Annotated in this window: 42 protein-coding genes and 1 pseudogene; 21 read left to right on the top strand and 22 right to left on the bottom strand. The window is 68.0% G+C overall.

What is annotated here, in order from left to right; all coding sequences use genetic code 11:
• Positions 1 to 534: 534 nt before the first annotated feature.
• Complete coding sequence (locus tag ACTJI2_RS19185) at positions 535 to 1,044, bottom strand: hypothetical protein (RefSeq protein WP_440843037.1); 510 nt, start codon at positions 1,042 to 1,044, stop codon at positions 535 to 537.
• A gap of 144 nt (positions 1,045 to 1,188) precedes the next feature.
• Complete coding sequence (locus ACTJI2_RS19180) at positions 1,189 to 2,055, bottom strand: endonuclease/exonuclease/phosphatase family protein (RefSeq protein WP_440843036.1); 867 nt, start codon at positions 2,053 to 2,055, stop codon at positions 1,189 to 1,191.
• A gap of 164 nt (positions 2,056 to 2,219) precedes the next feature.
• Between ACTJI2_RS19180 and ACTJI2_RS19175 the strand changes: the two genes are divergently transcribed.
• The 3 genes from ACTJI2_RS19175 to ACTJI2_RS19165 are packed head-to-tail and all read left to right on the top strand — an operon-like array spanning position 2,220 to position 4,862.
• Positions 2,220 to 2,891 (top strand): HAD family hydrolase, encoded by a 672-nt coding sequence (locus tag ACTJI2_RS19175; RefSeq protein WP_440843035.1) that lies wholly within the window; start codon positions 2,220 to 2,222, stop codon positions 2,889 to 2,891.
• Positions 2,888 to 3,676, top strand: a complete 789-nt coding sequence (locus ACTJI2_RS19170; RefSeq protein ID WP_318288495.1) for a DeoR/GlpR family DNA-binding transcription regulator — start codon at positions 2,888 to 2,890, stop codon at positions 3,674 to 3,676. Before ACTJI2_RS19175 ends, ACTJI2_RS19170 begins: the two co-directional genes overlap by 4 nt.
• A gap of 40 nt (positions 3,677 to 3,716) precedes the next feature.
• Positions 3,717 to 4,862, top strand: a complete 1,146-nt coding sequence (locus tag ACTJI2_RS19165; RefSeq protein WP_440843034.1) for an MFS transporter — start codon at positions 3,717 to 3,719, stop codon at positions 4,860 to 4,862.
• 85 nt (positions 4,863 to 4,947) lie between these two features.
• Here ACTJI2_RS19165 and ACTJI2_RS19160 read toward each other — a convergent pair whose 3' ends face one another.
• The 8 genes from ACTJI2_RS19160 to ACTJI2_RS19125 form a co-directional block, all read right to left on the bottom strand.
• Positions 4,948 to 5,199, bottom strand: a complete 252-nt coding sequence (locus tag ACTJI2_RS19160) for a hypothetical protein (RefSeq protein ID WP_440843033.1) — start codon at positions 5,197 to 5,199, stop codon at positions 4,948 to 4,950.
• Positions 5,200 to 5,278: 79 nt separating this feature from the next.
• Positions 5,279 to 7,552 (bottom strand): CocE/NonD family hydrolase, encoded by a 2,274-nt coding sequence (locus ACTJI2_RS19155; RefSeq protein WP_440843032.1) that lies wholly within the window; start codon positions 7,550 to 7,552, stop codon positions 5,279 to 5,281.
• A gap of 110 nt (positions 7,553 to 7,662) precedes the next feature.
• Positions 7,663 to 8,379, bottom strand: a complete 717-nt coding sequence (locus ACTJI2_RS19150) for a DUF4386 domain-containing protein (RefSeq protein ID WP_440843031.1) — start codon at positions 8,377 to 8,379, stop codon at positions 7,663 to 7,665.
• 20 nt (positions 8,380 to 8,399) lie between these two features.
• Positions 8,400 to 8,831, bottom strand: coding sequence for a DUF6326 family protein (locus tag ACTJI2_RS19145; protein ID WP_440843030.1), 432 nt, complete (start codon positions 8,829 to 8,831; stop codon positions 8,400 to 8,402).
• A 229-nt stretch (positions 8,832 to 9,060) separates the two neighbouring features.
• Positions 9,061 to 10,194, bottom strand: a complete 1,134-nt coding sequence (locus ACTJI2_RS19140; RefSeq protein WP_440843029.1) for a serine hydrolase domain-containing protein — start codon at positions 10,192 to 10,194, stop codon at positions 9,061 to 9,063.
• Between the two features lie 299 nt (positions 10,195 to 10,493).
• Positions 10,494 to 10,967, bottom strand: coding sequence for a hypothetical protein (locus ACTJI2_RS19135; RefSeq protein ID WP_440843028.1), 474 nt, complete (start codon positions 10,965 to 10,967; stop codon positions 10,494 to 10,496).
• A 51-nt stretch (positions 10,968 to 11,018) separates the two neighbouring features.
• The gene (locus tag ACTJI2_RS19130) at positions 11,019 to 11,537 is read right to left on the bottom strand and encodes an adenine phosphoribosyltransferase (RefSeq protein ID WP_192197250.1); all 519 of its coding nucleotides are present in this window, start codon (positions 11,535 to 11,537) and stop codon (positions 11,019 to 11,021) included.
• A 109-nt stretch (positions 11,538 to 11,646) separates the two neighbouring features.
• Positions 11,647 to 12,189, bottom strand: coding sequence for a porin family protein (locus tag ACTJI2_RS19125; protein ID WP_440843027.1), 543 nt, complete (start codon positions 12,187 to 12,189; stop codon positions 11,647 to 11,649).
• A gap of 341 nt (positions 12,190 to 12,530) precedes the next feature.
• On the opposite strand from ACTJI2_RS19125, the gene ACTJI2_RS19120 reads away from it, so the two are divergent.
• Positions 12,531 to 13,043, top strand: a complete 513-nt coding sequence (locus ACTJI2_RS19120; RefSeq protein WP_440843026.1) for a DUF1993 domain-containing protein — start codon at positions 12,531 to 12,533, stop codon at positions 13,041 to 13,043.
• Here the strand turns inward: ACTJI2_RS19120 and ACTJI2_RS19115 are convergent.
• Positions 13,025 to 13,441 (bottom strand): MmcQ/YjbR family DNA-binding protein, encoded by a 417-nt coding sequence (locus tag ACTJI2_RS19115; RefSeq protein ID WP_440843025.1) that lies wholly within the window; start codon positions 13,439 to 13,441, stop codon positions 13,025 to 13,027. The two genes, ACTJI2_RS19120 and ACTJI2_RS19115, sit on opposite strands and share 19 nt — an antisense overlap.
• A gap of 58 nt (positions 13,442 to 13,499) precedes the next feature.
• On the opposite strand from ACTJI2_RS19115, the gene ACTJI2_RS19110 reads away from it, so the two are divergent.
• The 6 genes and pseudogenes from ACTJI2_RS19110 to ACTJI2_RS19085 all read left to right on the top strand — a co-directional run bounded on the left by ACTJI2_RS19110 (position 13,500) and on the right by ACTJI2_RS19085 (position 18,992).
• Positions 13,500 to 14,378 carry a lysostaphin resistance A-like protein gene (locus ACTJI2_RS19110; protein ID WP_440843024.1) on the top strand — a complete coding sequence of 293 codons (879 nt, stop codon included), beginning with the start codon at positions 13,500 to 13,502 and terminating at the stop codon, positions 14,376 to 14,378.
• 96 nt (positions 14,379 to 14,474) lie between these two features.
• Positions 14,475 to 14,873 (top strand): DUF2946 family protein, encoded by a 399-nt coding sequence (locus tag ACTJI2_RS19105; protein ID WP_440843023.1) that lies wholly within the window; start codon positions 14,475 to 14,477, stop codon positions 14,871 to 14,873.
• A 61-nt stretch (positions 14,874 to 14,934) separates the two neighbouring features.
• Entirely contained in the window at positions 14,935 to 16,311 is a 1,377-nt protein-coding gene (locus ACTJI2_RS19100) for a hypothetical protein (protein WP_440843022.1), read from the top strand.
• Positions 16,312 to 16,322: 11 nt separating this feature from the next.
• Positions 16,323 to 16,727, top strand: coding sequence for a DUF2946 family protein (locus ACTJI2_RS19095; RefSeq protein ID WP_440843021.1), 405 nt, complete (start codon positions 16,323 to 16,325; stop codon positions 16,725 to 16,727).
• Between the two features lie 64 nt (positions 16,728 to 16,791).
• Positions 16,792 to 18,624, top strand: a pseudogene (locus tag ACTJI2_RS19090) (TonB-dependent receptor); the annotation flags it as partial.
• A gap of 98 nt (positions 18,625 to 18,722) precedes the next feature.
• Complete coding sequence (locus ACTJI2_RS19085) at positions 18,723 to 18,992, top strand: hypothetical protein (protein ID WP_440843020.1); 270 nt, start codon at positions 18,723 to 18,725, stop codon at positions 18,990 to 18,992.
• 22 nt (positions 18,993 to 19,014) lie between these two features.
• Here ACTJI2_RS19085 and ACTJI2_RS19080 read toward each other — a convergent pair whose 3' ends face one another.
• A complete protein-coding gene (locus ACTJI2_RS19080; protein ID WP_440843019.1) occupies positions 19,015 to 19,908 on the bottom strand; it encodes a TIGR01777 family oxidoreductase in 894 nt (297 codons plus the stop codon).
• Positions 19,909 to 20,015: 107 nt separating this feature from the next.
• Here ACTJI2_RS19080 and ACTJI2_RS19075 point away from each other — a divergent pair, with 107 nt between their 5' ends.
• The 7 genes from ACTJI2_RS19075 to ACTJI2_RS19045 all read left to right on the top strand — a co-directional run bounded on the left by ACTJI2_RS19075 (position 20,016) and on the right by ACTJI2_RS19045 (position 24,920).
• Positions 20,016 to 20,723, top strand: coding sequence for an alpha/beta fold hydrolase (locus tag ACTJI2_RS19075; RefSeq protein WP_440843018.1), 708 nt, complete (start codon positions 20,016 to 20,018; stop codon positions 20,721 to 20,723).
• Positions 20,724 to 20,772: 49 nt separating this feature from the next.
• Positions 20,773 to 21,675: a phosphogluconate dehydrogenase (NAD(+)-dependent, decarboxylating) gene (gene gnd, locus ACTJI2_RS19070; RefSeq protein WP_440843017.1), complete on the top strand. Its 903-nt coding sequence runs from the start codon at positions 20,773 to 20,775 to the stop codon at positions 21,673 to 21,675.
• A 117-nt stretch (positions 21,676 to 21,792) separates the two neighbouring features.
• Positions 21,793 to 22,470 (top strand): type 1 glutamine amidotransferase domain-containing protein, encoded by a 678-nt coding sequence (locus ACTJI2_RS19065; RefSeq protein ID WP_440843016.1) that lies wholly within the window; start codon positions 21,793 to 21,795, stop codon positions 22,468 to 22,470.
• A 72-nt stretch (positions 22,471 to 22,542) separates the two neighbouring features.
• The gene (locus ACTJI2_RS19060) at positions 22,543 to 22,830 is read left to right on the top strand and encodes a DUF3247 family protein (protein WP_192197257.1); all 288 of its coding nucleotides are present in this window, start codon (positions 22,543 to 22,545) and stop codon (positions 22,828 to 22,830) included.
• Positions 22,831 to 22,844: 14 nt separating this feature from the next.
• Complete coding sequence (locus ACTJI2_RS19055; RefSeq protein ID WP_183644513.1) at positions 22,845 to 23,039, top strand: CPXCG motif-containing cysteine-rich protein; 195 nt, start codon at positions 22,845 to 22,847, stop codon at positions 23,037 to 23,039.
• Positions 23,040 to 23,106: 67 nt separating this feature from the next.
• Positions 23,107 to 24,411, top strand: a complete 1,305-nt coding sequence (locus ACTJI2_RS19050; RefSeq protein WP_440843015.1) for a PQQ-dependent sugar dehydrogenase — start codon at positions 23,107 to 23,109, stop codon at positions 24,409 to 24,411.
• A 71-nt stretch (positions 24,412 to 24,482) separates the two neighbouring features.
• Positions 24,483 to 24,920 (top strand): hypothetical protein, encoded by a 438-nt coding sequence (locus tag ACTJI2_RS19045; protein WP_440843014.1) that lies wholly within the window; start codon positions 24,483 to 24,485, stop codon positions 24,918 to 24,920.
• Between the two features lie 394 nt (positions 24,921 to 25,314).
• Here ACTJI2_RS19045 and ACTJI2_RS19040 read toward each other — a convergent pair whose 3' ends face one another.
• Both ACTJI2_RS19040 and ACTJI2_RS19035 read right to left on the bottom strand, forming a co-directional pair.
• A complete protein-coding gene (locus ACTJI2_RS19040) occupies positions 25,315 to 27,159 on the bottom strand; it encodes an ABC transporter ATP-binding protein (RefSeq protein WP_440843013.1) in 1,845 nt (614 codons plus the stop codon).
• Between the two features lie 74 nt (positions 27,160 to 27,233).
• Positions 27,234 to 27,806, bottom strand: coding sequence for an NADPH-dependent FMN reductase (locus ACTJI2_RS19035; protein ID WP_203323518.1), 573 nt, complete (start codon positions 27,804 to 27,806; stop codon positions 27,234 to 27,236).
• A 76-nt stretch (positions 27,807 to 27,882) separates the two neighbouring features.
• Here ACTJI2_RS19035 and soxR point away from each other — a divergent pair, with 76 nt between their 5' ends.
• Positions 27,883 to 28,362: a redox-sensitive transcriptional activator SoxR gene (gene soxR, locus ACTJI2_RS19030; protein ID WP_305076303.1), complete on the top strand. Its 480-nt coding sequence runs from the start codon at positions 27,883 to 27,885 to the stop codon at positions 28,360 to 28,362.
• Between the two features lie 170 nt (positions 28,363 to 28,532).
• On the opposite strand, the gene ACTJI2_RS19025 is transcribed toward soxR, so the two are convergent.
• The gene (locus ACTJI2_RS19025; protein WP_440843012.1) at positions 28,533 to 29,552 is read right to left on the bottom strand and encodes an oxidoreductase; all 1,020 of its coding nucleotides are present in this window, start codon (positions 29,550 to 29,552) and stop codon (positions 28,533 to 28,535) included.
• Between the two features lie 157 nt (positions 29,553 to 29,709).
• Here ACTJI2_RS19025 and ACTJI2_RS19020 point away from each other — a divergent pair, with 157 nt between their 5' ends.
• Positions 29,710 to 30,084, top strand: a complete 375-nt coding sequence (locus ACTJI2_RS19020; protein ID WP_183644494.1) for a BON domain-containing protein — start codon at positions 29,710 to 29,712, stop codon at positions 30,082 to 30,084.
• Between the two features lie 135 nt (positions 30,085 to 30,219).
• Here ACTJI2_RS19020 and ACTJI2_RS19015 read toward each other — a convergent pair whose 3' ends face one another.
• Entirely contained in the window at positions 30,220 to 30,567 is a 348-nt protein-coding gene (locus tag ACTJI2_RS19015; protein WP_225562174.1) for a helix-turn-helix domain-containing protein, read from the bottom strand.
• A 163-nt stretch (positions 30,568 to 30,730) separates the two neighbouring features.
• On the opposite strand from ACTJI2_RS19015, the gene ACTJI2_RS19010 reads away from it, so the two are divergent.
• Positions 30,731 to 30,970, top strand: coding sequence for an XAC0095 family protein (locus tag ACTJI2_RS19010; protein ID WP_141454044.1), 240 nt, complete (start codon positions 30,731 to 30,733; stop codon positions 30,968 to 30,970).
• Between the two features lie 92 nt (positions 30,971 to 31,062).
• Here ACTJI2_RS19010 and ACTJI2_RS19005 read toward each other — a convergent pair whose 3' ends face one another.
• The 6 genes from ACTJI2_RS19005 to ACTJI2_RS18980 all read right to left on the bottom strand — a co-directional run bounded on the left by ACTJI2_RS19005 (position 31,063) and on the right by ACTJI2_RS18980 (position 39,153).
• Positions 31,063 to 32,535 (bottom strand): efflux transporter outer membrane subunit, encoded by a 1,473-nt coding sequence (locus tag ACTJI2_RS19005; RefSeq protein WP_440843011.1) that lies wholly within the window; start codon positions 32,533 to 32,535, stop codon positions 31,063 to 31,065.
• A complete protein-coding gene (locus ACTJI2_RS19000) occupies positions 32,529 to 33,263 on the bottom strand; it encodes an SDR family oxidoreductase (RefSeq protein ID WP_183644485.1) in 735 nt (244 codons plus the stop codon). Before ACTJI2_RS19000 ends, ACTJI2_RS19005 begins: the two co-directional genes overlap by 7 nt.
• 55 nt (positions 33,264 to 33,318) lie before the next feature.
• The gene (locus tag ACTJI2_RS18995) at positions 33,319 to 36,489 is read right to left on the bottom strand and encodes an efflux RND transporter permease subunit (RefSeq protein ID WP_440843010.1); all 3,171 of its coding nucleotides are present in this window, start codon (positions 36,487 to 36,489) and stop codon (positions 33,319 to 33,321) included.
• A gap of 117 nt (positions 36,490 to 36,606) precedes the next feature.
• Complete coding sequence (locus tag ACTJI2_RS18990) at positions 36,607 to 37,827, bottom strand: efflux RND transporter periplasmic adaptor subunit (RefSeq protein WP_440843009.1); 1,221 nt, start codon at positions 37,825 to 37,827, stop codon at positions 36,607 to 36,609.
• 67 nt (positions 37,828 to 37,894) lie between these two features.
• Positions 37,895 to 38,671 carry an SDR family NAD(P)-dependent oxidoreductase gene (locus tag ACTJI2_RS18985; protein WP_440843008.1) on the bottom strand — a complete coding sequence of 259 codons (777 nt, stop codon included), beginning with the start codon at positions 38,669 to 38,671 and terminating at the stop codon, positions 37,895 to 37,897.
• Complete coding sequence (locus ACTJI2_RS18980) at positions 38,668 to 39,153, bottom strand: hypothetical protein (RefSeq protein WP_183644473.1); 486 nt, start codon at positions 39,151 to 39,153, stop codon at positions 38,668 to 38,670. The genes ACTJI2_RS18985 and ACTJI2_RS18980 overlap by 4 nt, the downstream gene beginning before the upstream one ends.
• Before the next feature lie 353 nt (positions 39,154 to 39,506).
• On the opposite strand from ACTJI2_RS18980, the gene ACTJI2_RS18975 reads away from it, so the two are divergent.
• The gene (locus tag ACTJI2_RS18975; protein ID WP_183644467.1) at positions 39,507 to 40,559 is read left to right on the top strand and encodes a LysR family transcriptional regulator; all 1,053 of its coding nucleotides are present in this window, start codon (positions 39,507 to 39,509) and stop codon (positions 40,557 to 40,559) included.
• Positions 40,560 to 40,809 lie beyond the last annotated feature (250 nt).

Raw genomic sequence — 40,809 nt, 5'->3', positions numbered from 1 at the left:
AGCCGAGCAAGCTCGGCTCTACATGGGTGGGTAGAGCGGAGCTTGCTCCGCTGATCGCGAACGCCCATCGGGCAAAGGTGCTTTCGGGAATTCGCAGCCGAGCAAGCTCGGCTCTACATGAATGGGTAGAGCGGAGCTTGCTCCGCTGATCAAGAACGCCCATCGGGCAACGGTGCTTTCGGGAATGCGCAGCCGAGCGAGCTCGGCTCTACATGGATGGGTAGAGCGGAGCTTGCTCCGCTGATCGCGAACGGCCATCGGGCAACGGTGCTTTCGGGAATGCGCAGCCGAGCGAGCTCGGCTCTACATGAATGGGTAGAGCGGAGCTTGCTCCGCTGACCGCGAACGCCCATCGGGCAACGGTGCTTTCGGGAACCCGAAGCCGAGCGAGCTCGGCTCTACAGGGATGGGTAGAGCGGAGCTTGCTCCGCTGATCGCGAACGTCCATCGGGCAACGGTGCTTTCGGGAACACGCAGCCGAGCGAGCTCGGCTCTACGCGGGTGGACCGGCGACCGGTTCGTGCCAAAGAACCATCACGCAGTGCTGGCGGCCATGACCTTGCGGCGGGCATGCAGTCGCAATGCCTGGTAGCCCGCGCCGATCACGAACAGCACGAATACGACCGACACCAGGCCCAGCACCAGCGGCGACTGCGGTCCGTCGGCCAGCGGCTGCGATGGCGGCACGCGGCGCAGGGTCTCGTTGATGGCGGGAATGAACAGCAGCATGTAACTGAAGGACAGGCTGAGGTTCTGCAGATATTCGGCGCCAGCACCCAGCCAGGCATGGCGGCGCGCGGTGAAGCCCACGGCCAGCGCCAGCAGGGCGAGGATGCCCAATGCGTGTGCTTCGTTGAAGCCGCCGGTGCTGGATAGTCCGAACGAGGTAAAGATCGAGATCAGCATGCCGGCCAGATACGCTTTGCCGATACGCGAGGTGGGTTCGATGCGGCCGTCGCGGATCAGCGCGATCGCGCCGAACACCACGGGCAGCAGGCTGAGGACGGTATGGACGATGCCGAGCGGCGAGAACGAGGGCGTCATGGTGCGTGTCCTTTCGAAGGGAGGAAAAGGAACTTCGACCTGCCGCACGGGATGCCCCCGGTCGTCGTGCCTTCCCCCCTTCGGGACGGTCACCGCGCGTCCGCGCAGCCTATGCCGGACGCGACCGTGACGCCAGTCCCTCGATCAGGGCATGGCCGTCCAGCGCAATTCGGCCACCACCGGGAAGTGATCCGAAGGGTAACGGCCGTTCTCGTGGTCGGTCACCGTGGAGACCGGGCCGACGTCGAAACCACGCACCAGGATCCAGTCGATGCGGCGGTCGGCCTTGCCGGAGAAGGCGTGGAACGTCGCCTCCGGACCGCTGCGTTGCGTGCTGCGCTCCCAGGCATCGGCCATCACGTCGGTGAGCAGCGCATGCACGCGGCTTTCCGGACCGGTGTTGAAATCGCCGGTGACCACGACCGGCACGTCCGCCGGCAGCGCCGAGAGGCGCTTCAGCAACAGCGCGGCGCCGCGCTCGCGGATGGGTTCGTCCTCGTCGCGATAGGGCAGGTGGGTGTTGAAGAAATAGAAGCGGCGGCCATCGGCCATGCGTTCGAACAGCGCCCAGGTGACCATGCGCGGATACAGGTTGCCCCAGGTGATGCTGCCGGCCACCTCCGGCGTGTCCGACAACCAGAAATCGCCGGACTCGATCACCTTCAGTTCGTCACGCAGGTAGAACACGCCCATGTGCTCGTCGCCGGCGCCTTCGGCGTCGCCGCGGCGGCCGACACCGAACCAGGCGTATTCCGGCAACTGCCGCACGATGTAATCGCCCTGCTCGGCGAACAGTTCCTGGGTCCCGAACACCACGGGACGCTGGTCGCGGATGGTGTCCACGAGGATGTCCTTGCGCACCTGCCAGCGGTTGTCGCCATCGGCGTCGGTGGGCAGGCGGACGTTGAAGGCCATCACCTTCAAGGGAGCGATGGCGGCGTCGGCCGCCGAGGCGGCAAACCCCGTCAGGGCGGTGGACAGGACGAGCAGCAGGGCGGCGAGTCGGCGCATGGCTTCCGGGTTCGTGCGGGGGAGCGCCGGAGTGTAACCGTCGCCCACGAACCCCTCGTGACGTGGCGCAGCAACGATCGGAATGGGCGGATGCTTGCCTGATATTGCATGATTGTGCATGTTTATGCACAATCATGGCGAATCCGTATCAGGGTCATTCCCCCATGAACCGCCCGGAACCCGCTCCCGTGCCCGCCCAGGCGCCGGCCATCGACGCCATCGTCTTCGATCTGGGCGGCGTGCTGGTCGACTGGAATCCCCGCTATCTCTACCGGCAATTGTTCGGCGAAGACGTCGCCGGCATGGAATGGTTTCTCGCCGAGGTGTGCAGTCCGGCCTGGAACGCCGCGCAGGATGCCGGCCGCAGCTGGGACGAGGCGGTGGACGAGGCGATCGCGCGGCATCCGGACCAGGCCGGGCGCATCCGCGCCTACCGTGACCGCTGGATTGAAACCCTTGGCGAGGCGCTGGCGCCGACCGTGCGGGTGCTGGACGAACTGCGCGGTGGCGACTGCCGGCTCTATGCGCTGACCAACTGGTCGCGCGAGACGTTCCCGCATGCGCTTGAACGCTATGACTTCCTCGGCTGGTTCGACGGCATCGTGGTGTCTGGCCAGGAGCGCCTGGCCAAGCCGGATCCGGCGATTTTCCGGTTGCTGATGGAGCGCCACGGCCTGCGCGCCGAACGCACGGTGTTCATCGACGACATGGCCTACAACGCGGAGGCCGCCGCGGGCCTGGGCATGCACGCGATCCACTTCCGCGACGCAGACCAGTTGCGCCACGAACTCGCGCGGCTGGGCGTGGCGATCAACTTGGTGGAGACGATGCCATGAGCCAATCGACCGGCATCGATCTGCTGCCCGAGGAACGCCAGCAGCGCATCCTGCAGCGCCTGCATGCGCAGGGCCGGGTCCTGGCGGTGGAACTGGCGCAGGAATTCGCGGTGTCCGAGGACTCCATCCGCCGCGATCTGCGCGAACTGGCCGCACGCGGCCTGTGCCGGCGCATCTATGGCGGCGCGCTGCTGCACGCGCCGGAAGTGAAGCCGCTGCTGCAGCGCCAGGGTCAGGATTCGGAGCGCAAGCAACTGCTCGCGCGCAAGGCGCTGGGCCTGCTGCGCAAGGGCCAGACGATCATCCTCGACGCTGGCTCCACCAACAGCGCGATCGCCGACGCACTGCCGCGCAACTTCGAGCTGACCGTGGTCACCAACGCGCCCGACATCGCCTTCCGTTTGATGGAACGCACGGACGTGGAAGTGCTGATCATCGGCGGGCGCATCGAACACCGGATCGGCGCGGCCATCGGCGCGCAGGCCGTGCAGGAGCTGCGGCGCGTGCGTGCGGATCTGTGCTTCCCCGGTACCTGCGCGGTCGACATCGACAGTGGCCTGTGGGGCAACGATGCCGAGGAATCGCTGTTCAAGCGTGCGATGATCGAGTGCAGCGGCGAGACCGCGGTGGTGGTGATGAACGAGAAGTTCGGCGCCGACGCGCGCTTCCAGTTCGCCTCGCTGCACCAGATCGACCACCTCATCGTCGAGCACGATGCGCTGGAAAGCCTGCGCAAATCCTTCGAGCAGCAGGAAATCGCCGTACTCCGCGCCGATCGGCGCTGAACGCCGCTGCTCCGTTCCCGTCCCCCGCGAGAATCGTCCGATGTCCGTTGCCGCCTCCGATTCCCCCATCTCCCGCGTCGAATACCGCGCCACCCGCCTGCTGTTCTTCGCCGCCGGCTGCGCCGTGGCGGTCTGGGCGGCGTTGGTGCCGTTCGCCAAGGCGCGCACCGCGCTGGATGAAGCCTCGCTCGGCGCGCTGCTGCTGTGCCTGGGCCTGGGCTCGCTGATCGCGATGCCGCTGGCCGGCGCCTGGACCACGCGACAGGGCTGCCGGGTGGTGCTGGTGCTGTGCACGGTCGTGTCCAGCCTGATGTTGCCGCTGTTGGCCTGGGTGCCGTCGGTGTATGCGCTGGGTGCGGTGCTGTTCGTGTTCGGCGCGGCGATTGGCGCGGCCGACTGCGCGTTCAACGTGCAGGCGGTGATCGTGGAGGAAGCGGCGAGGCGGCCGATGATGTCCGGCTTCCACGGCTTCTTCAGCCTGGGCGGCATCGTCGGTGCGGCCGGCGCGGCGGTGATGATGTCGCTGGGTGTGGCGCCGTTGGCGATGACCCTGTTCTGGTCGGCCGTCATCCTGCTGCTGCTGGCTTTCAACTGGCGCGGCCTGCTGCCCTATGGCAGCCCGCACGAGGGGCCGCTGTTCGCGGTGCCGCACGGCTTCGTGATCCTGCTGGGCGTGCTGGGCTTCGTGGTGTTTCTGACCGAAGGCGCGATGCTCGACTGGAGCGCGGTGTTCCTGACCGAGCAGCGGGGCATGGCGTCGGCGCAGGCCGGGTTCGGCTACGCCTGCTTCGCGCTGGCGATGACCGCCGGGCGGTTTGCCGGCGATGCGATCGTCGCGCGGCTGGGACCCTCACGGGTGGTGTGGCAGGGCGGCCTGCTGGCCGCCGCCGGCATCACCCTGTCGGCCTGCCTGCCGCAATGGCAGTGGTCGCTGGTCGGCTACACGCTGGTGGGCCTGGGCTGCTCCAACATCGTGCCGGTACTGTTCACCGCCGCCGGCCGGCAGAAGGTCATGCCGCAGGCGCTGGCGGTGCCGGCGATGACCACGATCGCCTATGCCGGCGTGCTGACCGGTCCGGCCGGCATCGGCTTCGTCGCCCACCACAGCAGCCTGCCCATCGCTTTCCTGCTGCTGGCGGCGATGATGGTCGGCGTGGCGATGTGCGGGCGCGCGCTGCGCAACTGACGCCCGGAGGCTAGGGCAGCACCCACGCCCAAATCGAAGGGGCGGCCAGCAGGAGCAACACGATCGCCACGCCGATGGCGCCTGCCTATGCCAGCGGAAGGCGCTGGTGCCGGTAGACCGAAGCGGCGGCCAGCAGGCTTCCCCATGCGACCGCGCTCCAGAACGCGGTGTTGGCGGAACCGATGCGGCCGAACCGCAGGCCCAGGCGGTCCAGCAGATGCGCCAACACGGGAACCACCACCAGCCCCGCAGCGAAGGCCGTCACCACGTGGACAAACCGGCGCTTGCGGGACGGCGCGCCGATGGGCGATTGCGGTGGTTGGTAAGGGGAGTTCATGAAGGGTGCTTTTGCGACGGACGAACGCATGTCTACGACATTGGGGGCGCCAGTCGCAAGCGCGGCGTGGCGAAGACGCTCAACGCAGCAGCGGCACCTCGATATGGCTGCTGCCCCGCCAGCGGATTTCCAGCGGTGCGCCGGCGTCGGCGATGGTCTCTTCGCCGACCTCCTTGCCGCTGCCGTAGTTGATTTGCAGGTCGCGCTGCTTGTTGACGCCCAGCACCACCACCAGCCGGCTGCCGGGCTGCAACTGCCGGCTGACCAGGCGTTCGCTGCGGAAGGCGATCGATTGCGGCTTGCCGGGCGCCAGCAGTTCGCGACGGCTGCGATCACGCGCGTGACTGGCGCGTCCCAGATGCCAGGACAGCAGCAGATGACGGCCATCGGGTAGCTGTTCGTACAAGGCCAGGTTGAGGTCGAAGTCGCGCTTGTTGGTGATGAAGTCGAGCCGGCCCGAGAACAGGCCGGACAGTTCGGCCGGCGCGGTCAGCGGCGCGCTGCGGAACACCAGCGCGCCGTGGGGATCCAGCGCATCCAGCATCGACAGCGCCGGCGGATTCCAGCCGACGTCGCTGCGGTCGGAAAAATCCACGGTCAGCAGGCTCTCGGCGCGCTTGCCAGGCGCCTGTTCCGACAGTGCGCCCTCCGGGCCGCCGGACGTGGCCGGTTGCAGATACAGGCGCTGGCGCTGGTTGGCCATGGCATCGAGGGTTGCGGCGTGCTTCCACGTGTTGGCGCCCATCACCTGGTAGTTGATCCGGTCTTTCAGGACGTCCGGACGCGGCGCGCCGCGCAACACGTGGTCAAACCACTGGAAGCGCAACGCTGGCAGATCGATCAGCGCAACCGGATCCACCTCGTAGCCTTCCTGGACGCGTGCCGCGCCGGCCTGCATGGAGAAGTGGTTGTACGGTCCGATCAGCAGGGTGTGATTCGCGTTGGGGTTGTGCCGCGCGTGTTCGTCGAAGTAGTGCTGCACGCCCACGCGCGCGCCGTCGAAATAGCCGGTGACCGCCAGTACGGGAATGTCGATGCCGGCGAATTCGCCGCCCTGCGGGGTCATTGCCTGCCAATAGGCGTCGTAGGTGGGGTGTTCCAGCCAGCGCGAGAAATAGGGATTCGGGTGGCCATCGATGGCGGGCAGGTCGCGGTAGGCGCGACCGCTGCGGTACCAGTTCGCATCCAGTTGCCGCCAGCGTTCCTCGTCGCCGTAGCTGTCGGCGTCCAGGGTCGCGTTGGCGGCGGTCCACAGCGGCCACGGATACAGGAAATTGAGGAAGATGTTGCCCTGCATCGGGATATCGATGCCCGGCGCGGTCGAGGCCGAAGTCAGCATCGCCTTCAGCGCGGGCGGGCGGTGCTTGGCCGCGGACCATTGGGTGAAGCTGTTGTAGCTGTTGCCGTACATGCCCACGCGGCCGTCGCACCACGGCTGCCGGCTGATCCAGTCGATCGCGGCGGCGGCGTCTTCGCCGTCGTGTTCATAGGGTACGGGCTCACCCGGCGCGCCGGCCTTGCCGCGGCTGTAGACGAACATGCCCACATAGCCGTGTGCGGCCGCCGCCTTCGCATCGGCCAGCGACCAGCTGTCGTTGACGTAGATGGTGAAGCCCAGCAGCACCGGCTGCGGCGCGGCCATACTTCGTGGCCGCACCACCAGGCCGCGCAGGCTCGTCCCGTCCGCACCGGGGACGACCACGTCGCGTTCGATGACATAGCGCCTGGCCTCGTCCTCGGCCAGCAGGTCCGGAAGCACCGGCAGCAGCGCCGCGTAGACCGTGTGGAACTGGTACAGCCGGATCAGTTCCAGCGCGTCGGTTTGCTCGATGCGCGTCTTGCCGCGCTGCTTTTCCAGCGCCGCGTCGAGATCGCGACGCGCGCGCGGCAGGTCCGCGCCCATCACCGGCAGGGTGCGGGCGGCCTGGCGATCGTCCAGGCGCGTGAATGCGCGGCGGAACGCGGCGGCCGGATTGGTTTCGCCGCGCAAGCGCGCATCGGCATCGATTTCGTACTGGATGAACAGCACGTCGGCCTGCTCAGGCGCTGTTTCCCGGCGCACCTCGCGCAACGCGGCGATGCTCGCCAGCGCGGCCTTCGGTTGCCCGGCGGCCATCTGCAGGCGCACCCGGTTGATCAGCTCGCGTTCGCGATCCGGATCCTCGTAGCCGGCCAGCACTTTGCGGGCGAGCGCGGGCACCTGTCGTTCGAGCGCCGTGCCGGAGTCCTGTGGCTTGTCCGGCCAGGCCAGGGTCTGCGCGTGCAGGCCGAGGGGGGTGACGAACCATGCGAATACCAGCAGTGCCGCTTTCCATGACGCCTGTGTCCGTGCCTGCCGGTTCCGCGTCCGCATGCGATGCTCCGTGGTGTCCGACCGGTGGCCGGGACGTCGGCGGATGATGCCGGAAGCGCCGGTGTCACGCACCTGCCGCCCATCGGCGCAGCCGGTCGTCGCGATGGCGGTTACCGGCGCATGGGCACGCGCACGCCCATCACCAGCAACCACAGGCAGGTGCCGATCTCGCCCAGCGTCGCGGGCAGGGTGATATATCCCGCCACGGCGGTCTCCGCGAAACCGGGTACCAGCAGGCGGGCGAACACATCGATCACGTAGCCCAGGCAACCCAGCATCAGCAGGATGCCCAGCACCCGTGGCAACAGGCGCGAGGTGAACACCAGCCAGCCGAACGGCAGCAGCCACAGTCCCCAGAACAGCTTGGACACCAGGATGCCGTTGGCGTAGCCCTTGAGCGCCAGCATCACCTGCGCGTTGAGCGCGTCAGCGGAAAACGCGCGCAGGTAGTCGGCGCCATCGAGCAAGCTCAACACATCGAGCTTGTGCAGCAGGTTGAAGAACGACAGCGGCACGCTGGCCACTGCCAGCGCCACCATCAGCGTGGCCGCGGTCCTGCCATGCAGTGCCAGCAGGCGGTACAGCGCCAGCGGCAGCAACAGGAACGCGAGATAGCAGACCAGCCCGGCGGCGATGCCGAGCCGGAACAGACCTTCGTTCGCGGTGATCTTCGCGACGGTCGCGGCGGCGTCGCCCGCCACCTGCGTCTGCGAGGGCACGTAGGCGATGCTGAAGATGCCGGCCAGCACCACGATCAGGTACAGCCCCCCGGCGATACGGGCGGTGGTGCGCGGATGGTGCAGGGTGACGGCGGAATCCATGTTCATGAGAGTGGTGTCCGGGGGCGTCAGAGCGGCCGGCGCGGCCATTTCAGCGCGAAGCCGACGATGGCCAGGCACAGCAGGATCTCGACCACGCCGAGCAACTGGTAGAAACGCCAGGCGCCCGGCATGGTCATCACCATGATGACGGCATAGGCAAGGCCCAGCAGCGCGTTCATCCAACGGCTGATCGCCGGCTTCATCACCAGCGACAGGAACACCATCAGTGCCGGTATCGCCATCATGATCGAGGTGCCAACCAGCACGTTCTGGGTCACCGCGCCGAGCGGACCCATCCGGCCGTCGATCATGTTGCCCAGCTTGCCCGGTACGTACAGGCCGAAATAGTCGCCGTACACGAAACACAGCATCAGGCTGGCCCACAGCGCGGACAGCTTGATCTTCACCGGAATCTTCGCGTCCTCCAGCGGAGGTGCGGCCTGCTTCATCGATGCCATGGATTCCCCTTGCCGGAACGCGTCGTGGAAACGGACAACTGGAGCGTGGTGCGGAGCAGCGGCGGCCGGGGAAGCGAATGCGGGCCGGGAGAAACCAAGGAGCCGACAACGGGCAGGCCACGCGTCTCTCCTCGCCTGTCCACGCCCGTTGTGGCCGGGGGCGACGTTAGCACGGCATCGAAGACCGGCAATATGCCAAAAGGAACGGCGACCTCCGTCCCCCCGCGCGTCACCGGCCGGCGGCGGGGGCCGCCAGGTGCTCCGCGATGCGATTGGCCAGCTCCACCAGCCGGTTCTGCGCCTGCGGATCCGATTCGTTCGCCAGCAGCACCATGCCCAGTCCGCGTTCCGGGTACAGCACCAGATAGCTGCTGAAGCCGAACGTGCCGCCGGTGTGCCAGATCATGCGTTGTCCATCGCTGGCGGTATCGACGTGCCAGTTCAGCGCGACCCGATCGTGTTCGGTCTCGACGGTGGGGCGATGGCTCAGCGCGATCGCTGGATTCGTTTCATCCAGTTGCAGGCGCAGGTAGCGGACCATGTCGGCGCTGGAGGAGATCAATCCGCCGGCTTCGCGCAGTTCGCGCATGTCGGTGATGTAGGGCATCACCCGGCCCGAGGCGTCATGGCCGACCGCCAGCGTGCCGGATGGGGAACCCGGATCGAAACCGGTCCGGTGCATGCCCAGCGGGCGCAGGATGCGCTCGTCCAGCAGTTCCGCATAGGGACGCTCGAAGGCATGTTCCAGCACCCTGACCAGCAACTGCGCGCCGACATTGGAATGGCGCGGGTCCGTGCCGGGCGCGGACTTCAGCGTCACCTGGTGCAAGTCACGATGGAAATCCTCGCGGGTGTAGTCGCGGTGGATGGCGATCAAGGCATCGGGAATCTGCTCGGGTTTCAGGCCGGTGAACAGATCCGGCCGGTCCGGCAGCCAATTGGGCAAACCGGAGGTCAGATTGGCCAGATGAACCACGCGGATCGGCTGGCCCTGGTATTCCAGGTTCGGATAGGACCCGGGCAGATAAAGGCGGATGTCGTCGTCCAGCTTGATGCGTCCTTCCTGCACGGCGTAGGCAAGCAGGGTGGCGGTGAACGTCTTGCTGTTGGAGCCGATTTCGTAACGGGTATCGGCGCTCGTGGCGGTGGCCTCGCCCTTGTTCCGCTTGCCGAAGTCGTAGCAGCTCGCGACACCCCGGCGCAGGATTCCGACCGAGAGACCCACGGTTTCCGGTGCCTGCGCGAATGCTGTTCCCAGCGACTGGATCGCGGCGTCATCGCCTTCCGCACAATCGGTCGCCCGCGCCGGCGAATGCAACGCGAACAGCAGCAATCCACTTCCCAGCCAAGCCATCGCACGCATGTGACGTTCCCGGATGAGCACCGGATGCCCTGTTCGACCCAGACGCTAGCACCCTCCGCCGACATGGTCACATGCCGGATGGACTAGTGGCGACCGGCCAGAGCCCGATGTGGATGCCTGTGGGAGCGACGCAAGCGGAGATGCCGTCAGGAAAACGTCGGAAAAGCCCGCGACTCACGTCGTTCCCACAGTCAAGCATGATCTCCCTTGTAGGAGCGACGTGAGTCGCGACCCTTCCCAGGCGGCGGTACAAAGACCTCGCGACTGACGTCGCTCCTACAAGGAGATGAGGGAAGAGGCTAATCCGGTGCGTAGGTACGCCAGTGCACCATGTGGCGGCCGTCGCGGCGCATCCCGACGAACTCGAATCCAGTGTAAGGGGCGGGACAGGTGAAGAAGTTGTACTGCGAGGCAAGCGTCCCCTGCGAAGGCCACCAGGAACGCGCGAACCGAACCGGCAGCGTCTGCGCATAAGTGGCCGGGAGGCAACCGTCGGGCAAGGGTATGCGGGTATCGCCGGGCAGGTCGAACGCCAGTGCACTGACGTTGGTGTCCAGGTTGTGCACTTCATGCAGCGCGGTCGCGCTTTCCGGCACCCAGGCGGGAATCCAGCCGCGGTCGATGGCGCCATCGGCGCGAGCCTCGGCCAGATCGTCATAGGCCGCATCGAAGGTGTCCGACAGGCATCCGGCGAGCAGGCCCAGGCATGGCAGGATGATCAGGAGCCAGCCTGTGGGAGCGACGTGAGTCGCGGGCTTTTTTCCAATCGTCATCGCGGGCCGTCGCGACTTACGTCGCTCCTACAGGGGAAATGGTGTTTGCGCTCAGAACGCCAGGACGGACCATAGCGGCGCCGGGTCGTTCCAGCGTTCGCGTGCGCCGAGGAATGCCAGTTCCACCAGTACCGCGGCACCGACCACTTCGGCGCCCTGCTGGCGCGCCAGCGCCACCGCCGCGCGCAGGGTGCCGCCGGTGGCGAGGACGTCGTCGATCACCAGCACGCGCGCGCCGGCGGGCAGGGCGTCGGCGTGGATTTCCAGCCGGTCGCTGCCGTATTCCAGCGCGTAGTCCAGGGTCAGGGTGCGCGCGGGCAGCTTGCCGGGTTTGCGCACGGGCACGAAGCCGATGTCGAGTTCGCGCGCCAGCGCCGCGCCCAGGATGAAGCCGCGCGATTCCACGCCGATCACCGCGTCCAGCGCGGTGCCGCGCCAGGGTTCGGCCAGTTCGGCCATCGCCTCGGCGAAGCCGTCGGCGTCGGCCAGCACCGGGGTGATGTCCTTGAACACGATGCCCGGCTTGGGGAAATCGGGTACGTCGCGGATCAGATCGGACCAGTGGGACATCGGGAGGCTCGCCAGGGAACAAGGGGGAGGGCGATGCTACCGCGTCCCCGCATACGAACGAAAACCGCCGGACGGGCCGGCGGTTTTCCAGGCGCGACTTGCTGGGGGATCAGAAGTCGTAGCGGACCTGCAACTGCGCCAGATCCACGTCCGCATCCTCGATCTCGAAGCGGCTGTATTCGCCGCGCAACGCCACCTTGTCGGTGAAGCGGTACTGCAGGCCCAGGCCGTAGGTGGCATCGGTGCCGCTGTCGTCGCGGGTGCGGGTCACTTCCGGCAACGCGCGATCCAGATCCCAGCGCTGCACGCCGGCCTTGGCATAGCCGGAGAACTTGTCGGTGAACGGCACGGTGGCGACCGCGGTCAGGGAAACGCTGCTGGCTTCCAGCGGGCGGCCGAGGTTGCCGCGCGGTTCCAGCTTGCCCAGATCCGAATAGCCGGCTTCCAGGCCGAACCAGTGGTTGAACTGGTAGCCGCCGAACACCGAGAACGCGGTGTCCTCGTCGTCGTAGCGCTGTTCGTCCACGCTGGACTGGCCGGCGCCGACGCCGGCGTAGAAGCCCTTGGGTTCGGCGGCCTGCGCCCCGAAGGCGATGCCGCCCAGCAGCACGGCGGAAAGAAGGGCACGGGACAGCTTGTTGTTGTTCTTCATGTCTGAAACTCCTGCATGCATCGCGCGGGGGAGGGAGTTGCGATGCGTGTGGCGACGGGTCCTGGCGGAGTGCCTGGGCAGCCGTCGTGCGAAGCAAAGATAGGGATGCGGACGCCGGAACAAACGGCGGCATCGGCGATGCAGTTTCCCGTCGATGGAACGAAGGAATGACGCATCGGCACTGGACTTCCGCGATGGATTGCGCGCAACGCGCGCCCGTTCCTTGACGCGGGGGATGCGGACGCAGCACGCGATTCGGGATGGACTCTCCCGCCGGGAAGGACTAATCACCGGAATCGGACTTGTCTATGCTGCGCGCTTCCCTTTCCCGAGCCGCCGCCATGAGCGAACCGCTGTCGATGTACCAGGCCTCCGTTCCCGTGCTGATCCGCGCCTTGCGCAACTTCAAGCACATCCTCGCCAAAGGCCAGGCGCATGCGCTGGCGCAGGGCTACGACCCGGCGGTGCTGCTGCAATCGCGCCTGTATCCGGACATGTTGCCGCTGCTGCGGCAAGTGCAGATCGCCACCGATACCGCCAAGTTCGCGCCGGCGCGGCTGGCCGGCGTGGACTCACCGCGCTTCGAGGACAATGAAACCAGTTTCGATGAATTGCAGGCGCGGCTGGATCGCGCGCTGGAGTTCCTCGGCAGCTTCACGCCGGCGCAGATCGACGGCAGCGAGGGCAGGGACGTGGTGCTGCCGCGTCGCAGCGGCGACCAGCATTTCAGCGGTCGCGACTATCTGCTGGGCTTCGTGCTGCCCAACCTGCTGTTCCATGTCGGCATCGCCTACGCCATCCTGCGCCACAACGGCGTGCCGCTGGGCAAGATGGATTACCTGGGCGAAGCCTGACGCTTCTTCCCGCGCGCGGGCGGATTCTCCGGCGTCGTCGCGGCGCCGGCGATCTCCCGCTGCCGCGCGCGACTCAGCGTGGCCAGCGCCGCCCGGTACGACCAGCGGATTAGCGATTGCAGTTCCTCATCGGGCATCGCGCGCACGTCCACCACGGTGATCCAGCGGTAGCGGCCCAGCCAGCGTGCCGGTTTGATGCCCGGTTGATCGGTCAGTTCCAGGAAGCGCTCCGGCGCGACCTTGAAACTGAAGCGCCAGCGCTCCGGCGCGCTGGTCTTGAAGTGGGCGAAGCGCTTGCCGCCGACGAAGTAGGCCAACAGGTTGGCCGGCTCGCCCCATTCGGTGACGGTGGCGCCGGGAAGGCCGGCGCAGAAGCGTTGGGTCTGTTGGAGGTCCATGGCTGCGGGCGGGGGGACAAGCTGGCATGATGCCACCGGGGCCCCTCGAGTCGTCGTCATGCTGCGTCGCCATCCCGTGGTGCTGTTCCTGCTGCTGACCGTTCTTTTCAGCCTGCCGTTCTATCTGTTGCTCAACCTGTCCTTCGCCAACGCCGAAGGGCGGCGCCTGTACGTCACCGGGCTGATGTGGAGCCCGGGCCTGGCCGCCGTGGTCGCCTGCCTGCTGGCGCGGATACCGCTGGCGAACCTGGGCTGGCGCTGGCCCGGCGGACGCTTGGCCCGGCTGAGCTACCTGATTCCGATTGGTTACGGCCTGTTCGCCTACGGGATCATCTGGGCGACCGGCCTGGGGCGGCTCTCCACCGAGATCTACCTGCCGTACGCGCGTCGCGTGATCGGCCTGCCCGATGCCTCCGACGGCGAAGTCATCGCGATGATGCTGGCCTTGCAACTGGGCATGGGCTTCATCCTCAACGTGGCGATGGCGCTGGGCGAGGAAATCGGCTGGCGCGGGCTGCTGGGGCCGCGGCTGGCGCGGCGATTCGGGTTCGGGGCGGGCGCCCTGTTCACCGGCCTGATCTGGGCGGTCTGGCACTACCCGGTGCTGTTCTGGCTGAACTTTCCAGGCGATCCGCCCAAACCCTTCGCGATGGCGTGCTTCACCGTCATGGTGACCGGCCTGAGCTTCGTCTATGCCTGGCTGCGTGAAAGCACCGGCAGCGTCTGGACGGCCGCGATCCTGCATGGCAGCCACAACGCGGTGATCACGCCGGTGTTCACCCTGCTGACGATCGAGACTGGTCTGATCACCGTGTACGCGGTGGACGAGTTCGGTTTCATGCTGGCGATCACCAGCGTGCTGATGGCGTTGTGGTGCTGGCGCCATCGTGCCCGCCAGGCCGGCGCGCGGGCGTTGGCGGAGGCCGCGGCATCCTGACCGACGTGCGACATTTCGTCGCACGCCCGCCGGATCAGGCACTTGCGCGGCTGGCCAGGCGCGCACGGGGCGTCGCCGATGACTAGAATCCCGGTCGTGATCCGGAACCCCACCTTTTCCCGTCCGATGGCCCGGCTGGCGCTCTGCGCCATGCTGCTGCTGGCGTTCGCGCCCGCGCTGAGCCGGGTGCTGGCCGCGGGTGCTTCCGGCGCGATGGCCGGCTGGGTCGAACTGTGCACCGCCAGCGGTCTGAAGTGGGTGGACACGGCGGCGCCGGCCGAAGACGCCACGCCCGCGCATCCGGCCACGCCGGCCGGCGCGGATTGCGCCTATTGCCCGCTGGCGTCGTCGTTGCCGCCGATGCCGCTGTCGCTGATCGCGCAGGTGCCGTTGCCGCCGCTGCCGCGACTGGCGATGCCCGGACGTCATCCCGTGCCGCACGCGCCGATCCGCCTGCGCGGGCTCGGTGGGCAGGGGCCGCCGTCGATTTTCTGAACCACGAGTACCGAGCTGTTATCGCGGCCGTGTGGCCGCGCCCGTGCTTTGGAGAATGCCGATGTCCGTTCACCTGCCGACGCGCCGGAGCGCGTCGCCGTTTGCCGTCCGCGGGAGCCGTCGTGCTCCCGCCGTTGCCGTTTCCACCTTGCTGCGCGTGGGCGCGCTGGGCCTGCTCGGCCTGCTGGCCGCCTGCGGTGAGCGCGAACGCATGGAGCCGGAAACCGAGCGCGCGGCATCCACGCCGGCGCAACCCGCGCCCGCCCGGGTGCGCGAGTGGAGCCTGCCCGCGCCCGTCGGCGCCGCGCAGCCGGATCTGGTAATCGCGCCGGATGGCCGACGCCTGCTGAGCTGGGTGGAACCGGCGACCGGCGATGCGCATCGCCTGCGCCTGGCGTGGGCCGACCAGGAGAACTGGCAGGCGCCGATCACGATCGCCGAAGGCAACGACTGGTTCCTTAACTGGGCCGACACCCCGCATGTGCAGGCGCTGCCCGATGGCTCGCTGTGGGCGCACTGGCTGCGCAGCACCGGGCCTTCGCGGATGGACTACGGCATCGATCTGGTGCGTTCCGGCGATGGTGGACGCAGCTGGAGCGCGCCGCAGCTGGTGCATCCGGCGGGTACCCGTGGCGATCACGGCTTCGTGACCTTCTGGGCACAGGCGCAGGACCAGCTCGGCATCGCCTGGCTGGACAGCCGCCAGAAGGCGGCCGCCGGCGTCGATCGTTCCGCCGATGCCGCGCACGATGGTGGCCATCACGGCGGTGGCGGCGCGATGATGCTGCGCGCGGCGCTGTACGGCGCGCAGGCGCGGCAACTGGCCGAATGGCCGCTCGATGCGTCCACCTGCGATTGCTGCACCACCGCGTCGGCGATCACCGAACGCGGCGTGGTGGTGGTGTATCGCGGACGCACCGCGGGCGAGATCCGCGATACCCGCATCGTGCGCTTCGACGGACAGGCATGGACCACGCCGCGCGATGTGCATACCGATGGCTGGCACATGCCCGCCTGTCCGGTGAATGGTCCGGTGGTGGCCGCGCGCGGCAACGATGTCTGGGTGGCGTGGTACACCGAGGCCGACGGTGCGCCGGAACTACGCGCGGCCCACTCCGGCGACGCGGGCGATCATTTCGACACACCGGTCACGCTTGCGCGCGGCGAACAGGTGCTGGGCCGGCTGGGCCTGGCGCTGGGTGATGGCCGCGTGCTGGCCAGCTGGCTGGAGGAAACCGGCGCGGGCGGCCAGCGTATCGTGCTGGGCAGCTACGATCCGCGCTGGCAATCCGCCACCCGCGTGGAGGTCGCCACGCTGGCCGCGCGCGGACGCGCCAGCGGGATGCCGCGCCTGCGCTGGGCCGATGGCGCCGCCTGGCTGGTGTGGACCGATGTGGATGACGGCAAACCGCAGTTGAAAGGCGCGTCGGTGCGCTGAGGGAGACGCGGGTGCGTCCCGGAATTCCGTTCGCGCGCACGGCAGCGCGGCTGGCGTTGCTGGCCGCGCTGCTGCTCGTGTTCGCGCCGTCGATCAGTCGCGTGCTCGCCAGCCGCGGCGGCGACGTGCTGGCCGGATGGGTCGAACTGTGCACGCCCGTCGGATTGAAGTGGGTGGATACCCGCGCGAACTCGGCACGGGAAAAAGCGCCGGCCGCGCCGACGTCTAGTTGGCCGGACGAGGGCGACGCCTGCCCGCAATGCCCGCTGGCCGCCACGTTGCCGCCGCCACCTGAGGCTTTCGACTGGGCGGCGTCGCCGTGCCCGCCCGCGCCTGGGCGTGGATTTGAAACATCATTGACGCGAAAAGCATTCCGGCCGGCGGGAGCGGGTTGCCGGGGACCACCAGCGGCGTAGCGCAACGCCATCACCGCCCCTGTTCCCACGGCGCCGCGCGCGCCGCTTCCGGAGTTTTACGTCCATGTCGATTCATCCTTGCGGCACGCTTCGCGCGTCCCGTCTTTCCCTGGCCGTGCTCGCGGCCCTGTCTTCCGTTCTCCCGTCCGCGATGGCGCGCGCCGCCGATGCGGATTCGCCACCCACCGACACGCAGGCCACCACCCTTGATGCCGTTCGCGTCGAAGGCCGCCGCACCGTCCTGGACGCGCCGGCCGGCACCGGTACCCGGCTCGGGTTGAGCGTGCGCGAGACGCCAGCCTCGATCACCATCCTCGATCGCGACACGCTCGATGCACGCGGCGTGCGCACCACCCAGGAGGCGCTGTCCGGCATTCCCGGCCTGACCGTGGCTTCGCCGCCGGGCAACGGCAACGCGGTGACGCTGCGCGGTTTTTCCGGCAGCCAGATTACCCAGCTGTTCAATGGCATCGACGTGCAGTACGCCTCGATCGCCGCGCGCCCGGTCGACGCCTGGCAGTACGAACGGGTGGAAGCGATCGGCGGCCCGTCGAGTTTCCTGTACGGCGCCGGTGCGGTCGGCGGCACCATCAACTACGTCACCCGGCTGGCGAACCTCGAACGCGACGACGCGCAATGGCAGGCCGGCATCGGCTCCTTCCGTGATCGCAGCGTGGCGATGGGCGCCAACCTGCGCCTGGGCGGCGACGCCGCGCGCCAGGCGTTGCGGCTGGATGTCAGCACACGCGATGCCGGCAGCGCCATCGACGGCCAGCGGCGCCAGGCGACCACCGTCGCCGCGTCGTGGCTGGCGCAATGGACGCCCACGCTGCGCCACACGCTGGCGCTGGAGCATCAGCAGGAAGACAACGACCGTCCCTACTGGGGCACGCCGGTGCGCCAACCGGCCGACGGGCGCCTGGCGGTGCTGCCGGAAACGGTGGGTCGCAACTACAACGTGTCCGATGGCTACTACGGGCAGGACGTGCTGTGGGCGCGCTCGATCCTGGAGTGGTCGCCGGGCGCGGCGGACACCGTGCGCAACACGATCTACCACTACGACGCCCTGCGCGACTACCGCAATGTCGAAAGCTATCGCCTGAGCGCCGATAACCGTAGCGTGATCCGCTCGGGCGCGCTGCTTCAGCGCCACGATCAGCAGGTCTACGGCAACCGGCTGGAGTGGTCGCACGACGGAGCCCTGGGTCGGTTGCCTTCGCGCTGGAACGCGGGACTGGACATCAGCTACAACCGCCAGACCCGCTTCCCGCAATCGCTGCCGGCGGTGATCGACACCGTGCCGCTGGATGCAGTCACCCCGGGCGATTTCCTCGACGTGCCCGGCGCGCAGCTCGCCTACCGGCCGGATCGCACCAATCGCCTGCATACCCAGGCCCTGTTCGTCGAAAACCTGACCGAACTGACCCCGTCGCTGTCACTGCTGACCGGCCTGCGCCGGGATCGCATCCGCCTGGACGTGGTCAATCATCGCGCCGCCAGCGCGAGCAATCCGGCACGGTTCGAACGCGAGTACACGCCCACCACCGGCCGCGCCGCGCTGAACTGGGCGATCACGCCGCAAGCCAGCGTGTACGTGCAGTACAGCACCGCCGCCGATCCGCCTGCCGGCATCCTCAGCACGGCCAGCTTCGCCAACGTGCGCGACTTCGATCTGACCACCGGCCGCCAGGGCGAACTGGGGGCGAAATTCCAGTCGCGCGATGGCCGCCACTTCGCGACATTGGCGGCGTACCGGATCGTGCGCCACAACCTCGCCATCAGCGATCCGGCCAATCCCGGCCAGACCCTGCCGATCGGCAGGCAATCGGCGCGCGGCGTCGAAGCCACCTTCGGCTGGCAACCGCTGGAGGGACTGGATGTGCAGGGCAACCTGGCCTGGGTGGACGCGAGCCTTGATGATTTCTTCGAGAACGTTGGCGGCGTGCCGGTGTCGCGCGCGGGNCCAACACGCCCGCGCGGGTCGGCAACCTGTGGGTGGACTACGCCTTCGACGATCGCTGGTCGGCCGGCGTGGACCTGCGTGGCGTGTCCTCGCGTCATGCGAACGCGGCCAACACGCTGTCCACCGCCGGCTACGCGCTGTGGGGCGCGCACGTGAGCTGGCAATGGAGTCCGCACACGCGGCTCACCCTGCGCGGTCGCAACCTCGGCGACCGCACCCACGTCGTGTACGCGCTGAACGACAGCATGGTCTACCTGGGTGATCCGCGCAGCTGGGAATTGGTGCTGCGGCAGTCGTTCTGATCGCGATGCGCCTGCGCGCGGGTCAGGCGGGTTTGTCCAGTACGTCGCGCAGGGCGTCTTCCAATTGCGGAAAGCGGAAGCGGAAGCCTTCCACCAGCGCGTGCATGGGCATGACGCGCTGGCCGGTCAGCATCAACTGCGCACCCTCGCCAAAGGCCAGCCGCAACAGCGGCGAGGGCGTCGGCAGCAATGCCGGACGATGCAGTACCCGCCCGAGGGTGCGCGCGAACTCGCGGTTGCGCACTGGTTCGGGGGCAGTGCCGTTGTAGGCGCCGCCCGCGGATTCGAATTCGAGCAGCCACTGGATCAGGCCGATCAGATCCTCGCGGTGGATCCAGCTCATCCATTGGCGGCCGTGGCCGATCGGGCCGCCCAAGCCCCAGCGGAACGGCGGCAGCATCTTCCCCAGCGCGCCGCCGTCGGCGCCGAGCACGATGCCGGTACGCAGGCGGCACACCCGCAGGCCCAGATCCTCGGCCTGCATGGCGGCGTGTTCCCAGTCGCGGCACAGGACGGCGGCGAAATCGTCTCCGGCCGGGGTGGATTCATCCAGCAGGGCGTCTCCGTGCGCGCCGTAGTAGCCAATCGCCGAGCCGGAGACCAGCACATGCGGACGGCGCAGGCGCGGGGCCATCCAGCGCACCAGCTGGGCGGTGGTGTTCAGGCGCGAATCGCGGATGGCCTGCTTCTGCCGGGCGCTCCATCGGCGTCCCACCAGCGGTTCACCGGCCAGGTTGACCACCGCCTCTATCTCGCCCGCCTCGGCCAGATCCTCGATGACCGCCACGCCAGGCAGGCGCTGGCGGGCCAGGACGGGGCGGCGGGACCATACGGTCAGGCGATGGCCGCCGGCCAGGAGCCGGGTACACAGGGCGCGGCCGATGAAGCCGGTACCGCCGGTGAGCAGGATGCGCATTCAGGAAGGGCGTCGTGGGGCCTTCCAGGGTACGCCTAGGCGCGTGTTCCGCCCGTGGAAAGCATCGTGCGCTCGGCTTCGGGGCGCGGGGCGACTAAAATTCGCGGATGCCCGTTTCTTCCCCGCGCCCGTCCCTCCTGCTGCTCCCCGGCCTGCTGTGCGATGCGCGGCTGTGGCGGGACCAGGTGGAAGGCCTGGCCGATCTGGCCGACATCACCGTCCCCGACCTGACCCTGGACGACAGCGTCGGCGCGATGGCCGCGCGCGTGCTGGCGCAGGCGCCGGCGCGGTTCGCGCTGGGCGCGCTGTCGATGGGCGGCTACGTGGCGTTCGAGATCCTGCGCCAGGCGCCGCAGCGGGTGGAGCGGCTGGCGCTGCTGTCGACCAGCGCGCGCGCCGATCCGCCCAAGCGCGCGGCGGTGCGCCGGGCCAGCCTGGCGCTGGCCGAGCGCGGTCGCTTCGCCGGGGTCACCCGCAAGCTGCTGCCGCAACTGGTGCATGCCAGCCGGGTCGACACGCCGGTCGGCGAGGAGGTGATGGCGATGGCCGAGCGGGTGGGCCGCGACGCCTTCCTGCGCCAGCAGCGCGCGATCCTGGAACGCCCCGATTCGCAGCCGCTGCTGCCCACCCTGTCGATGCCGACCGTGGTCGGCGTGGGCGACGACGACCGCATGACCGCGCCGGAGGAATCCAGGATCCTCCAGACCGGCATCGCCGGCGCGCGATTGCACGTGTTCACCCATTGCGGCCATCTTCCGCCGATGGAAAAGCCGCGCGAAACCAGCGACCTGCTGCGGGCCTGGCTGACCGCCTGAGCCACGCGATTTCCCCCTCCACTCACTTCCCCCGAACTCAGGAGCATTTATGGAACTGGCAATGATCGGCTTGGGCCGCATGGGCGCCAACATGGCCGAACGCCTCACCCGCGGCGGACACCGCGTGCACGGCTACGACCCCGGCGAACCCGCGCGCAAGCAGGCGGCCGAGCGCGGCATCGCCATTGCCGATTCCCTGCAGGCGGTGGTGGCCGCGCTGCCGTCGCCGCGCATCGTCTGGGTGATGGTGCCGGCGGGCGTGGTCGACGACACCCTGGATACGCTGCTGCCGCTGCTGTCGGCCGGCGACACCGTCATCGACGGCGGCAATTCCAACTACAAGGAAACCATGCGCCGCGGCGCGCGCCTGGCCGAGGCCGGCGTGCACTACGTCGACAGCGGCACCAGCGGCGGCGTGTGGGGCCTGGCCGAAGGCTACAGCCTGATGATCGGCGGCGATAAGCCGGCGGTGGAAGCGCTGCGGCCGGTGTTCGAAACCCTCGCGCCGGCGGCCGATCGCGGCTGGGGCCATGTCGGTCCCTCCGGCGCGGGCCATTTCACCAAGATGATTCACAACGGCATCGAGTACGGAATGATGCAGGCGTTCGCGGAAGGCTTCGCCATCCTGGAGCGCAAGGAAGCCTTCGGCATCGATCTGCAGCAGGTCGCGGAAATCTGGCGCCATGGCAGCGTCGTGCGTTCCTGGCTGCTGGACCTGACCTCCGATGCACTGAAGAAGAATCCGACCCTGGCCGGCATCGCGCCGTACGTCGAGGATTCGGGCGAAGGCCGCTGGACGGTGGCCGAGGCCATCGATCTGGACGTGTCGGCACCGGTCATCACCATGTCGCTGCTGGAGCGCCTGCGTTCGCGCGAGGACGATTCCTTCGCCGACAAGCTGCTGGCGGCGATGCGCAACGAATTCGGCGGGCATCGCATCAAGCAGGGCTGATCCGGAAAGGTGACAGGGCGGTGACGGTAACGCGATCGCCACGGGATCGTTACCTGCCTTTAGCGGTTGCGCTGCTAGCGTCGCCACTTCCCCGATGTTCCCGCATGGAGCCGGATCATGAAGATCCTGATGGTGTTGACCTCGCACGATCGCCTGGGCGAAACCGGCCACAAGACCGGTTTCTGGCTGGAGGAGTTCGCCGCGCCGTACTACGTGTTCAAGGATGCGGGCGCGGAGATCGTGCTCGCCTCGCCACGTGGTGGCCAGCCACCGCTGGATCCGAAGAGCGACGCCGCCGACGCGCAGACGCCGGCGACGCTGCGTTTCAACAACGACACCGTCGCGATCGCCGAACTGGCGCAGACGCGGCCGCTGGCGGACGTGCTCGACGAGGACGTGGACGCGGTGTTCTATCCCGGCGGGCATGGCCCGCTGTGGGATCTGTCCGAGGACGCGGATTCGATCCGCCTGATCGAAACCCGTTTCGCCGCCGGCAAGCCGGTGGCGGCGGTCTGCCATGGACCGGCGGTGCTGCGCCACGCGCAGGGAACGCTCAGCCAGCCGCTGGTGAAGGACAAGCGGGTCACCGGCTTCACCAATGCCGAGGAAGCGGCGGTGGAACTCACCGACATCGTGCCGTTCCTGCTGGAGGATGAGCTGAAGGCCAAGGGCGCGCGCTTCGAGGCCGCTCCGCCGTTCCAGCCGCACGTGGTGGTGGATGGCAAGCTGGTCACCGGGCAGAACCCCGCCTCGTCCGAACCGGCGGCGCGCGCGCTGCTCGGACTGATCGCCTGACGGTCCGCCACCTTCACGGGTGCTTATCGTCGCGGCGCTAGAGTGGAACCGTCCCTCCCTGGAGCGACGGCCATGATCGAAGTTCCGCAGACGCTGTACACGCGGCAGGCCGACATCGAACGGCTCGAGGCGATGGTGCGGGCGCTGCCCGACGAGGCGGTGGTGGAACTGCGCCTCACCGATGGCGGCACGCTGACCGGCACCGTCTCCACCCGCCCGAGCGTGCAGGTGTTCCGCGACGCCGACGGCGTGGAAGGCTTCAACGCGGTGGTCCGCCTGGACGACCAGCGCGATCCCGCACGCGCGCACTATCTGTGGATGGATAGCATCCGCGAGATCGTGCAGCTCGGTTCCGCCTGAGCCGGCATCGACCCATGCCGCAACTGCCTTCCGCCGATATCGACTGCCCTTACTGCGGTGAAGCGATCACGCTGTTCGTCGACGATACGGCCGGGGATCAGGACTATGTCGAGGATTGCCAGGTCTGCTGCCGGCCCATCGAAATCCGTGTGCGGATGGACGAGGACGGCGTGCCGGCGGTGTCGGTGCAACGCCAGGACGACGCCTGAGCCGGTCTTGACACGGCGTTCGCCCTCGGAGGGCCAGCATGAATCGTCCTTCTCGAGGAGCGCGGCCATGGGCATGCGGAAGATCCTGGGAGGAGGGCTGGCGCTGCTGATCACCGCATGCGCCCCCTCCGTTGCGCAACAGGCCAGCGAAACCGGGCCGCGGCCGGAACTGCCGGCTCCGCAGAAGCGCTGGATTCCCACGGTCAACATTGCTCCCGCGGTCGGCTGGCCGGAGGGCGCGGCGCCAACCGCCGCCGAAGGACTGGCGGTGCAGGCGTTCGCCCGCGATCTGGATCATCCGCGCTGGTTGTACGTGCTGCCGAATGGCGACGTGCTGGTGGCGGAAACCAACGCGCCACCCAAGCCCAGCGAGAAGGGGGGACTGCGCAGCTGGTTCATGAAGCGCACGATGGCCAAGGCCGGGGCCGGCGTACCCAGCGCCAACCGGATCACCTTGTTGCGCGACGCGGACGGGGATGGCGTCGCCGAGACCCGCCACGTGCTGCTGTCGGAGCTGTTCTCGCCGTTCGGCATGGCGCTGGTCGGCGACCAGCTCTACATCGCCAACGCCGACGCGGTGGTGCGGGTGCCGTACCGCGCCGGCCAGACCCGCATCGACGCCACGCCGGTGAAGCTCGCCGATCTGCCCGGCGGGCCGATCAACCACCACTGGACCAAGAGCCTGCTGGCCAGCGCCGACGGCCGCCGGCTGTACGTCGGCGTGGGCTCCAACAGCAACATCGGCGAGAACGGGATGGCGCACGAGACCGACCGCGCCGCGGTGCTGGAAATCGACATCGCCAGCGGCCAGCGGCGCGTGCATGCCTCCGGCCTGCGCAATCCGGTCGGACTGGCATGGGAACCGATCACCGGCGCGCTGTGGACGGTGGTGAACGAGCGCGACGAAATTGGCGATCAACTGGTGCCGGACTACCTGACCCGCGTGCGCGAGGGCGCTTTCTACGGCTGGCCCTACAGTTATTACGGCGCGCACGTGGACGCGCGGGTGCAGCCGCAGGATCCCGCGCGGGTCGCGCGCGCCATCGCCCCGGACTATGCGCTGGGCGCGCACGTGGCGGCGCTGGGACTGGCCTTCGCGCGCGGCGAACCGATGCCGGCGCGTTTCCGCGAAGGCGCGTTCATCGGCCTGCACGGCTCCTGGAACCGCTCCGAACCGGCGGGCTACAAGGTGGTGTTCGTGCCGTTCGCGCAGGGCCAGCCGACGGGATCGCCGATCGACGTGCTCACCGGCTTCCTCGATGCCGAAGGCAACGCGCGCGGTCGGCCGGTCGGCGTGGCGTTCGACCGCGGCGGCGCGTTGCTGGTGGCGGACGATGTGGGAAATGTTGTCTGGAGGCTCGCCCCGCGTTGAGGACGTAAGCGCAATGACAGTCCGCCGGGCGTATGCTCGCGCCGTCCGACAACCTGGGGAGGGAAGGGCATATGAACGGCACGATGGAGATTCCGCGTTCCAAGGGGTTCTGGCTGGTCGCCGTCCTCGCGCTGATCTGGAACCTGATCGGCGTGGCGATGTTCTGGATGCAGGTGAACATGAGCGCCGAAGCGCTGGCAGCGATGACCGAGCAGCAGCGTCAGGTCTACGAGGCGACGCCGATGTGGCTCAACGTGGCCTTCGCGATCGCGGTGTTCGGCGGCGTATTGGGTGCAATCGGCATGCTGATGGGGAAACGCTGGGCGGTGACGATGTTCTTCGTCTCCCTGCTCGCGCTGCTGGTGCAGATGATCGGCGCCTACCTGGTGACCCCGGCCTGGGATGCCTACGGCGTGGCGGGGCTGGTGATGCCGGCGGTGTTGATCGTCATCGCCCTGCTGTTCTGGCGCTACGCGCAGAAATGCATGGTGCGCGGATGGCTGGTGTAGGGAAGAGCAAATTCCCCTCACCTCAAGCGCTTCTCAACCGCCGAATGGCGGGTCAAGCGGGAGGCAAAAAAGCCGAAGTTCGCAATTGCCCCCTTTGAAAAAGGGGGCGGGCACCTGCGTAAGCAGGTGACGGGGGATTTGCTCTTGGCGCCAAAAGCAAATCCCCCTCAATCCCCCTTTTTCAAAGGGGGAGGCAAAAGCCGAGTGTTTTCCGAATCCTGGCTATCCATCGGATAGCCCCCTTTGAAAAAGGGGGCGGGCACCTGCGTGAGCAGGTGACGGGGGATTTGCTCTTGGTGCCAAAAGCAAATCCCCCTCAATCCCCCTTTTTCAAAGGGGGAGGAAAAAGCAGCATCCGCCGATTCCCGATCCGCCGATTCCCGATTCCCGGCTCTCAACCCATCTCCGCCACGTCTAGCCCGATGAATCCACCGGACTGCCGACGCCACAGCGCCGCATACAGGCCGTCGCGTTGCAGCAGTTCGTCGTGGCTACCGGTTTCGATGATGCGGCCCTGGTCCATCACCACCAGGCGATCGAGCACGGCGATGGTGGACAGGCGGTGGGCGATGGCGATGACGGTCTTGCCTTCCATCAGCGCGTAGAGCTGTTCCTGGATCGCGGCCTCGACTTCCGAGTCCAGCGCCGAGGTTGCTTCGTCCAGCACCAGGATCGGGGCGTCCTTCAGCAGCACGCGCGCGATCGCCACGCGCTGGCGCTGGCCGCCGGACAGCTTCACGCCGCGCTCGCCGACATGGGTGTCGTAGCCGCTGCGGCCCTTGGCGTCGGTCAGCGTGCGGATGAACTCATCCGCGTGCGCGCGCCGGGAGGCTTCGACGATCTGCGCCTCGTCCGCGTCCGGCCGTCCGTAGCGGATGTTGTCGCGGATGGAACGGTGCAGCAGCGAGGTGTCCTGGGTGACCATGCCGATGTTGCGGCGCAGGGACTCCTGGCGGACCCGGGCGATGTCCTGCCCGTCGATCAGGATGCGCCCGCCCTCCAGGTCGTAGAAGCGCAGCAGCAGGTTGACCAGGGTCGATTTGCCGGCACCGGAGCGGCCGACGATGCCGACCTTTTCGCCCGGACGGATGACCAGCGACAGATCCTCGATGACCTTGGAGGTGCGGCCATAGTGGAACTGCAGGTGCTCGAAGCGGATCTCGCCGCGGCTGACCTCCAGGTCGCGCGCGCCGTCGCCGTCGGTGATCGCCAGCGGCTGGGCGATGGTGTTCATGCCGTCCTCGACCGTGCCGATGTTCTCGAACAGGCTGGCGACTTCCCACAGGATCCAGTCCGACATCGAGCGGATGCGCATTACCAGGGCGATCGCGACCGCAATCGCGCCCAGCGAGATCGAACCCTGCAGCCACGCCATCACCGCCAGTCCGCCCACGCCGGCCAGCAGCAGCGCGTTGATGCTGTGCAGGCTGACGGTCAGCTGGGTGACCAGCCGCATCTGCCGGTGCACGGTGACCATGAACTCGTCCATCGCGTCGCGTGCGTAGTCCTGCTCGCGCATGGTGTGGGCGAACAGCTTGATGGTCTGGATGTTGGTGTAGCTGTCCACGATCCGGCCGGTCATCTGCGCGCGCGCGTCGGACTGGGCCATCGACACCCGCTGCAGGCGCGGGACGAACCAGAACAGGATGACCAGGTAGCCGACCAGCCACAGCGCCAGCGGCAGGATCAGGCGCAGGTCCGCGCGCCCGACCAGGATCACCGTGCCGACGAAATAGACGGCGACGTAGACGAACACGTCCATCAGCTTCATCACCGTCTCGCGGATCGCCAGCGCGGTCTGCATGACCTTCTGCGAGATGCGGCCGGCGAACTCGTCCTGGAAGAACGACACGCTCTGCCGCAGCAGGTAGCGGTGCGACAGCCAGCGCGCGATCATCGGGTAGTTGCCGAAGATGGTCTGGTGGATCACCAGCGACTGCACCAGCACCAGCAGCGGGTACACCACCACCACCAGCGTGCCCATCCACAGCAGGGTCGAACCGTGGGTGGACAGGAAGCTGGCGCGATCGGCGCTGCCGAGCCAGTCGACCAGATCGCCCATGAAATCGAAGAACAGGATTTCCAGCGCGGAGATGGCACCGGTCAGGACCGACATCAGCAGCAGCCACGGCAGCAGCGGCCGCGAGTAATGCAGCAGGAACGCGAACAGCTTGCGCGGCGGCGTGGCGGGTTCGCCGGCGGGATAGGGATCAATCCGCTTTTCGAAGAATCGGAACATCGGTCGGGTCTTCCATGTGCACGCGGCACGTCAGGGGGAATGCCCGCCCCGCCATCTCCGGCGGCGGTGGGCCGTCATCGCGCGGGATAGGGCCAGGCCGCGCGCGCCTGGCGCAGGGCATGGCCCATCCAGGCCAACTGGTCGAGCATGGTGGAGGCGGCCTGCGCGCTGGCCGCCGCGTCGCGCGGCTGCCCATCGGCGCCGAAACGGTCCCACGCCATCGGGAACAGTACCGAATTGCGCACCGCGCAGGCGTGCAGTCCGGAGAACACCTGGCGCAGTTGCTCCACCGCGCGCGAACCGCCGCTGACGCCGCCATACGCGACGAACGCCACCGGCTTGGCCTGCCAATGCTCCTGGACCGAATCGATCAGGAACTTCAGCGCCGCGGGATAGCCGTAATTGTACTCCGGCACCACCAGCAGGAAGGCATCGGCGCGCCAGATCCGCTGCTGCAGGTTGACCAGATCGGCGGAGGGCGTCATGCCGTGCCGATGCGGCAGGTCCATCAGGGCGGGGTCGACCACGTCCACCGCGTAGTCGCGGCGCTGGTCTATCTGGCCGCGGATCCAGTTGGCGACCACGTCGCAGAAGCGGCCTTCACGGTTGCTGCCATAGATCAGGGCCAGGTCGAGGGGAGGAGTCATGACGCATCAAGGACTTGCAGGGAGAGGCTGCACAGGGTAAAACCTCAATCAATATTGAGGTCAAGCGAGTGTGGCCATGTCCGCGCAAGCCAAACCGGAAACGGCGAAGAAAAAGGCGAACGTCTGCATGGAACTGACCGTGGGCGAAGTGGCGGCGAGAGCGGGGGTGGCGGTCTCCACCCTGCATTTCTATGAAAGCAAGGGCCTGATACACAGCTGGCGCAATGCCGGCAACCAGCGCCGCTACCCGCGCGAGGTGCTGCGGCGGGTCGCGATCATCAAGGTGGCGCAGCGCACCGGCATTCCGCTCGCCGAGATCCGCGAGGCCCTGTCTTCGCTGCCGGAAGGGCGCACGCCCACCGCCGCCGACTGGCGCAAGCTTTCCGCGCGCTGGCAGGCGGATCTGGACGACCGCATCGAGCGGCTCACCCGCCTGCGCGACCACATGGACAGCTGCATCGGCTGCGGCTGCCTGTCGCTGAAGGTCTGCCCGCTGCGCAACCCGCTGGATGAACTGGCGGACGAAGGTCCCGGCCCCCGCCTGCTCGACCCTTGACGTAGAGCCGAGCTCGCTCGGCTCCGAGGCACCCGGAGAAAAGAGAAACCTCCCGCGCGGCACCAGCGGAGCAAGCTCCGCTCTACATGTAGAGCCGAGCTTGCTCGGCTCCGAGATGTCCGGCGAAAAAGAAACCTCCCGCGCGCGGCACCTGCGGAGCAAGCTCCGCTCTACGCGTAGGGGATTTCACGGCGTTCGTCGGCGCTGCGGATGCCCAGTTCGATCAGCCGCATCACCGCCAGCGCTTCCTCCGGGGTGACCGGCAGCGGCGCGCCGTCGACGACCGCCGCGCGCATCGCCGCATAGTAGTGCCGGTAATCCCCGGGCAGGCTGTCGACCGTATGCGTGGTCGGTACGCCGTCCTCGCCGGCCAGGACCAATTCGCCCGGGCGGGGATCCGCGCCCCAGCCGGTGTCGCCGGGCAGGCCGCCGGCGCGCAGCCGATCTTCCTGCGCGTCCAGTCCGTGCTTGAGGTAGCTGCCGCGATCCCCGTGTACGGCGTAGCGCAGGCCGTTGCCGGGCACCAGCGAACCCGCGTGCAGGTGCACCCGCACGCGCGNGTCCGGCGCGCGCGCGCCATGGCGCTGCTTCGCCAGATCCGCCTGCACCGCCAGCGGCGTGCCGAACAACTGCAGCGCCTGATCGGCCAGGTGCGGGCCCAGGTCGTACCACAGGCCCGCACCTGGCACGTCGCTTTCGCGCCAGCGCTGCGCGACCTGCGGGCGATGGCGATCGAAATGGGAGTGGAACTCCGCCACCTCGCCGAGCACGCCATCGGCCAGCAACTGGCGCACGGTCAGGAAATCCGCATCCCAGCGCCGGTTCTGGAACACGCTGACAAGCCGATCGCTGGCACGCGCCTGTGCGATCACCCGTTCGGCTTCCGCCAGCGACAGGGTGAACGGCTTGTCCACCACCACGTGCTTGCCCTGCGCGAGCGCGGCGATGGCCAGCGGCGCGTGGGTGTCGTTGGGCGTGGCGATCACCACGACGTCGATCGCCGGATCCGCGAATGCCTCCGCCGGATCGGCCACCACCCGCGCATGCGGCAGGTCCGCATGCACCTTGCCGGCATCGCGCGACACCACGGTGTGCAGAATCCAGCCGGGCGTGCGGCCCAGCAGCGGCGCGTGGAACACCTTGCCGACGAAGCCATACCCGAGCAGGGCGACATTGAGGGAGGTGCTCATGCGTGGATTCTCCGGAACCATCGTGCCGCGATCTTAACGTCTGCATGGCGCAACTGAATGGCGCACCTGCCGGGAGCGGCGCAAACCGCCGCTCTTCACGCGTGCTGTACGCCGGCGTGGGAAGACTGGCCATGGTTTCCGCAAAACAGGAGGAACCATGAACAGGTCAACTCCCCGTGTTTTCCGTCCGTTGCTGGCCGTGGCCTGCGCCACCGGCCTGTCGCTGATCTGCGCCGGCGCGCTCGCGCAGCAGCAGACCGAACCGGAAGAGCAGCGCGCGCAGTCCGCGTCGCAGGGCGATTCGAGCCAGCCGGTCAACGACACCTGGATCACCACCAAGGTGAAGACTGAACTGCTGGCCGCCGAGGACGTCTCCGGCCTCGACATCAAGGTCGAGACCACCAATGGCGTGGTCAAGCTCTCGGGCCGGGTCGACAACCAGGCCCAGGTCGACAAGGCGGTATCGGTGGCGCGTGGTGTCAAGGGCGTCGGCAAGGTCGACAGCAGCGGCCTGAGCGTCGGCGCGAAGTAACCGGAAACGACAAACGACATCAACGTGTGTGGCACGAAGCGGGCGCATCCCAACGCAGGATGCGCCCGTTTCTCTTTCCGCCGGCAATTGCATCCATCCCCATCGGCGGGCGCACGCCGATGCACGGATGCGCGATCACTCCTGCAACAGATCCAGCAGCGCCTGGCGCTTGCGTGGACTCAGCCGGCCCAACAGCTTCAACAGGCGGCGCTGTTCGCTGGCGAGCCGGTAATCCGCGCGCGATTCGGCGACGTGGCCGCGGCGCGGCTGCTGGCCTTCGCCGGTTTCCAGCCAGTACGCATCCACGCCGAGTACGTGGGCGAGCGAACCGATCTTCGAAGTGCTCTTGCTGACACCGCGTTCCAGCGCGGAATAACTCGGCTGGGTGATGCCGACCGCCTGTGCGATCTGTTCCTGTGACATGCCGATCGCGGCACGCGCTTGTGTGAGTCGCTGAGCGAGAGTGGGGCCTGACTTGACCATGCGCATACGCTAACGGTCGCGCCCGTCGGCAGGCAAACAGGCTTGCCTATCACGGGTGCATATGCAAGGCTCTCTAACCATCGTGATGTGCGTTTTTATAGTGTGGTTTTTCACGTTTTTCATCCGCGCGCACGATGCAAGGATCGCTGACAGGAGGACGACGATGCAGGCACGCGGAACGCCGGACGAAGATCCCGGTTACCACCTTCCGGAAGAAGCGCAACTGCAATTGCAGCAAGTGCGTGATCAACTGGAAATGATGGCGGCGCTGGTGATGCCGGCACATCGCCGCGACGATGCCGACGACGCGATCCGGCTCAAGCCTTCCGCGCTGGCCCGCTGCTTTCGCCAATTGGCCGACGAGATGACCCGCGCGCTCGGTACCACCCGCTGGCATGGCTGAAATAAGCGGGGCCGGGTCCACCCGACCCGGCCCCACGCCTTCCCTGGCGTCATCGGCTCCGCCGATGGCCTGTCCTGTACTTCTACTTCACTTCAGCGCTGCACCAGCGTCGTGTCGCTTTCGCCACGCGGCGCGGGATCACCGATCTCGCGCTTGACGCTGGCCAGCGCCGGATCCACGTCCGGTTCGCCCCAGCCGCCCAGCGACTTGTAGACCGCGACCACGCCGACGTTGACGCCGGCCTCGGCCTGCGCGAGCGCGTCGTCGGCGGCCAGTTGGGTGCGCTGTGCATCGAGCAGGGTGAGGAAGTCCGACGCGCCGGCCCGGTAGCGGGCCTCCGCCAGATCGGCGGCACGGCGGGCCGCGGTGGCCTGCTCGTTGACCCGCAGCAACTGGGTCTGCCGCTTGGCGTAACCCAGCAACGCGTTCTCGGTGTCTTCCAGCGCGCCCAGCACGGCCTTCTCGTACTCGGCCACGGCACCGTCGTTCTGCGCCTGCACCGCGCGCAGGCGCGCACGCACGCTGCCCAGATCGAACGCCGCCCAACTGATCGAAGGCGTCACCGACCAGGCCTTGTTGTCGCCGTTGATCAGCCCGCTGAAATCACCGGCGAGGAAGCCGACGAAACCACGGATGCTCACCCGCGGAAACAGATCCGCGGTGGCGACGCCGACCCGCGCGGTGGCGGCGGCCAGCCGACGCTCGGCCGCGCGCACGTCCGGACGCTGGCGCAGCAGGCTGCCGGTGTCGCCAATCGGCAGCACCTTCACCAGCGCCGGTGTTTCGCGCGGCGCCAGCACCGCGTCGAGCGTGCCCGGCCGGCGGCCGGTCAGCACTTCGATGCGATGGCGCGATTGCGCCTCGGCGGTTTCCAGCACCGGCAGGGTCGCCTCGATGGCCTTCATCCGCGCCAGGCTGCTCTGCACTTCCAGTTCGGTGCCCGCGCCGAGCTCCCAGCGCGACTCGGTCAGGCGCTGGGTCTCACCGAGATTGCCCAGGGTCTTGCGGGCCACGTCCAGGCGCTTCTGCGCGCCGCGCAGTTCGAAATAGTTGCGCGCAACTTCCGCCGCCACGCTGACCTGCATCGCGGTCATGTCGTTGCGCTGGGCCTGCAGGTCCGCATGCGCGGCCTCGGCCGAACGGCGCAGCCGGCCGAACAGATCCAGTTCCCAGGCGGCGTCGAAACCGACGCTGTCGGTTTCGGTTTCCACCCGGCCCTGATCGGCCACCGGCTGCTTGCTGCGGGTCTGCTCCACGCCCAACTGCACGTGTGGAGCCAGATCCAGCCGACGCTCGCTGAACACCGCGCGCGCCTCCTGGACCCGGGCGGCGGCGATCCACAGATCGGGATTGGCGGCGAGCGCGTCGGCGATCAACTGGTCGAGGGTGAGATCCTCGAACTGCGACCACCAGTTGGCGACCGGGCGGGTGTCGTTGAACGCGGTCTCGCTGGCGCTCGGCAACGTGGCCGGCGCCAGTTCCGGCGCACGGTAGTCCGGGCCGACGGTGGCGCAGGCGGCCAGCAGCGCGGAGGCGATGCCGACGACGAGGGAACGGATCACCATGGCAGCACCTCTCCCTGGTAGAAGAAGCCGCCCTGCGGACCGTTGTCGTCGATCAGCGCCAGGGCAACGCTGGTGCGGGCGCCGTCGGCGATTTCCAGTTCGCCTTCGCCGGCGTTCATGTCGGTCTTCACATAGCCGGGATGGATGGTGTTGACCTTGATCCGGCTGTCGCGCAGTTCGTAGGCCAACTGCACCGTCCACGCGTTCACCGCGCTCTTGGAGACGTTGTAGGCCGGCACCTTGAAGTCATAGATGGGCGAGGACGGATCCGCGTTCAGCGCCACCGAGCCCAGGATGCTGGACACGTTGACGATGCGGCCGGACGAGGACTTGTGCAGCAGCGGCAGGAACGCCTGGGTCACCGCGATCAGGCCGAACACGTTGGTGTCGAAGGTCTTGCGCCAGGTCGCGGCGGTCTGCTCGGAGACCTTCTTGCCCATTTCGTCGACCAGGATGCCGGCGTTGTTGACCAGGATGTCGAGGCGGCCGTGGCGCGCCTCGACGGTGCCGACGGCCCCGGCGATGCTGGCATCGTCGGTGACGTCCAGCGTGATCGCCTCCACCGGCAGGCCTTCGGCCTGCAGCTTGAGCGCGGCCTCGACCGCCTTGGCGCGATCGCGGCCGGCCAGCAGCGTGTGCACGCCGGCCTCGGCCAGTTGCCGCACGGTGTGCAGGCCGATGCCGCGGGTGGCGCCGGTGACCAGGGCGATGCGGGATGTGTCTTGCATGGGATTCTCCAGGGAGTGGGGGAGGGAGAAACGAACCAAAGGACGAAAGGGATGCTTATGGGTGTGCTTCACCGGTCGCGTGCGCCGGGGCGTGCGAGACCAGCGGGCGATGCGCGAGCTTGCGCAGCGCCACGTAGAACACCGGGGTCAGGAACAGGCCGAACAGGGTCACGCCCAGCATGCCGGCGAACACGGTGATGCCGGTGACCGAGCGGACTTCCGCGCCGGCGCCGGTCGACAGCACCAGCGGCACGGTGCCGGCGATGAACGCCACCGAGGTCATGACGATGGGACGCAGGCGCAGGCGGCAGGCTTCCAGCGCCGACTCGACGATGCTCTTGCCTTGCAGTTCCAGCTCGCGGGCGAACTCGACGATCAGGATCGCGTTCTTGCACGCCAGGCCCATCAGCACCACCAGGCCCACCTGCACGAACACGTTGTTGTCGCCGTTGGTCAGCCACACGCCCAGGAGCGCCGACAGCAGTGTCATCGGCACGATCAGGATCACCGCCAGCGGCAGGGTCCAGCTTTCGTACAGCGCCGCCAGCACCAGGAAGGCCAGCATCACCGCCAGCGGGAACACCACCAGCGCGGCCTTGCCCTGGGTCGCCTGCTGGTAGCTCAGATCGCTCCAGTCGATGCCCATGCCGGTCGGCAGGACCTTCTCGGCCAGCTCGGTGACCTTGGCCATCGCCTCGCCGGACGACAGCACGCGCGGGTCGGCTTCACCCAGCAGGTCGGCGGCCGGATAGCCGTTGAAGCGGATCACCGGGTCGGGACCGTAGGTCTGCTTGATGCTGACCATGCTGCCGACCGGCACCATCTCGCCGTTGGCGTTCCGGGTGCGCAGGTTGGCGATGTCCTCGACGTTGTCGCGGAACTGGCCGTCGGCCTGTGCGATGACCTGCCAGGTGCGGCCGAACATGTTGAAGTCGTTGACGTAGGCCGAACCCAGGTAGGTCTGCAGGGTGTCGAACAACTCGGTCAGCGGCACGCCCTGGGCCTTGGCCTTGACGCGATCGACCTCGGCGTCCAGCTGCGGCACGTTGGCCTGGTAGCTGCTGATCGGGAAGCCCATGCCCGGCGTCTGCGACGCCGCGCCCTGGAACGCCTGCACCGCGTTCTGCAGCTCGCCATAACCCAGGCGGGTGCGGTCCTCGATGAACAGCGACCAGCCCGAACCGTTGCCCAGGCCCTGGATGGGCGGCGGCATCAGCGCGAAGGTGAAGCCTTCCTGGATGGTGGAGAACTTCTGGTTCAGCTCGGCGGTGATCTGCTCGGCGCTGTTCTTGCGGTCACCGAACGGCTTGAGGTTGAAGAACACCACGCCGCTGTTGGGGGTATTGGTGAACTGCAGCGGGTTCAGGCCGGGGAACGCGATCTCGTCCTGCACGCCTTCCACTTCCATCGCCATCTTGGCCATCTTCTTCAGCACCGCATCGGTGCGTTCGATCGAGGCGCCTTCCGGCATCTTCACGCCGGCGATGATGTACAGCTTGTCCTGCAGCGGGATGAAGCCCGCCGGCACCGCCTTGAACATCACGCCCGCGCCCAGCAGCAGCAGTGCGTATACCGCGAACACCGCGCCGCGACGGCCCAACGCGCGCGAGACCGCGCCCTCATAGCGCTCGGAGCTGCGCTTGAAGAACCGGTTGAACGGGCGGAACAGCCAGCCGAACAGGCGGTCGATGATGCGCGCCGGGGCGTCCTTGGGCGCGCCGTGCGGCTTCAGCAGCTTGGCGGCCAGCGCCGGCGACAGGGTCAGCGAGTTGATCGCGGAGATCACCGTGGAGATGGCGATGGTGACCGCGAACTGCTTGTAGAACTGGCCGGTCACGCCGGTCAGGAACGCCATCGGCACGAACACCGCGCACAGCACCAGCGCGATCGCGATGATCGGGCCGGACACTTCCTTCATCGCCAGGTGCGCCGCTTCCAGCGGGGTGGCGCCTTCCTCGATGTGGCGTTCGACGTTCTCCACCACCACGATGGCGTCGTCGACCACGATGCCGATCGCCAGCACCAGTCCGAACAAGGTCAGGGTATTGATGGAATAGCCCAGCAGGTACAGCACCGCGAAGGTACCCACCACCGAAACCGGCACCGCCAGCAGCGGGATGATCGAGGCGCGCCAGGTCTGCAGGAACAGGATCACCACCAGCACCACCAGCAGGGTGGCTTCCAGCAGCGTCGTGATCACCGACTTGATCGAATCGCGCACGAACACCGTGGTGTCGTACACCGAGGTGATTTCCACGCCCGGCGGCAGCTTCTTGCGGATTTCCGCCATCTTGGCGACGACCGCGTCGCGGATGTCCAGCGCGTTGGCGCCGGGAGCCTGGAAGATGCCCAGCGCGGCGGCGTTCATGCCGTTCAGGCGGGCGCGCAGGGTGTAGTCGCCGGCGGCCAGTTCGATCCGGGCCACGTCCGACAGGCGCACGATTTCGCCCTCGCTGCCGCTCTTGAGCACGATGTCGCCGAATTCCTCGGCGCTTTCCAGGCGGCCCTTGGCGTTGATCGGCAGCAGGAAGTCGCTGCCGTTGGGCATCGGCTCGGCGCCGAGCTGGCCGGCCGAGACCTGCACGTTCTGCTCGCGCACCGAGCGCAGCACGTCGCTGGCGGTCAGGCCGCGCGCGGCGACCTTGTCCGGATCCAGCCAGATGCGCATCGCGTAGTCGCCGCCACCGAAGGCCTGGGCATCGCCCACGCCGGTGATGCGCGCCATCTCGTCCTTGACGTGCAGGCGCATGTAGTTGCGCAGGTACAGCGAGTCGTACTTGCCGTCCTTGGAGACCAGATGGACGACCATCAGGAACACGGGGGACTGCTTCTGCGTGGTCACGCCCTGGCGGCGCACGTCCTCGGGCAGGCGCGCCTGCGCCTGGGCGACGCGGTTCTGCACGCGCACCGCGGCCTCGTCCGGATCGGTGCCCGGCTTGAAGGTCACGGTCAGCTGCAGCACGCCGTCGGAACCGGCGACGGACTTGATGTACATCATGTCCTCGACGCCGTTGATGGCTTCTTCCAGCGGCGTGGCGACGGTTTCGGCGATGACCTTGGGATTGGCGCCGGGATAGACCGTGCGCACGACCACCGAGGGCGGCACCACTTCGGGGTATTCGCCGATCGGCAGCATCGGGATCGAGATCAGGCCGGCGGCGAAGATCACGATCGACAACACCGCGGCGAAGATCGGCCGGTCGATGAAGAACTTTGAGAAGTCCATGGGTGGATTTCCTGGAAAATGGGAAAGCAGAGGACTCGCCCCTCCCACGACGTGGGGGAGGTGGGGAGGGACGGCTCAGTCAATGCGTTGCCCGCCTCCCGGCGGGCGCGGCGGGGCTTACTTCATGGCGACGGCGTCGGGCGCGGGGGCCTTGTCTTTCGGCTTGGCATCCATCGCGACCACCTTGGCGTTCACCGGCATGCCGGGGAAGAACACCTTCTGCACGCCGCTGATGATCACGCGGTCACCGGCGACCAGGCCCTGTTCGACGATCCGCAGGCCCTGCACCATCCGGCCCAGCTTGACGTCGCGGCGCTGCGCCTTGCCTTCCTTGTCGACCACGTAGACGTAGCGGCGGTCCTGATCGGTGAGCACGGCCTTGTCATCGATCAGCGCGGCCTTGAACTCGCCGCTGCCCAGCAGGCGCACGCGGGCGTACAGCCCCGGCGTGAACAGGCGCTCCTTGTTGTCCAGCACCGCGCGGGCGCGGATGGTGCCGGTGCTGCGATCGACCTGGTTGTCGAGGAAATCGACCGTGCCGTTGTAGGGGAAGCCCTGGTCGTCGGCCAGCGCGACCTGCACCGGCACCTTGCCGTCGCGTTCGCTCGGGCGTTCACCCTTGCGGGCCATTTCGGCGTAACGCAGGAACGCGCGCTCGTCGGCGTCGAAGTGCACGTGCACCTTGTCCAGCGATACCAGCGTGGTCAGCACGCTGGCGCTGTCGCCGGCGGTGACCAGGTTGCCGGCGGTCACCAGCGCACGTCCGGCACGGCCGTCGATCGGCGCGCGCACCTGGGTCCATTCCAGGTTGAGGCGGGCCGAGTCCACCGCGGCCTGGGCGGCGGCGACGTTCGCCTGCGCCTGGGCGGCGGCGGAACGGCGCTGCTCGTATTCCTCGGTGGAGATGGCCTGCAGCTCGGACAGCTTGCGCGCACGCTCGGCCTCGCTGCGGCCCAGTTCGGCCTGGGTGCGGGCACGCGCCAGTTCGGCCTGCGCGCGCGCCAGTTCGGCGCGGTAGCTGCGCGCGTCGATGGTGAAGAGGACTTCGCCCTTCTTCACTTCCTGGCCTTCGGTGTAGTTGACGCGATCGATGTAGCCGGACACGCGCGGACGCAGTTCGACGTTCTCGATGGCCTCGATGCGGCCGCTGAATTCGTCCCACTGGCTGACCGGCTTGATCAGCACCGGGGCGACGCTGACCGAAGGCGGCGGCGGGGCACCGGTTTCGCTGGCCTGGCCGCCGCTGCAGCCGGCCAGGATGGCCAGCGACAGCACGCTGGCCGCGCCCAGGGCAAGGAATCGTCGCGTACGCGGAGCGATGTCGATGTACTTGTTCATGGAAGTCTCGTGGTGGGTGGGGGAGGAACAACGGGCGTGAAGCCTAAGACCTGAACTTAAGTTGAGGTCAAGCGGGGGCGGCATCGCCCCAGCGGGAAGCGGGAAAATCGGAGAACAGCGTGCGGGTCGGTGCCGCCGCCAGCTCCTTCGAATAGGAGACGATTGGCAGTGGCTTGCCGTGACGGCTCAGCAACGACACCGCATTGCGTCCCACCGCCAGCGCGTTGGGCCATTCGGCGCAGGCGTTGCCGGCGTTGGCCGGCGTGCAGATCGGCTTGTCCACCGACAGCAACTGCACGCGCACGCCCAGTGCGTGCGCTTCCTCGTGCAGCACCTGCGCCATCATCCGCATGGTGGCGCCGGTCACCGAAGCATGTCCGTAGCCGGACCATCCGCGTTCGGCGAACGGGCCGCCGACCAGGATGTAGTGCGTGGTGCCGCCCGACTCGGCCAGCAGCGGCAGCAGGTGCCGGGCCGCGGCCAGGTGCGGGATGACGTCCATTTCCAGTTTGTGGCGAAGCACGTCGGCGGGCTTGTCCAGCAGGCGCCCGGATTCGAGCGGGCTGGTCAGGCTGGCGAACACCGCGCGCAGCGGCCGGCCGCGCGCACGGATGTCCCGGGTCAGCCGCGCCGCATCGTCATCGCTGAAGATGCAGCCGCTGTGCATGAACTCCAGGCCGGGCTCGTCGGTGAAGCGATCGGCCAGCGCCTGCATGCGCGGGCCTTCGCGTCCAACCGCCAGCACCGGGCTGCCGACTTCCAGCAGCGCGCCGACCACACCGGCGCCGACCGTGCCGGCGGCACCCAGCACCAGCGCCTGCGGATGCGCGGCGGTGCCTTTCATGGCCGGCTCCGGCGGGAACCCGCGCCGGTCAGCAGCGCGCGCTGGCCGAACGCGCGGGCGCGCAGCACGGTCGCGGCGCCCGACTGCATCCGGCGCGGCACGGTGAATTCCCGGAAACCCGCCACCGGCGGCCGCGGGGACAGACGCGCACGCGACGGTTCGGTCGACGTGTCGGCGGACTGTCCCCGTGACCAACGGCGCCACCACCTGGCCAGCAGGCCGGACACGCCGCCAGGCGCTTGGGGGAGGGAGGCGGCGGCATTGTCCGGGGCGGTGGCTTTCACCGCGTCGGCGGGGGAGGGTTCCGACGTGGGGGAAAGTGTGGGGCGGGCGGACGGGAAAGCGATATCCGGATCCTGCGGCGTGATTGCACGATCCTGCGATGCGGAACCGGAACGCACGGTCGCGGCCAGGTTCAGGCGCAGCGCCGGGGACGGCGACGCCGCCTGGCCGGAGAAAGAAGAAGCAAGTATCCCGCTCATGGGATGTTTACTCCCGCATTCGGGATAATTATCGGGAACAGCCAGGGAGCGGTCGCCGACGGGGTGCTGCCTTGACCCACCTCCACCGTTTCGGCCGCGCGGCGCGGACGCAGGCGGATCTCCACGCCAGGCGCGCGATGGGCCAGCGCAAACGACCGCATGACCGGTGTTTCGGACAGACGGCGGACGGCCAGGGGAAGGCGGTTGGGCAGGGAAAGCGACATGGGGAGGTCATCGCCAGCGGAACAGGCGGCTACCTTATGCCTTCAATGGGGACTTGATTAGTCCGGATTTAGGGGAATAATCATCCCGCTGGCGGTCCAATCCGGATCCGCCTCCCCGGAGTCTCCCCCATGAGCCACGATCTCAACGACACGCTGATCTTCGTCAAGGTGGTCGAACAGGGCAGTTTCATCGCCGCCGCCAAGACGCTCGGCCTGCCCAAGACCACGGTCAGCCGCAAGGTGCAGGAACTGGAAACGCGCCTGGGCGCGCAGTTGCTGCATCGGACCACCCGCAAGCTGGGCCTCACCGAAGCGGGCAACATCTACTACGAACACTGCCAACGCATCGCGCGTGAACTGAGCGAGGCCGAAAGCGCGGTCAACCAGTTGCAGGGTGGCCCGCGCGGCTGGCTGCGCTTCACCACGCCCTACTCGATCGGCATCGACAAGATTGCCCCGCTGCTGGGCGAATTCCATGCGCAGTTCCCGGAGATCCGGGTGGAAATGCTGCTCAGCAACGAACCGCTGGATCTGATCGGCGGCGAGATCGACGTGGCGCTGCGGCTGGGCAACCTGCCCGATTCCAATCTGGTCGCGCGCCGGCTGGGCGTGCTGCGCACCCAGGTCTACGCCAGCAAGAGCTACCTGGCCCGCTACGGCGAACCGTTGGGCCCGGACGATCTCCAGCACCATCGCGCGCTGGCGATGCCCAAGCACCGGCGCGGCGGCGGCAGCTTCTGCTGGACCCTCAACGACGGCAACCAGGACAAGGACTTCGCGATCAACCCGATCCTGGTCGCCAACGATCCGGCCGCGCTGAAGGGCGCGCTGCTGTGCGGCGAGGGCCTGATGGTGGCGGCCGACGTGATGGTCAAACCCTACCTGGAACAGGGCTATGTGCAGCGTGTGCTGGCCGGATGGACCGGCCCGGAATTCGAGTTCAACGCAGTGTTTCCGCGTGGCCGCATGATGTCGCCGAAGGTGCGCGCGTTCGTCGATTTCCTGGTCGAGCGGCTGAAGTTCGACATGGACTACATGATGGAACACTGCCCGGTGTACCTGAAGCAGCAGGCCGAGGCGTGCGCGAGCGCGCTGGCCGAATCGGCGCGCCGCGAAACCGAAGCGGAGGAGGCGGTGGAGATCGCCACCGGCCGCCGCGTGCTGGCGGAAGTCGTGGAGTGACACGCTTCCCGCGTCGCCGCCACGGAACCGGCTAACATGCCGCCGTGGNGCGCGCGCCCTTGCCGGAGGCGAACAATGAAAGCATGGATTCCCGTGGCCGCGATGCTGCTGCTGGCCGCCTGCAAACCCGCCGCGGAACCGCAACCCGCAGCCGCTCCCGAACCCGCTGCCGTCCCGGCCGAAGCCGCGGCCCCGGCGGCGGACGCGCCGGCGTCTTCCACGCCCGAACCGATTGCGCAGACCCATGGCG

Origin of the sequence: Pseudoxanthomonas sp. 22568 (assembly GCF_052044485.1) — a bacterium.
In the GTDB taxonomy this organism is placed as follows: Bacteria; Pseudomonadota; Gammaproteobacteria; order Xanthomonadales; family Xanthomonadaceae; genus Pseudoxanthomonas_A; species Pseudoxanthomonas_A beigongshangi.
This window is presented reverse-complemented; position numbering and strand designations above follow the sequence as displayed.

Coding starts and splice junctions, on each gene's coding strand:
- ACTJI2_RS19185 (WP_440843037.1), bottom strand. CDS start 1,044: ATGACGCCCTCGTTCTCGCCGCTCGGCATCGTCCATACCGTCCTCAGC.
- ACTJI2_RS19180 (WP_440843036.1), bottom strand. CDS start 2,055: ATGCGCCGACTCGCCGCCCTGCTGCTCGTCCTGTCCACCGCCCTGACG.
- ACTJI2_RS19175 (WP_440843035.1), top strand. CDS start 2,220: ATGAACCGCCCGGAACCCGCTCCCGTGCCCGCCCAGGCGCCGGCCATC.
- ACTJI2_RS19170 (WP_318288495.1), top strand. CDS start 2,888: ATGAGCCAATCGACCGGCATCGATCTGCTGCCCGAGGAACGCCAGCAG.
- ACTJI2_RS19165 (WP_440843034.1), top strand. CDS start 3,717: ATGTCCGTTGCCGCCTCCGATTCCCCCATCTCCCGCGTCGAATACCGC.
- ACTJI2_RS19160 (WP_440843033.1), bottom strand. CDS start 5,199: ATGAACTCCCCTTACCAACCACCGCAATCGCCCATCGGCGCGCCGTCC.
- ACTJI2_RS19155 (WP_440843032.1), bottom strand. CDS start 7,552: ATGCGGACGCGGAACCGGCAGGCACGGACACAGGCGTCATGGAAAGCG.
- ACTJI2_RS19150 (WP_440843031.1), bottom strand. CDS start 8,379: ATGAACATGGATTCCGCCGTCACCCTGCACCATCCGCGCACCACCGCC.
- ACTJI2_RS19145 (WP_440843030.1), bottom strand. CDS start 8,831: ATGGCATCGATGAAGCAGGCCGCACCTCCGCTGGAGGACGCGAAGATT.
- ACTJI2_RS19140 (WP_440843029.1), bottom strand. CDS start 10,194: ATGCGTGCGATGGCTTGGCTGGGAAGTGGATTGCTGCTGTTCGCGTTG.
- ACTJI2_RS19135 (WP_440843028.1), bottom strand. CDS start 10,967: ATGACGATTGGAAAAAAGCCCGCGACTCACGTCGCTCCCACAGGCTGG.
- ACTJI2_RS19130 (WP_192197250.1), bottom strand. CDS start 11,537: ATGTCCCACTGGTCCGATCTGATCCGCGACGTACCCGATTTCCCCAAG.
- ACTJI2_RS19125 (WP_440843027.1), bottom strand. CDS start 12,189: ATGAAGAACAACAACAAGCTGTCCCGTGCCCTTCTTTCCGCCGTGCTG.
- ACTJI2_RS19120 (WP_440843026.1), top strand. CDS start 12,531: ATGAGCGAACCGCTGTCGATGTACCAGGCCTCCGTTCCCGTGCTGATC.
- ACTJI2_RS19115 (WP_440843025.1), bottom strand. CDS start 13,441: ATGGACCTCCAACAGACCCAACGCTTCTGCGCCGGCCTTCCCGGCGCC.
- ACTJI2_RS19110 (WP_440843024.1), top strand. CDS start 13,500: ATGCTGCGTCGCCATCCCGTGGTGCTGTTCCTGCTGCTGACCGTTCTT.
- ACTJI2_RS19100 (WP_440843022.1), top strand. CDS start 14,935: ATGTCCGTTCACCTGCCGACGCGCCGGAGCGCGTCGCCGTTTGCCGTC.
- ACTJI2_RS19080 (WP_440843019.1), bottom strand. CDS start 19,908: ATGCGCATCCTGCTCACCGGCGGTACCGGCTTCATCGGCCGCGCCCTG.
- ACTJI2_RS19075 (WP_440843018.1), top strand. CDS start 20,016: ATGCCCGTTTCTTCCCCGCGCCCGTCCCTCCTGCTGCTCCCCGGCCTG.
- gnd (WP_440843017.1), top strand. CDS start 20,773: ATGGAACTGGCAATGATCGGCTTGGGCCGCATGGGCGCCAACATGGCC.
- ACTJI2_RS19065 (WP_440843016.1), top strand. CDS start 21,793: ATGAAGATCCTGATGGTGTTGACCTCGCACGATCGCCTGGGCGAAACC.
- ACTJI2_RS19060 (WP_192197257.1), top strand. CDS start 22,543: ATGATCGAAGTTCCGCAGACGCTGTACACGCGGCAGGCCGACATCGAA.
- ACTJI2_RS19055 (WP_183644513.1), top strand. CDS start 22,845: ATGCCGCAACTGCCTTCCGCCGATATCGACTGCCCTTACTGCGGTGAA.
- ACTJI2_RS19050 (WP_440843015.1), top strand. CDS start 23,107: ATGGGCATGCGGAAGATCCTGGGAGGAGGGCTGGCGCTGCTGATCACC.
- ACTJI2_RS19045 (WP_440843014.1), top strand. CDS start 24,483: ATGAACGGCACGATGGAGATTCCGCGTTCCAAGGGGTTCTGGCTGGTC.
- ACTJI2_RS19040 (WP_440843013.1), bottom strand. CDS start 27,159: ATGTTCCGATTCTTCGAAAAGCGGATTGATCCCTATCCCGCCGGCGAA.
- ACTJI2_RS19035 (WP_203323518.1), bottom strand. CDS start 27,806: ATGACTCCTCCCCTCGACCTGGCCCTGATCTATGGCAGCAACCGTGAA.
- soxR (WP_305076303.1), top strand. CDS start 27,883: ATGTCCGCGCAAGCCAAACCGGAAACGGCGAAGAAAAAGGCGAACGTC.
- ACTJI2_RS19020 (WP_183644494.1), top strand. CDS start 29,710: ATGAACAGGTCAACTCCCCGTGTTTTCCGTCCGTTGCTGGCCGTGGCC.
- ACTJI2_RS19015 (WP_225562174.1), bottom strand. CDS start 30,567: ATGGTCAAGTCAGGCCCCACTCTCGCTCAGCGACTCACACAAGCGCGT.
- ACTJI2_RS19010 (WP_141454044.1), top strand. CDS start 30,731: ATGCAGGCACGCGGAACGCCGGACGAAGATCCCGGTTACCACCTTCCG.
- ACTJI2_RS19005 (WP_440843011.1), bottom strand. CDS start 32,535: ATGGTGATCCGTTCCCTCGTCGTCGGCATCGCCTCCGCGCTGCTGGCC.
- ACTJI2_RS19000 (WP_183644485.1), bottom strand. CDS start 33,263: ATGCAAGACACATCCCGCATCGCCCTGGTCACCGGCGCCACCCGCGGC.
- ACTJI2_RS18995 (WP_440843010.1), bottom strand. CDS start 36,489: ATGGACTTCTCAAAGTTCTTCATCGACCGGCCGATCTTCGCCGCGGTG.
- ACTJI2_RS18990 (WP_440843009.1), bottom strand. CDS start 37,827: ATGAACAAGTACATCGACATCGCTCCGCGTACGCGACGATTCCTTGCC.
- ACTJI2_RS18985 (WP_440843008.1), bottom strand. CDS start 38,671: ATGAAAGGCACCGCCGCGCATCCGCAGGCGCTGGTGCTGGGTGCCGCC.
- ACTJI2_RS18980 (WP_183644473.1), bottom strand. CDS start 39,153: ATGAGCGGGATACTTGCTTCTTCTTTCTCCGGCCAGGCGGCGTCGCCG.
- ACTJI2_RS18975 (WP_183644467.1), top strand. CDS start 39,507: ATGAGCCACGATCTCAACGACACGCTGATCTTCGTCAAGGTGGTCGAA.